Origin of the sequence: Streptomyces cellostaticus, assembly GCF_023630175.1 — a bacterium.
Classification (GTDB): Bacteria; Actinomycetota; Actinomycetes; order Streptomycetales; family Streptomycetaceae; genus Streptomyces; species Streptomyces cellostaticus_A.
This window is the reverse complement of the sequence record NZ_JALLIN010000042.1, coordinates 1-56642: the sequence shown is the minus strand read 5'-3', so window position 1 is coordinate 56642 and position 56642 is coordinate 1. Positions and strand designations below refer to the sequence as shown.

Genomic DNA, 56642 nt, shown 5'->3' with positions numbered 1-56642 from the left:
CCCGCAGGCCGGCGATGATCGCCGCCGGAGCGGCGGCGCTGTCACTGCTCACCGGCTGTGGCGCCGCCGACATGACCAAGCAGACCTCGCCCTTCGCCAACGCCCAGGGCGCGAAGACGGTCACCCTGTCCGTGCAGTCCTGGGTGGGGGCGCAGTCCAACGTGGCCGTCGCCCAGTACCTGCTGGAGCACGAGCTGGGCTACCGCGTCGACACCGTCCAGGTCGACGAGGTGCCCGCCTGGGACGCGCTCAGCCAGGGCCGGGTCGACGCCATCCTGGAGGACTGGGGCCACCCGGACCAGGAGAAGCGGTACGTCGAGGACAAGAAGACGATCGCGCCCGGCGGAGGTCTGGGCGTCACCGGCCACATCGGCTGGTACGTGCCCACCTACCTGGCCAAGCAGCACCCGGACATCACCGACTGGCACAACCTGAACAAGTACGCCTCCCTCTTCCGCACCGCGGAGAGCGGCGGCAAGGGCCAGCTGATGGACGGCTCCCCGTCCTACGTCACCAACGACAAGGCGCTGGTGAAGAACCTGGGGCTCGACTACAAGGTGGTCTTCGCCGGTTCCGAGGCGGCGCAGATCACCCAGTTGAAACAGTTCGCCAAGGAGAAGAAGCCCTTCCTGACGTACTGGTACGCGCCGCAGTGGCTGTTCAAGAAGATCCCCATGACGGAGGTCGAGCTGCCGCCGTACAAGGAGGGCTGCGACGCGGACACGGCCAAGATCACCTGTGCCTACCCGCACACCCCGCTGCAGAAGTACCTCAACGCCGGCTTCGCCGAGTCCGGTGGCGAGGCGGCGGCGTTCCTGAAGAAGTTCAAGTGGACGACCGACGACCAGAACGAGGTCTCCCTGATGATCGCCGACCAGAAGCTGAGTCCGCAGGACGCGGCCAAGAAGTGGGTGGACAGCCACCCGTCCGTCTGGAAGAAGTGGCTGCCGAGCTGAGCGGGTGACGCCGGGTGCCGGGGCGGTCCCCCGGCACCCGGCGGGTCGGCGGCCCGGGCGGCGGTCCACCGCGTGCCGGTGCCCCGGACGAGCGGTGGACGCGAGCGCGGTGGTCGTCCTGGGAGGAACGATCAACCGTGCTGCCCCGGCCGGTAGTGGCCGGGGGCCATCCGGCTCGTCACGCCGAAGCGGTTCCACGCGTTGATCACCGTGATCGCGGCGATCAACCGGGCCAGCTCGGCCTCCTCGAACTGCCCGGCGGCCCGGTCGTACACCTCGTCCGGCACGAAGCCGTCGGTCAGCACGGTGACCGCCTCGGTCAGCTCGATCGCCGCCAGCTCCTTCTCCGTGTAGAAGTGCCGGGACTCCTCCCAGGCGGCGAGCTGCACGATCCGCTCCACGCTCTCGCCCGCCGCGAGCGCGTCCTTGGTGTGCATGTCGAGGCAGAAGGCGCAGTGGTTGAGCTGGGAGGCGCGGATCTTCACCAGCTCGTACAGCTTGGGGTCCAGGCCCTGCCCGGCGGCGGCGTCCAGGCGGATCATCGCCTTGTAGACCTCGGGCGTGTGCCGGGCCCACTCCAGGCGCGGGGCGTGTTCGACGGCGTATCCGAGGGTTTCCTGTGTGCTGCTCATGCTTCGACCCTAGGAGCGGGTCAGCCCAGGAGTATGGTCCATTTCCATGGCGAATTCCTGGGCCAATCTCGGCGTGGACCTGCATCTGGAACCGGCCGGGACCAGTGGGCTGCGCCGCGGTCTGACCGACGCCCTGCGGGACGCGGTCCGCACCGGCCGCCTCGCCCCCGGCACCCGGCTGCCGTCCTCCCGCTCCCTCGCCGGTGACCTCGGCGTCGCCCGCAACACCGTCGCCGAGGCCTACACCGACCTGGTCGCCGAGGGCTGGCTGACCGCCCGGCAGGGCTCCGGCACCCGGGTCGCGGAGCGGGCGGTGATCCCACCGGCGCAAGCGCCCCGGCGGCGCCCGACGGGCCGCCCGGCGCTCAGCCTCGTCCCCGGCACCCCCGACCTCGCCGCCTTCCCGCGCGCCGAGTGGCTCAAGGCCGCCCGCCGCGCCCTGGCCGGCGCTCCCCTCGACGCCCTCGGCTACGGCGACCCGCGCGGCCGACCCGAACTGCGCACCGCCCTGGCCGGCTACCTCGCCCGTGTCCGGGGCGTCCGCGCCGACCCCGAGACGATCGTGGTCACCGCCGGCTTCTCGCACGCCCTGCGCGTCCTCGGCACCCTGCTGCGGGCCCGCGGGGTGCGGTCGGTGGCGGTGGAGTCCTACGGGCTCGACGCCCACTGGAGCCTGCTGCGCGACGCGGGTCTCGCGACACCCGCCCTGCCGTACGACGAACTGGGCACCGACACAGGCGCGCTGACCGGCGAGGGAGCCGTACTCCTCACGCCCGCCCACCAGTTCCCGATGGGCACCGCCCTGCACCCCGACCGCCGGACGGCGGTGGTGCAGTGGGCGCGGCGCACCGGCGCCCTGGTCCTGGAGGACGACTACGACGGCGAGTTCCGCTACGACCGCCAGCCCGTCGGGGCCCTCCAGGGCCTGGACCCCGGCCGGGTCGTCCACCTCGGCACCACCAGCAAGTCCCTCGCCCCCGGCCTCCGGCTGGGCTGGATGGTACTGCCGCCCTCCCTGGTGGAGGAGGCGGCCGCCGCCAAGGGCCGGATCGACACCGTGGGCGCGCTGGACCAGCTCACCCTGGCCGAGTTCCTCACCTCCGGCGCCTACGACCGGCACGTCCGCTCCGCCCGGCTGCGCTACCGGCGCCGGCGCGACGCCCTCGCCGCCGCCGTCGCCGAGCGCGCGCCCGGCGTCCGGGTCACCGGGATCGCGGCGGGGCTGCACGCGGTGCTGCGGCTGCCGCCCGGCAGCGAACAGCCGGTGGTGCAGGCCGCGACCTGGCAGGGCCTGGCCCTGCACGGGCTGTCCTTCCACCGGCACCCCGAAGCCGTCGCCGAACCGGCCGACGCGCTGGTCGTCGGGTACGGGACGCCGTCGGACAGCGCGTGGGCGGGCGCGCTGGAGGCACTGTGCCGGGTGCTGCCGTGAGACGAGCGCCGCGTCGCCCGGAGGGCCCGCCCCGCTCGCGGACCCGATGCGGACCCGATGCGGAGCGCTCCCGGCCCGGTAGCGGCCCCGACCCGGCGGGAGGGGGGCTCAGGCCGGCGCCACGCCCGGCGCCTTCCCCAACCGCGCCGGTGCCGCGCCCCGACCCCGACAGGAGAGTCATCGCCCACCGGGCGCCTGACCCGGCTTCCGGACACCGTGCGGCGGCTCATCGAGAAGGCCGGCGGCCCCGTGACCGGCTCCGGCACCGTCAACGCGGGCCTGAACAGCGCCATCGCCGCCCGCGTCCGCACCGGCGACCGCACGCTGTTCGTCACGGGCCCGCCCCTCGACCATGCGCGGGTGCGGACGCGGAAGCGGCAGGCGCAGCGCGGCCCCCGCAGCGATCCGGAACCGCACCCCGCGGGCGCGACACCGGTGACCTACCCCCGGCCGTGCTCTCCCAGCACGGCCTCCAGCCGTTCGACGCCCCAGTCGAGGTCCTCCTCGGAGATGACCAGCGGCGGCGCGATGCGGACCGTCGAGCCGTGGGTGTCCTTCACCAGCACGCCCCGCTCCATCAGCCGTTCCGACACCTGGCGCGCGGTACCGGCCCGCGGCGCGACGTCCACCCCCGCCCACAGCCCGCGCCCGCGCACCGCCGTCACCGGGCCCGTGCCGAGCAGTCCGCGCAGCCGCCGGTGCAGCCGCTCGCCCAGTTCGGCCGCCCGGGCCTGGTACTCGCCGGTCCGCAGCATCGCGATCACCTCCAGCGCCACCGCGCAGGCCAGCGGGTTCCCGCCGAACGTCGACCCGTGCTCGCCGGGCCGGAAGACCCCCAGCACGTCGGAGCTGGACACCACCGCCGACACCGGCAGGATCCCGCCGCCCAGCGCCTTGCCCAGCACGTACACGTCCGGCACCACACCCTCGTGCTCGCACGCGAAGGTCCGCCCGGTCCGCCCCAGCCCCGACTGGATCTCGTCGGCGACGAAGAGCACGTTGCGCTCCCGGGTCAGCTCCCGCACCCCGGCCAGATAGCCGGCCGGGGGCACGATCACTCCCGACTCCCCCTGGATCGGCTCCAGCAGGACGGCGACGGTGTTCTCGGTGAGCGCCCGCCGCATCGCGGTGAGGTCCCCGTACGGCACGATCTCGAACCCCGGCGTGTACGGGCCGAAGTCCGCCCGGGCCTCCGGATCGGTCGAGAAGCTGATCACCGTCGTCGTCCGCCCGTGGAAGTTGCCGCCCGCGACCACCACCTTCGCCATCTCCGCGGGCACCCCCTTCACCCGGTAGCCCCACTTCCGGGCCGTCTTCACCGCGCTCTCCACGGCCTCCGTGCCGGTGTTCATGGGCAGCACCATCTCCATGCCGCACAGCTCGGCCAGCTCGGTGCAGAAGGCCGCGAACCGGTCGTGGTGGAAGGCGCGGGACGTCAGCGTCACCCGCGCGAGCTGCCGCTCGGCCGCCTCGACGAGGCGCCGGTTGCGGTGCCCGAAGTTCAGCGCGGAGTACCCGGCCAGCAGGTCCAGATACCGGCGCCCCGCCACGTCCGTCAGCCAGGCCCCCTCGGCCGTGGCCACGACGACCGGCAGCGGATGGTAGGTGGGCGCGCTGTGCGCGTCGGCGGCGGCGATGAGGTCTTCGGCAGTGGGCACGGCATCTCCCGGATACGACGGTGACTCTCCCGGACACGACGGTGGCCCCCTTCCTATCCTCGCTCGCATGGTGGACGCGGGATCTCTCCGTTCCGGCGCGCCCGGTAGGCTGATCAGCGGGTCGTGACTGGCGCGCAGGGATGGGACGGACCATCGGGGAGCGGCCCGAACGGGAAAAAGTGCCGTGCGCCTGGGCCGAACGTGAACGCTGAACGCACACCGTCCGGAGGTCCCCATGCCAGAGCAGAAGTCCCTCTCCACCGAGTCCACGGCCTTCCGTGCCGCACTCGACGTCATCCGCACGGTCGAACCGCGGGTCGCCGACGCCATCGGCCAGGAGGTCACCGACCAGCGCGCGATGCTCAAGCTGATCGCCTCCGAGAACTACGCCTCCCCGGCCACCCTGCTGACGATGGGCAACTGGTTCAGCGACAAGTACGCCGAGGGCACCGTCGGCCGCCGCTTCTACGCCGGCTGCCGCAACGTGGACACCGTCGAGTCGCTGGCCGCCGAGCACGCCCGCGAGCTGTTCGGCGCCCGGCACGCCTACGTCCAGCCGCACTCCGGCATCGACGCCAACCTCGTCGCCTTCTGGGCCGTCCTCGCCGACCGCGTCGAGGTCCCCTTCCTGGAGAGGACCGGCGCCCGCCAGGTCAACGACCTCACCGAGGCCGACTGGGCCGAGCTGCGCCAGGCCTTCGGCAACCAGCGCATGCTCGGCATGTCGCTGGACGCCGGCGGCCACCTCACCCACGGCTTCCGCCCGAACATCTCCGGCAAGATGTTCGACCAGCGGTCCTACGGCACCGACCCGGCCACCGGTCTGATCGACTACGAGGCGCTGCGCGCCCAGGCCCGTGAGTTCAAGCCGCTGATCATCGTGGCCGGCTACTCCGCCTATCCGCGCCTGGTGAACTTCCGGATCATGCGGGAGATCGCCGACGAGGTCGGAGCGACCCTGATGGTCGACATGGCCCACTTCGCGGGCCTGGTCGCCGGCAAGGTCCTGACCGGCGACTTCGATCCGGTCCCGCACGCCCAGATCGTCACCACGACCACCCACAAGTCCCTGCGCGGCCCGCGCGGCGGCATGGTCCTGTGCGACGACTCCCTGAAGGACCAGGTCGACCGCGGCTGCCCGATGGTGCTCGGCGGCCCGCTGCCGCACGTGATGGCCGCCAAGGCCGTCGCGCTCGCCGAGGCCCGGCAGCCCTCCTTCCAGGACTACGCCCGGCGCATCGTCGACAACTCCCGCGCCCTGGCCGAGGGCCTGACGCGCCGCGGCGCCACCCTGGTCACCGGCGGCACGGACAACCACCTGAACCTGATCGACGTGGCCGGCTCCTACGGGCTCACCGGCCGCCAGGCCGAGGCGGCCCTGCTGGACTCCGGCATCGTCACCAACCGCAACGCCATCCCGGCCGACCCCAACGGCGCCTGGTACACCTCCGGCATCCGGGTCGGCACCCCCGCCCTGACCACCCGGGGGCTCGGCACGGCCGAGATGGACGAGGTCGCCGGCCTCATCGACCGCGTGCTCACCACCACCGAGCCCGGCACCACCAAGTCCGGCGCCCCCTCCAAGGCCCAGCACGTCCTCGACCCCAAGATCGCCGACGAGATCTCCCGCCGGGCGACCGACCTGGTCGAGGGCTTCCCGCTGTACCCGGAGGTCGACCTCGGCTGACCCCCGGAGGCCGACCGGCCCCTGACGAGGCCCCGCGCGGCGGCCCGGCACGACGCCGGGCCGCCGCGCGGCGTCGTGCCGCACCGCCGCGCCCCACCCCCTGTTACACCTCGCGGAACGGATCGCGCCCCACCTGTTGCCCACCCCTACCGGATCGCCCCCCGTTACCTGAGAGAATGGTGGGCATGGCCCTTGACCGACCTCGCGTGCTCTCCGGAATCCAGCCCACCGCGGGCTCGTTCCACCTCGGCAACTACCTCGGCGCCGTCCGGCAGTGGGTGGCCCTGCAGGAGTCCCACGACGCGTTCTACATGGTCGTCGACCTGCACGCGATCACCGTTCCGCAGGAACCGGCCCAGCTCAGGGCCAACACCCGGCTGGCCGCCGCGCAGTTGCTGGCCGCCGGCCTCGACCCGGACCGGTGCACCCTCTTCGTGCAGAGCCACGTCCCCGAGCACGCCCAGCTCGCCTGGGTCATGAACTGCCTCACCGGCTTCGGCGAGGCCTCGCGCATGACCCAGTTCAAGGACAAGTCCGCCAAGCAGGGCGCCGACCGTGCCTCCGTCGGCCTGTTCACCTACCCGGTCCTGCAGGTCGCCGACATCCTGCTGTACCAGGCCAACGAGGTGCCGGTCGGTGAGGACCAGCGCCAGCACATCGAGCTGACCCGCGACCTCGCCGAGCGGTTCAACGGGCGGTTCGGCCCGACCTTCACCGTTCCGAAGCCGTACATCCTCAGGGAGACGGCGAAGATCTACGACCTGCAGGACCCGACGGTCAAGATGAGCAAGTCGGCGTCCACGCCCAAGGGCCTGATCAACCTGCTCGACGAGCCGAAGGCGACGGCGAAGAAGGTCAGGAGCGCGGTCACCGACACCGACACGGTGATCCGCTACGACACCGAGAACAAGCCCGGCGTCTCCAACCTCCTCACCATCTTCGCCACCCTCACCGGCCGCTCGGTGGACGAGCTGGAGAAGGACTACGAGGGCAAGATGTACGGCGCGCTCAAGACGGACCTCGCCGACGTCATGGTGGAGTTCGTGACCCCGTTCCGGGAGCGCACCCAGCAGTACCTGGAGGACCCCGAGACGCTCGACTCGGTCCTGGCCAAGGGCGCGGAGAAGGCCCGGGCCGTGGCCGCCGAGACGCTCGCGCAGGCGTACGACCGCGTGGGCTTCCTGCCGGCGAAGCACTGAGCACACCGAGGCGTACGGCCGCACGCGCACCCGAGCGGGCGGAGCGCTGCACATCACTGCCGCCGCGCCTGCCCGCGGGACGGCGGGAGCCGTACAGTCATATCCGACGGGTGAGAAGAAAACAGACACGACGAGGGGAGACGACGTGGGGACCGTAACGATCGGCGTGTCGATCGCGGTCCCGGAGCCTCACGGCAGCCTGCTCCAGGAGCGGCGCGCGGGCTTCGGCGACGCCGCGGCTCACGGCATCCCCTCGCATGTCACCCTGCTGCCGCCGACCGAGGTGGACGGGGCCGACCTGCCCGCGGTGGACGCCCATCTGAGAGGGGTCGCGGCGGCCGGGCGGCCGTTCCCGATGCGGCTGTCCGGGACCGGTACCTTCCGGCCGCTGTCGCCGGTCGTCTACGTGCGCGTCGTCCAGGGCGCCGAGGACTGCTCCTGGCTGCAGCAGCGGGTCCGCGACGCCTCCGGGCCCGTGCCGCGCGAGCTGCAGTTCCCGTACCACCCGCACGTCACCGTGGCGCACGGCATCGACGAGGCGGCGATGGACCGCGCCTTCGCGGAGCTGGCCGGTTTCGAGGCCGAGTGGCCGTGCACCGGGTTCGCGCTCCACGAGCAGGGCGCCGACGGTGTGTGGCGCAAGCTGCGGGAGTACCCGTTCGGCGGATCCGTGGTGCCGCCGCAGGCGGGGTGCCTGGAGCAGGGCACGATCGCCGGCCGGTAGCCGCTCCCCGCCCCCTCAGAGGGGCAGTCTGCGGAACACCGTGCGCGGCGCGTGCCGCAGGACCGCCATCACCGGGCGCAGGAAGCCCGGCACCCACACCGTCTCCGAGCGGCGGCGCAGGCCCAGTTCGACGGCCGTGGCGACCGCCTCCGGGGTGGTGGCGAACGGCGCCCTGGGCAGGCCGGCCGTCCTGCGCGTCACCACGAAGGCGGGGCGTACGACCATGACGTGCACCCCGGTGCCGTACAGCGCGTCGCCGAGACCCTGCGCGAAGGTGTCGAGCCCGGCCTTGCTGGAGCCGTAGATGAAGTCCACCCGGCGGGCGCGTTCGCCGGCGACGGAGGACAGGACCACCAGCGAGCCGTGGCCCTGGGTCTGCAGCGCGCAGGCCGCCACCAGGCCCGCCGACACGGCTCCGGTGTAGTTGGTCCGCGCGACCTGGACGGCGCGCATCGGGTCGCGCTCGTCATGGGCCTGGTCACCGAGGATGCCGAAGGCCATCAGCACCAGGTCGATGTCGTCCTCGGCGAACACCTTGCCGAGGACCGGCTCGTGCGACTCGGGGTCGAGGGCTTCGAAGGCGAGGGTGTGGACCTCGGCGCCCAGTGCGCGCAGGCTCTCTGCGGCCCGCTCCAGTTCCGGTGAGGGGCGGCCCGCCAGCCGGACGGTCCGGGCGCCGCGGGCGATCAGGCGGTGCACGGTGGCGAGCGCGATCTCCGAGGTGCCGCCGAGGACGAGCAGAGACCGGGGGAGGGGTGCGAGGCGGAGCATGCCGGTGACCGTATCGTCCATTTATGGGTGATTGATCACAGAACATGACTCCGTTCGGCGGGACGGGTGATTAATGGGATGTCACTCAATAGTGCCGTCGCCACCCGGACATCGGGCCCCGGTGGCGCGGGCAGAGACGCAGCATGGACTGGCTGAAGAAGCTCCCCGGAATAGGGCCGATCGTCACCCGGCTGATGACCACGCACGCCTGGCGTTCGTACGAGCGCCTGGACCGGGTGAAGTGGACGCGTCTGGCCGCCGCGATGACCTTCGTCAGCTTCGTCGCGCTGTTCCCGCTGCTGACGCTGGCCGCCACCGTCGGCGCCGCCACGCTCAGCCAGTCGCAGCAGAGGGACCTGCAGGACAGGATCGCCGAGCAGATCCCCGGTATCTCCGAGCAGCTCGACATCGAGTCCCTGGTGGCGAACGCCGGCACCGTGGGGGTGATCGCCGGTGCCCTGCTGCTGTTCACCGGCATGGGCTGGGTGGGTCAGGTGCGAGACTGCCTGCGCGCGGTGTGGGAACTGCCGGACAGCGAGGAGAACCCCTTCCTCGCCAAGGTCAAGGACGCGGGCGTCCTGCTCGGTCTCGGCGGCGCGGTCGTGGCCACCCTCGCCATCTCCACCGTGGCCTCGGCGATGGTGGGCCGGCTCAGCGATCAGCTCGGCCTCGACCGGCACGGCTGGGGGCATGTGCTGCTGCAGGTCATCGCCTTCGTCGTGGCCGTGGTCGCCGACTTCCTGCTGCTGCTCTACGTGCTGACCCTGCTGCCCGGGGTCGAACCCCCGCGCCGCCGCCTCCTGGTGGCGGCGCTGACCGGAGCGATCGGCTTCGAACTGCTGAAGCTGCTGCTCAGCGGCTATATCCAGGGAGTCGCCTCGAAGAGCATGTACGGCGCGTTCGGTGTGCCCGTCGCCCTGCTGCTGTGGATCAACTTCACCGCGAAACTCGTCCTGTTCTGCGCCGCCTGGACGGCGACGCGGAGCAAGGACACCGAGGTCACGAACGCGTCCGGCGCCGCATCAGATCGGGCAGCGGCCAACGGCGGTTGATCAGGAACACCCCGCCCCCGAGCAGCACCAGCAACCCGCCGGCGACGGCCAGAGCGGTTCCGACACCGGTGGAGCCGGTCCCGCCCGAGGCGCCCGCCACCGGCTCCGTACCGGCCCCGCCGGTCCGGTGCGCCGGCCCCGCGGACGCGGTGGCGCCCGGCTGGGAGGTGGCCTGCGCGCTCTTCGGCGGCACCAGCTCGCCCACCGGCTGCACCCGCCCGGCCGCCCGGAAACCCCAGTCGAACAGCTTCGCGGTCTCCTTGTAGACCTCGTTGTGCTCGCGTTTCTCCGGGTTCATCACCGTGACCAGCAGCACCTTGCCGTCGCGCTCGGCGACCCCGGTGAACGTGGCGCCCGCGTCGGTGGTGTTGCCGTTCTTCACCCCGGCGATGCCCTGGTACACGGGCACGTCCGTGTCGCCGCTCAGCAGCCGGTTGGTGTTGCGGATCTCGCCGGACTCGAACTTCGCCGACACCGTGGAGCAGTACTCGCGGAAGTCCTTCTTCTGCAGCCCGGAGCGGGCGAACAGGGTCAGGTCGTACGCCGACGACCGCTGCTCCGGCGCGTCGTATCCGTCCGGGCTGACCACGTGGGTGTCCAGGGCCTGCAGCTCGTCGGCGTGGTCCTGCATGTCCTGGACGGTCCGGTCCACCCCGCCGTTCATCGCGGCCAGCACGTGCACGGCGTCGTTGCCCGAGCGCAGGAAGACCCCGAGCCACAGATCGTGCACGGAGTAGGTGTGGCTCTCCTTTATCCCCACCACGCTCGAACCGGCGCCCATGCCCGCGAGGTCGGACGGGACCACCTTGTGCTCCATCGTCCTCGGGAACCGGGGCAGCAGGGTGTCCGCGAACAGCATCTTCAGGGTGCTCGCCGGGGGCAGCGGCCAGTGCGCGTCGTGGGCGGCGAGGACCTCGCCGGACTCGGCGTCGGAGACGATCCACGACCGCGCGGTGAGGTCCTTGGGCAGCACGGGCACGCCGGCCGCGAGGTTCACCTGCGTCCCGGGCTGCCCGAGCCGGGCACCGCCCACCTGCGACATGAACGCCGGGGGAGCGGCGGTCGGGCTCGTGGGGGGACTCGGCGCCGCGAGCGCCGCGGGCGCGGTGGCGGCGAGGAGCAGCAGTGTGGCGGAGGCGGCCGGCAGGCATCGCCCGGTGGCCTTCTTCGGTGGGGGCACGGTCGGAAACGTACCTGCCGCGGACACCGAAGTCCCGCCCGGCACCCCACCCCGGCCGCGGCACGCGGCCCCGGACGGCGATACTGAACGCATCCCGTGCTCATCCGGGGCCCAACCCCCGGACCCCCGGCCGGTCGCCCGGGCCCGGCCCAGTGACGAAAGGTCAGCCATTGTGAAACTCAGCCGCCCGGTCTCCTGGTTCCTGCTCGCGTTCGGGGTGTGGAGCTGGGTCATCTGGATCACTTTCGTCAAGAACCTGGCCGAGGACGGCAGCGGTCTCGCCTTCGACGACGGCCACCCGACCGCGTACTTCTGGGTGCACCTGCTGCTGGCGATCGTCTCCTTCGTACTGGGGACGGTCATCGGGGTCATCGGGTTGCGCGGACTGCGCGCACTGCGCCGGACGCCGTAGCGGGAGAGACTGCAGCGTGGTCCTTCTCCTCGTCCTCCTGGTGGCGGCCGTCCTCGCCGTGCTGGTGCTCGGGCACTGGTACGTGTGGCGCCGCCTGGTCCGTGACACCACCCGCGGTCCGGGCCCGGCCCGCCGCGCCGGCACGGCGGTGTTCGTCGCCGGGCCGCTGCTGATGGTCGGCGCCCTGGTCGCCGAACGCTCCGGCGCCCCCTTCCCGCTGCAGCGCGCCCTCGCCTGGCCCGGTTTCCTGTGGATGGCGCTGGCGCTGTACCTGCTGGTGGGGGTGGTGGCCGGCGAGGTCGTCAGGCCCCTGGCGGTACGCCTCCTGGCGCGCCGGGCGCGAACCGCCGAGCCTCGTGTCCGGGAGCCGGAGACGGTGCCGGCGGCACCGCGGCCGGCACCGGACGCGCCGCACCGGCCGGACCGGCCGGAGCCCGCCGGGCCGGTACCGCGCGGGACGGGCGACCCCTCCCGGCGGTTGCTCGTCTCCCGGGTCGTGGGCGGCGCCGCCGCGGCCGCCGCCGTGGGAACCGTCGGCCGGGGCACCTACGGCGTGCTGCGCGGGCCGCGGGTCAAGCGCGTCACCGTGCCGCTCACCCGGCTGCCGCGCGCCGCACACGGGTTCCGGATCGCCGTCGTCAGCGACATCCACCTCGGCCCCGTCCTCGGCCGCGGCTTCGCGCAGCGGGTGGTCGACACCGTGAACGCCACCCAGCCCGACCTGATCGCGGTCGTCGGCGACCTGGTGGACGGCAGCGTGAAGGACCTCGGCCCGGCCGCGGCGCCCCTGGCCCGGCTCAGCGCGCGGCACGGGGCGTACTTCGTCACCGGCAACCACGAGTACTTCTCCGGCGCCGAGCAGTGGGTCGCCGAGGTGCGCACCCTCGGCCTGCACCCGCTGGAGAACGCCCGCACCGAACTGCCGTACTTCGACCTGGCCGGCGTGAACGACCTCCAGGGCGAGAGCGAGGGCCGGGGCCCGGACTTCGCGAAGGCGCTCGGGGACCGGGACCCGGCCCGGGCCTGCGTGCTCCTCGCCCACCAGCCGGCGCAGATCCACGAGGCGGTCCGGCGCGGCGTCGACCTCCAGCTCTCCGGCCACACCCATGGCGGCCAGCTCTGGCCCGGCAACCTGATCGCGGCCGCCGCCAACCCCACCGTGGCCGGCCTCGAGCGCTACGGCGACACGCAGTTGTACGTCAGCCGCGGCGCAGGTGCCTGGGGACCGCCCACCCGGGTCGACGCGCCCTCGGACGTGACGGTGATCGAGCTGGCCGCCACACGCGCCTGACCCGCCCGCCGGCACCGTGGCCGAAACCGCTTCCGCCTTCCTGTGAAGAGGCTGTGGAATCGGGCCGAAACCAGGCCTCGGTAAGTTCTCTCCCATTCGGGCCGACAGCCCTTCCCCCGGCCGAAACGGGTGTGATTAGGTGAGCCGCGCCACTAAGGGGAGTGGCCATTTTTCTGCGCCGCGCCGGGGGTAGGGCCCTGGCAGGCCTGGGAGGGGCACGCATCATGCGATCTGTTCGCATGCGCATTTTCGTTGCACTGCTCGCGCTGGCCGTCATGGGAATCGGTGGCTGGCAGTTACTGCCGTCGCAGGGCGACAAGAACCGGACGATCACCGTCGGCACGACGGACGCCGTCACCTCACTGGACCCGGCCGGCGCCTACGACGCCGGTTCCTGGGCCCTGTTCAGCAACGTCTTCCAGACTCTGCTGACCTTCGAGCCGGGCGGCGTCCGGCCCGTCCCCGACGCGGCGAAGAGCTGCACCTTCGAGGGCGGCGGACTGAGGACGTACCGGTGCTCGTTGCGTGACGACATCACGTTCCCGAGCGGGCGCAGGCTCACCGCCGCGGACGTGAAGTTCTCCTTCGACCGGGTGAAGAAGATCGACTCGGACGTCGGGCCGGCGTCCCTGTTCTCCACCCTCGGCTCGGTGACCGCCGACAGCGCGAGGACCGTCACCTTCCATCTGTCGTCACCGGACGCCACCTTCCCGCTGAAGGTCGCCACCGGCGCCGGATCGATCGTGGACAAGGAGGCCTATCCGGCCGCGTCCCTGCGCACCGGCACCGGTGTCGACGGCACCGGCCCGTACACGCTGACCTCGTACACCAAGGACCAGAGGGCCGTCCTCGCGCCCTACGGGCGGTACCAGGGCTACCTCGGAGGCACCGGCCGCCCCGTCGAGCTGCGCTACTACGCCGACTCGCAGAAGCTGCAGAGCGCCTGGCGGCACAAGCAGCTCGACGTGGCCACCCGGACGCTGCCGCCGCAGGTCCTGTCCGAGCTGAACCCGAGCGATCCCACCCAGCGCGTCACCGAGTCCGACAGCTCCGAGACCCGCAACCTCTACCTCAACACCCGCGGCGACTCGCCGCTGCACGACGTGCGGGTGCGGCGCGCCCTGGCCTGGCTGGTCAACCGCGAGCAACTGGCCGCCGAGGTGTACGACGGCACGGTCGACCCGCTGTACTCGCTGATCCCGACCGGCATCATCGGCCACACCACGTCCTTCTTCGACAGCTACCCGACGCAGAGCACCGCGAAGGCGCGGGAACTGCTCACCCAGGCCGGGGTGACCCTGCCGGTGCGCTTCACCTTCGGCTACGGCAAGGGCCGGGGCGCGGGCGCGGAGGAAGCGGCGGAGCTGAAGCGGCAGCTCGAGAAGGGCGGCCTGTTCCAGGTGAACGTCCAGGGCTACGAGTGGACCGACTTCCAGAAGCGCTGGGCCGCCGGGAAGATGGACGCCTGGGCCGTCGGCTGGGTCGCCGACTACCCCGACCCGGACACCTTCGGTTCGCCGCTGATCGGCACCGGCTCCACCATGAGCACCGGCTACAGCAGCAAGACCGTCGACGCCCTCATCCGGAACAGCCAGCGCTACGCCGACCGTTCGCGCGCCTCGAACGACTTCCGCGGCATCCAGGGCGACGTGGCGGCCGACGTGCCGCTGATCCCGCTGTGGCAGCGCAAGGAGTACGTGGTCAGCACCGAGGACGTCGGCGGCGGCCAGTACCTCTCGGACGGCACGGGCGTGTTCCGGCTGTGGCGCCTGCAGTGGATCTGACGTCCCGCGGCCGGGGGGTCAGTCCCCGGTCCCGTCCCCGTCCGTGCGGGCGGGGACGCGTCCGCCCCCGGCCGCCGGGTCGGGCAGTGCCCGCGTCATCCCGGGCAGGAAGTCCGTGAACAGCTCGTGGACCTCCAGCACCAGGGGGCGCAGCACCCGGAACCGGGCCAGGGCCACCCCGCGGGCGGTCAGCCGCGCCCCCCGCCGCGCCAGCCGGTAGCTGCGCTCGCGGCCCTCGGTCCGGTCGAAGACCCAGTACAGGACGAGACCCATCTGGGACAGCCACATCAGTTCCGGCAGCACGTCGCGCAGTTCGGGCGCCACCTTGGACTTCGAGCCCGCCAGCACCTCCCGGTGGACGCTGATGGCCTGCTCCCGCGCATGCTCGCTCTCCGGGGAGAACGGGCTGAGCGGGCTGTCGGGGTCGGCGGCGTTCTTGAAGAACTGCACCGCGAACTCGTGGTAGGGCCTGGCGATGTCCAGCCACGCGGTCAGCACGCCCGCGAGCCGCGTCTCCAGATCGGTCTCCCGGTCCAGCACCTCCCGGACCGCCAACTGGTGCTCGGCGGCGATCCGGTCGTAGAAGCCCTGGATCAGGTGCTCCTTGCCCTCGAAGTAGTAGTAGGCGTTGCCGACGGAGACGCCGGCCTCCTTGGCGATGGCCCGCATGGTCGTCTTGTCGTAGCCGCGCTCCTGGAAGAGCCGCATCGCGGTCTCCAGGATGAGCGCGCGGGTCTGCTCGGACTTGGTCTGGGGGCCGGCCTCTTCGGGGCCTTCACTCTTCGCGGGCACGACAGGAGCCTAACCACTGGCGCAGGCGCCGCCGGAACAGGTCGGCGGGTTGTGGGTCCAGCCCGCGCGCGGGTCGTACGACCAGCCGTCGGCCCGCCCGTACGCCTGGCCGCCCCACTGCGCGCCCCGCCACTTGGCGGCCGCCAGCACCGCGCCCCGGGCCAGCCTGGCCCCGGCCGGGGTGCTCAGCCGGTGGGCGAGCGGGCGGTGTTCGCGCAGCGCCCACAGGACGACGATCCAGGCCCGGGCGCCCTGGTAGACCTGTCCGGAGTCGCCGACCACGGTGACCTCCACCAGGGTGGCCGCGTGGTCGAGCCCCGGGTGGCGCCGGCGGGCCTCCTCGGAGCCGGCCGGGACCAGGTCCAGCGGCACCAGCTTCGGCTGTCGTACGAGCCAGTCGCGCACGTGCGCGCACAGGGCGCACCGGGCGTCGTAGAGGACGGTGAGCCCGCGGACCGGGACGGACGTGGCGCCCCGGTCCCACGTGGCGGTCACCGTGCTCACACCCCGGCCGTCGGCGGGATCCAGGCCTGCGGGGACACCGGGGGCTGCTGCTCCCGTTCCATGAGCCCGCGGCGCCGGATCCTGTTGAGCACGTACACGTTGCCCAGGTGCATCACGCCGAGCACCAGCAGCACCACGCCGAGCTTGGCCGACAGTGCCTCGAAGATGCCCCGGGTGTCGTCGATGTCGCCGCTGTCGTTCAGGTACAGCGCCACGAAACCCAGGTTGACCAGGTAGAAGCCGACCACCAGCAGGTGGTTGACGGCGTCGGCCAGTTTCTCGTTGCCGTGCAGCACGTCGGACAGGAAGACCCGGCCGTTGCGGCTGAGCGTGCGGGCCACCCAGACGGTCAGCGCGATGCTGACCACCAGGTAGATGACGTAGGCGATGACGGTGCGGTCCATGCCCCACCCCTTCTTGAACGCGTTCAAAACGCTGACGGAGATGACTGTAGCGCTGCTTTTGAACATGTTCAACTCAAGGGAGGGGCGGCGGATCGCGGCGCACCGCGGCCGTTTCGCGGGTCAGCTCCGGCGGCCCAGTTCCGGGCGCTTGCTGTAGTCGGTGAGCCCGACGACGTTGCCCCAGGGGTCGGCGATCTCCACGGTCCATCCGGTGGCCACCGGGAACACCCCGTCCAGCGGCGCGATCCCGGCGGCGGCCAGCTCCCGCGCCGCGGCCCGCGCGTCCGCCACCTCCAGCCACAGCCGTGGCGAGGGCCATGGTGGCGGCCGGTGCGTCAGCGCCTCCTCGGCGCGCAGCAGGACCCCGGGCATCTCGCCGCCCACCTTGAGCAGGGCGATCCCGGCCTCGTCGAGCCGGAACCCGACGGTGAATCCGGCCCGCTGGTAGAAGTCGACGGCCTCGCCGAGGTCGCCGACGGGGAACAGTGCGTTGTCGAATCCGAGCAGTTCGTACGACCCTTTGTCTGACATGTCGTCACATTAGGTCGCAAACACGACCATACGCGAGAAGCCCCACCGGAACGGATCCGGTGGGGCTGGTTCTCCCGCACGCCCGAGGGCCCCGCTCCCAGGGAAGCGGGGCCCTCGGAGGGGTACTGCGGACGACCTCAGTAGCGGCGCGTGATCAGCGCGCGCTTGACTTCCTGGATCGCCTTGGTGACCTCGATACCGCGCGGGCAGGCGTCCGTGCAGTTGAAGGTCGTGCGGCAGCGCCACACGCCGTCGCGGTCGTTGAGGATCTCCAGGCGCTGCTCGCCCGCCTCGTCACGGCTGTCGAAGATGAAGCGGTGGGCGTTCACGATCGCGGCCGGACCGAAGTACTGGCCGTCGTTCCAGAACACCGGGCAGGACGACGTGCACGCGGCGCAGAGGATGCACTTCGTGGTGTCGTCGAAGCGCTCGCGGTCCTCGGCGGACTGCAGACGCTCGCGCGTGGGCTCGTTCGTGTCCTTCGTGACGAGGAAGGGCATGACGTCCCGGTACGCCTGGAAGAACGGCTCCATGTCCACGACCAGGTCCTTCAGGACCGTGAGGCCCTTGATGGGCTCGACCGTGATCGGCTTCTCGGGGTTGATGTCCTTGATCAGCGTCTTGCACGCGAGGCGGTTCTTGCCGTTGATCCGCATCGCGTCGGAGCCGCAGATGCCGTGGGCGCAGGAACGGCGGAACGTCAGGGTGCCGTCGATGTCCCACTTGATCTTGTGCAGACCGTCGAGGACGCGCTCCTTGGGGTCGATCTCGAGCTGGAAGTCTTCCCAGACCGCCTCCGCCGAGACCTCCGGGTTGAAGCGGCGGATCCGGAAGGTGACGGTGATGTAGGGGGAGTCGGCGAAGCCGGGCTCGGGCTGGCCGGCCGCGTCCGCCTTGTCCAGAACAGGGGTAGCCATCAGTACTTACGCTCCATCGGCTGGTAGCGGGTCTGGACGACCGGCTTGTAGTCGAGACGGACGGTTTCCGAACCGTCGTCGCCGACCTCGCGGTACGCCATGGTGTGCCGCATGAAGTTGACGTCGTCGCGGTTCGGGTAGTCCTCGCGGTAGTGACCGCCGCGGGACTCCTTGCGGGCGAGCGCCGAGACGGCCATGACCTCGGCCAGTTCGAGCAGGTTGCCCAGCTCGATCGCCTCGAGGAGGTCCGTGTTGAACCGCTTGCCCTTGTCCTGGATCGCCACGTTCTTGTAGCGCTCGCGCAGCTCGGCGATCTTCTCGACGGCCGTCTTGATCGTCTGCTCGGTGCGGAACACCATGACGTTGGCGTCCATGGTCTCCTGCAGCTCACGACGGATGGCGGCCACCCGCTCGCTGCCGGTGGAGGTGCGCAGCCGCTCGATCTGCTCGACGACGAGCGACTCCGGGTCCGCCGGCAGCTCGACGAAGTCTGCCCTCGCCGAGTACTCGGCGGCGGCGATGCCCGCGCGCCGGCCGAACACGTTGATGTCCAGCAGCGAGTTGGTGCCCAGGCGGTTGGCGCCGTGCACCGACACGCAGGCCACCTCGCCGGCCGCGTAGAGGCCGGGGACGACGGTGGTGTTGTCCGCCAGGACCTCGCCCTCGACGTTGGTCGGGATGCCGCCCATGGCGTAGTGCGCGGTCGGCTGGATCGGGATCGGGTCCGTGTAGGGCTCGATACCGAGGTAGGTCCGCGCGAACTCGGTGATGTCCGGGAGCTTGGCGTCGAGCTGCTCCGGCGGCAGGTGGGTGAGGTCCAGGTAGACGTGGTCGCCCTCGGGACCGCAGCCGCGGCCCTCGCGGATCTCCGTGTAGATGGAGCGGGAGACGACGTCACGGGACGCGAGGTCCTTCATGACCGGCGCGTACTTCTCCATGAAGCGCTCGCCGTCCTTGTTGCGGAGGATGCCGCCCTCGCCGCGCGCACCCTCGGTGAGGAGGATGCCCATGCGCCAGATGCCGGTCGGGTGGAACTGGAAGAACTCCATGTCCTCCAGCGGCAGGCCCCGGCGGTAGACGGCGGCCTGGCCGTCACCGGTGAGGGTGTGCGCGTTGGAGGTCACCCGGAAGAACTTGCCGGTGCCGCCGGAGGCGTAGATCACGGCCTTCGCCTGGAAGATGTGGATCTCGCCGGTCGCCAGCTCGTACGCCACCACGCCGGCCGACTTCCTGACGCCGTCGACCTCGGTGATGAGCTGGTCCAGGACGTAGAACTCGTTGAAGAACTCCACGCCCTCCTTGACGCAGTTCTGGTACAGCGTCTGGAGGATCATGTGGCCGGTGCGGTCCGCGGCGTAGCAGGACCGGCGGACCGGGGCCTCGCCGTGGTTGCGGGAGTGACCGCCGAAGCGGCGCTGGTCGATCGTCCCGTCGGGCGTCCGGTTGAACGGCAGGCCCATCTTCTCCAGGTCGAGGACGGCGTCGATGGCCTCCTTCGCCAGGATCTCCGCGGCGTCCTGGTCGACCAGGTAGTCACCGCCCTTGACCGTGTCGAAGGTGTGCCACTCCCAGTTGTCCTCCTCCACGTTGGCCAGCGCGGCGGCCATGCCGCCCTGCGCGGCGCCCGTGTGGGAGCGGGTGGGGTAGAGCTTGGTCAGGACCGCGGTGCGGCTGCGCTTCGTCGACTCGATGGCCGCGCGCATGCCGGCGCCGCCGGCGCCGACGATGACTGTGTCGTACTTGTGGATCTTCATGATTCTCGCAGCCCCGTGCCTAGCGGATGTTCGGGTCGAAGGTGAAGATCACCAGCGTGCCGAGCAGGATCGTGAACACCGTGGCGGTGTAGAGCAGAGCCTTCAGCCACAGCCGGGTGTTCGGGCGCTCGGCGTAGTCGTTGATGACCGTGCGCAGGCCGTTGGCGCCGTGCAGCATCGCGAGCCACAGCATCAGCAGGTCCCAGACCTGCCAGAACGGGGACGCCCAGCGGCCGGCCACGAAGGCGAAGCCGATCTTGGAGACGCCGCCGTCCAGGACGAGCTGGATCAGCAGGTGGCCGATGACGAGGACGACCAGCACGACGCCGGACAGGCGCATGAACAGCCAGGCGGCCAGCTCGAAGTTGCCCCGGGTGGACCTGGGGGTCTTCTTGGTCCGCCTGCGCGGCGCCTCGATCAGCGGGGCGGGGTCGTCGGCGGAGTACACGGCGGCGCCCTCGACGGGGCCGACTCCGGACGCGGGGGTTTCAGTCGTGGACATGAGTGTCAGCTCCCGAACAGGGCACGAGCGGCGTGGCCGAGGACCGGGTAGAGCGCGCCGATCATCAGGACGATCCAGACGCCCATCACGGTCCAGAACATCTGCTTCTGGTAGCGCGGGCCCTTGGACCAGAAGTCGACGGCGATGACGCGCAGGCCGTTGAGCGCGTGGAAGAGGATGGCGGCGACGAGGCCGTACTCCAGCAGCGCGACGATCGGCGTCTTGTAGGTCGCCACGACCTTGTCGTAGGCCTCGGGGGAGACACGGACGAGTGCGGTGTCCAGCACATGCACGAACAGGAAGAAGAAGATGAGGACGCCGGTGACTCGGTGAGCCACCCAGGACCACATTCCTTCCCGTCCGCGGTACAGCGTTCCAGCCGGCACGGAAGAACCCTCCGGGAGCGGGGACTAGGGCCGCGCCGGCTTCACTGTCGGTCGGGCCCGGCCGGGTACGGTCCACCGGCCCTCAGCATCGTATCCATGCGGCGCGGTGAGGCTTACGGGGGGCCTACTTGTGTGATCAAAGTGGCACCGGACGGGCTAGGGGTGCGGCATTCGGGTGGTACGTGCGGTCATATCCCGGAAGCGGGCGTGTTGTGGCTGGTCGCGCCACTCGGCGGGCGGGGCGCCGGGCCCGCCAGGAACGCCGTCAGCCGGTGCCTCGCCAGGCGCCGCAGTTCCTCCGCCGCCGTGACCCGCTCCTCCTCGGGATCGTTCGCCAATCGTGACCGGATGCCCTCCAGGGCGCGGTCGATGACCTCGTAGTCCGGGATGTCGCCCAGATGGATGACGAACGCGTGCCCGAATTTCGCCTCGTAGGCCGCGTGCGCCGCGCTCAGCGCCATGTGCGCCGCCTGGTAGGTGTCCTCCGGCAGCTCGGGCAGCGGCTCGCCCGCCAGGGCCCCGGCCAGATCGGCCGCGGGCAGGTCGTACGCCGCCTCGTCCGCGGCCGCCAGCAGGGCGTCCAGGTCGGGATAGGGCCGGTGTTCGGCGACCCGCCCGGACCAGCGAGGACTGCGCAGGCAGCGCAGCAGCATCGCGCCCGCCTCGTCGGCGGGGGCGGCGTTGAAGGCGTCCAGCGGGGTGGGGAGGTACGGGAGACGGTGCGCAGGCAGCGTGGGTCCTCGCGTCACGGGTGATGTGGCAGGGGATCTTGTGAAGGCTGTGCCGCTACGTTATCGAGCGTGGTCACAGTGTGTCCGACGGGTATCTGAATTTCACCCGTACGGAAGAGTTTCGGAACGCCCCGATGACGGGTGCGGGGCCGAACGGTCGTACGTTGGCTGAGTGACCCAGCACAGGCGCCGGGCGTCGGCGCAGCAGGTGAGGCGGAAGCGGGCGGTGGTCGCCGCGGCTTTCGCGGGGACGGTCGCGCTCGGTGTGGGCGTCGGCGTGTGGGCCTCGGCGGACACCGGCGGAAGACCGGCCGGGGACGTGGCGCAGGCCCCGTCCGGCCGGGCGCCGAGCAGCCCGTCGCCCAGCCGCTCCTATCCGCTCTCCCGGGCGCCGCGCACCATACCCGCGGTCGCCTCCCACACCGCGGCGCACGGCCCCGGCTGGCGCCCGGAGAAGGGCGGGCGGGTGCTGGTGAGCGATCCGTCGCTGGCCGACGAGGGCCGGCTGACGGCCGGTGAACTGGGGCTGACGTACGCCGGGGAGAAGGACGACGAGCGGGCCGGGGACGTCCGCCTCTCGCTGGGCGCGCGGGGCGGCGACCCGGAGTCGTACACCATGACGGTCCGCGACGGCCGGGTCGACATAAGCGGGCCGGGTGAGAGCGGCGTGTTCTACGGCACCCGCACCCTCAAGCAGGAGGTCCACGGCGGCGGCACGGCACCGGAGGGCGTCGTGCGCGACCGGCCCGCCAAGCCGGTGCGCGGCTTCAACCTGGACATAGCCCGCAAGCCGTACAGCGCGTCCTGGATCGAGGACCGGATACGCGAACTGGGCGACCTGAAGTTCAACGAGCTGGGACTGCACTTCTCCGACGACCAGGCCTTCCGGATCGAGTCCAGCAGCCATCCCGAGATCGTCTCCAAGGACCATCTGACCAAGGCGCAGGTCAAGCGGATCGTGGACCTGGCGAAGAGCCGGCACATCACGGTCGTGCCCGAGATCGACTCGCCGGGCCACCTGGGCGCGGTCATGGCCCCCCACCCCGACCTGCAGCTCCGCAACGCGAACGGGGTCGCCACGCGCGGTGCGATCGACATCTCCAAGGCCGGTTCAGCCAAGATCGTCGACGACCTGCTGAACGAGTTCGCCGGGGTCTTCCCGGGCGGCCAGTGGCACCTCGGCGGCGACGAGTACCAGGCGCTGACGGTGTCGGACCCGCAGGCCTCCTACCCGCAGCTCGCGGCCGCCGCCCGGCGGAAGTACGGCTCCGGCGCGACCGTCGCCGACCTCGCCACCGGCTGGCTCAACGACCGCGCCGCCACCGTACGCGCCCACCACCGGACCATGCGGGCCTGGAACGACGGCTTCTTCCGGAACACCTCCGTGCGGCCCGCCGACGACCTCCAGGTCGCCTACTGGACCGGCAAGGAGATCGGCGCCCGGCAGCCGGTGGAGTACCTGCGCGACGGCCGCAAGGTCCTCAACTACAACGACGAGTTCCTGTACTACGTCCTCGGCCAGCCGCAGACCTTCGTCTACCCGACCGGGCAGCGGATCTACGAGCAGTGGAACCCGCGCGTGCTGCGCGGCACGACCGCCGTCCCGTCGAGCTACGACGGGCAGATCCGCGGCGGCTCGTTCGCCGTGTGGAGCGACATCCCGGGCGCCCAGACCGAGGCACAGGTGGCCGCCGGCATCCGGATGCCGCTCCGGGCCACCGTGCAGAAGCTGTGGGACCCGGGCAGGCCCGAGCTGTCCTGGGCCGAGTTCAAGGCGCTGGCGGACCGGCTGGGCTGAGCGGCCGCCGGGCGCGGTATCTTCCGCGTACCGCATCACACGGGGGCACGGGGGTCTCGATCATGTCCGCAGCACGCCTGCGCTCACCACTGGGCCTCGGCCGTGCCACCGTCGCACTGCTCGGGCTGGTCGTCGCCGCCGACCTGTTCGCCATCTGGACCGAAGTGCTCGAGATCCGGGTCGCCGACGACATCCTGAACGGAATCGACGGCGAGGCCGCGCTCCGCCGCGGCGAGCGGGCCCACGCCCTCCACGAGGCGTCCGGCGCCGTCCAGTCCCTCGCCCTGCTCGCGACGGCGGTCGTGTTCCTGTGCTGGTTCCACCGGGTCCGGGTCAACGCCGAGGTCTTCGACGCCGCCATGCACAGCAAGTCGCGCGGCTGGGCGATCGGGAGCTGGTTCTGTCCGGTCGTGAACCTGTGGTTCCCGCGCCGCGTCACCCTCGACACCTGGGACGCCAGCGCCGCCTGGGCCGACCGGCCCGGTCACGGCCTGGTCAACTCCTGGTGGACGCTGTGGATCGTGTCGCTCTTCGCCGACCGGGTGGCGCAAGGCGTGTCCCACACGGCCCGGGGCGCGGTGGGCTGGCGCAGCGCCCTGCGTCAGATGCTGGTCGCCGACGCCCTCGACGCCGCGGCCGCGGTCCTCGCCGTGCTGGTCGTCCTCAGGCTGACCCGCATGCAGCGGAACAGGGTCCTGGCCGGTCCCGTCTTCGTCTCGGCACTTGGCTGAAAAGCTTCGTCTGTGACACCCTCGGCCCGTTGCACGCAGTAAGGGGAAGTGCGGGCTCCGTAAAGGCGGTGCCCCGGCGAGGGAGGCTTCCATGAGCCTGGTGGAACTGATCGCGCAGGCCGGCGAACGGGGGCTGGCCGTGAGCGGGCTGGCTTGTTTGGACCGGTGCGTGCCCCTGCTGGGCGGTGACGACGAGGTGCTGCGCCCGCTGTGGGCGAGCGTCGCCGAGGGCTCGGACTGGACCGGTGGCCTGGAGAAGGCGCGCGGTGCCCTCGGCCCGGAGGACTCCGACGAGGACGAGGCCGCGCGGCTCGCCCACCGCATGCTGGACGAGGCCCCGGCCGAGCGCACCGCCGAGGCGGTACGCGCCTGGGCGGACGCCTGCTCCGTCGCCTCCCTGCGCATCCACCGTCTCCTCGACCCCGCCGCGGAGGGCCCGGACGACTCCGGCGACGTGGAGGCCGGCCGTACCGGGGACGCCGAGGGGCTGCCCCCGCTCGTGGCGGCCGAGCTGCGCCGCCAGACCGTCGTCCTGGAACTGCTCGCCGAGCACGGCACGAACGGCCTGCGCCGCGCCCTGGACGTGTCGGTCGAGGGGCGCCGGGTGCTGAGCGCCGTCGTCTCCCGCCGGGCCCGCGGCCGCGGCTGAACCGCCGTACCGGAGCGCCGGCCCCGGGTGGCCGTGGCCGGCCGGACCGCCGCCAGGGGACGGCCCGCCGTCGCCCCCGGCGCCGGGAGAGTCCTGTGTCCGTCCCGCGGCCGCGGTGGAGCGGTCCCGCGCCGGTTGCGCGAAGCCGACCGGATCACTGTGACGGATGCGCCGTGCGGCCCGCTTTCCCCTGTGTGACAGCGCACTACGTGACAGCACAGCAGGAGACCCGGCCGCAGGCCGCGGCCAAGCCCGCCCGCTGGGCCGCGGACACGGTGGCGGCCTTGCGCGAGGGGGCACGGCTCAGGCTCGACTACTCGGTGCAGAGCCTGTGGCGGGTGGACCGGGTGATCGACGGCATCCGCCGCGAGGGGCCGCCGTACGCGGCGGTCGAGCACGCCCTGCGCGGCTTCGGCGCCTACGCCGGTGAGGTCGTCGTGCGCCGCGGCGGCGCCGAGTGGTGGTCGTCCGGCGGCGAGCACTGGATCCGCACGCCCGACGGCCGCCTGTGGGACCCCATCGACGAGGCCCGCCGCGCCTACGCCGGCCAGGGCTCCCTGCGCCTGCTGTGCCGGGACGCCACGAGCGGGCCGGCCGACTGACGGCGCCGGGCGCGGCGCGGTACCGACGGGTGCGGCGCCGCGTACCGGCTCCCGGGGACACGCGTCGGCCGGGCCCCCCGCGTGGTGGGATCCCGGCCGGTACACGGCCCCGGCCGCACCTGCCTGGCGGGGCACGGTGCGGCCGGGGGACTCAGCGGGTCACGGCGTCAGCGTCTCGCCGATCCGGGCGCCCGTCGGCAGACCCAGCGTCGTCCTGCCGAAGGCGACGGCCTGGCTGAAGCCGAGGCCGGAGCCGTTGCTCGGCAGGTACGTCAGCAGGCCGTTGCCGCTGTCCTCGCCCGCCGCGCCGAACGCCAGGTCGGCGCGCCCGTACCCGGACAGGTCGGCCAGGGACACCGACGAGCCGAACTTGTCGCTCTTCTCGGCGACGCCCGGAATGCCCGAGGTCTCCTGCGAGACCGCGATCGCGCCGGAGCCCGTGAGTCCGGAGGCGCTGCCCTTGATCAGGAGCGCCGCACCCGCGTTGGGCCGGTCGGTGCCGCTCCGGGTGAGGTCCTCACCGGGCAGGCCGGTCAGGACGTCCGGGTAGCCGTCGCCGTTGTAGTCGCCGATCGAGACGGAGGCGCCCATCGCGTCGCGGGACTCGTCGGCGCCGGGGACGCCGGAGGTGCCCTGGTGAATGGTGGTCATGCCGGTGGTGGTGAACCCGGTGGAGGAGCCCCGCACCAGGGTGACCTGGCCGCCCTGCCTGCCCCCGGACTCGCTCGTGTACGGCTGGCCGATGACGATGTCGTCGTAGCCGTCGCCGTCCACGTCACCGGCGGCGACCGACCGGCCGCCCTTGACCGAGAGGACGCCCGCCTTGGTCAGGCCCGCCGCCGAGCCGGCGAACCGCACGACACGGCCGACACCGCCCGCGTCCCGGTAGTTGAGGGCGACGTCGGCGTAGCCGTCCCGGTTGAAGTCGCCGGTCGTGGCGTCCAGTTGAGCGATGGAGCCGGTGGCGGTGGTCAGCGTGCCGGAGGTGGTGGCGCCCCCGGTCAGCCGGACGTTCCAGTTGCCGCCCGCGCCGGTGCCGGCCGAGAAGACGTCCGCCTTGCCGTCGGCGTCGAAGTCGCCGACCGCGACGGTGGAGCCGAGCTTGGCGCCGGTCGCCGTGACGCCGCCCGACGTGGTGTACGAGAAGCCGGAGTCGAGGGCGGGCCCGTACATGACGGTGACCGCGCCCCGGTCGGCGTGGCCGCTGGTGTCGTCCTCGCCGGGCACGCCGATCGCGAGGTCGGCGTAGCCGTCGCCGTTGACGTCGCCCCATGCGGTGGCGGCGCCGAAGCCGTCACCGGACTCGGAGGCGCCGGGGACGCCCGGGCTGCTCTGGGTGAGCGTGAGCTTCCCGGCGGGGACCGGGCCGTCGACCCCGCCCGGCACGACCGTCACCGAGTTGGCCTTGGGGGTGCCCGCCACCAGGTCGGCCAGACCGTCCCGGTCGCGGTCGGAGGTCGGCAGCGCGTGCGAGATGCCGGGGGTCCTGGCCAGCGCGGCGATCAGCGGCAGCTTCGCGTAGAGGTTGTCGCCGGGGCAGAGGGTGGAGTTGGTGTTCCGGTGCCCGAAGACCCGGGGCAGGGTGATCTCCTCGCCCGTGTCGACCAGGTTGCCGTCCTGGCCCTTGGGGCTGCCGGAGGTCAGCGTGACCTTGCCGGTCGGGTCGATGCCGTACATGCCGAACTTCCACGCCACGATCCGGGCGATCGAGTCGAGCGCGGCCCGGGACGGGTGCGCCGACATGTAGTTGCCGATGTAGGAGATGCCGAGCGTGTTCGTGTTGAACCCGATGTCGTGAGCGCCCACCACCGGCAGGTCCATGCCGCCGCTGCGGCCCTCGAAGATCTGGCCGCAGCGGTCGACGACGAAGTTGTAGCCGATGTCGTAGTAGCCGCGGGAGAAGTGCTCCTGCTGGATCGTGCGCATCCGGGCCCGCGAGTCGGCGCAGGACACCGCGTTGTCGCTGTCGACACCGGTGTGGTGGATGACGGCGGCCTTGATCTCCGTGCCGTAGCTCGGGGTGCCGTCGTAGTCCGTGGAGGCGCCCCACTCGGCCTGCGTGACGACCGGCGGCTTGACGACCGTGGACGGGCGCGGCTCCGGGACGGTGCTCGACGGGGACGGGGAGACCGAGTCGGACACCGACGGCGAGGCGGACACGCCGGTGGAGTCGGACACCGAGGGCGAGGGGGACGAGGTGTCCGGGGCCGACGCCGAGTCACCGGGCGCCGGGGAGTCCGCCGGTGACGACGAGCCGGACGGTTCCGGTGACGTGGTCTCCGCGGCGAACGCGGCCGGCTCCGGGCTGCCCGCGGGGTCCGTGCCCGGGTCGAGCAGCTTGACGTCCATCCCGGCCGGCAGCCCGGAGGTCGTGGTGCCGTCGGCGTCGACCACCCGGACCGCCACGCCGTCCGCGTCGCCCGTCCACATGGACCCCGTGCCGCCGCGCGCCTTGGCCCGCGCGCCCTCGGCGCCGTCGGCGGAGAACGGGTCGTCGGGCAGCTTCGCCCAGTCCGACCACGTCCCGGTCTCCCGGGAGCGGTAGCGGATTTCCGGTGTGCCCTTCAGCTCGGACCGCTCGTCGTCCCACGTGAGCATCGCGGCGCTGAACCGCTCGGTGTCCCGCTTGCCCAGCCCGCGGCGGCCCCCACCCTGGTCCGCCAGCTTCACTGTGTGCACGGAGGCCCTGCGGCCCGCGCCCTTGCCGTCGTCGTGCGCGCCCGGGTCCGCGACCGCGTAGGTGACCGCCCCGGCACCGCCCAGCACCACGGCTCCGAGCGTCAGCCACGCCCGTCGCCTGAGGCTGAGCGGTTTGTACGCATGGGTCCTGCGAGGACTCAACTGTCCCACCCCTAGAGAATGAACACGGTGACATCGCCTGCCACACAGGTGACACCTGTTCAGCGCCCGGTGGGCGTCGAACGTCACAGATGCGGGAACGGTCCGGTGCGCACGAGCGGATGGAGTGGTCGGCAATGGGACACATACGCGTACTCGCCGCGGGAGCAGGGGTGTCGGCCGCGCTCGCCGCGCTCACCGCGTGCGCCTCGCCCGACGACGGCGCGGCCGGGCAGGACCGGTGTTCCGTACGGTCCGACCCGGCGCCGATCGAGAGGCGCTTCCCCGCCTTCGGGACGCCGGAGCGGGTGCACTGGTGCGGTGTGGTCCTGAACGCCGGGGACGGACGGGTGCCCGGGCCGACGGACGTGCGGCTGGTCGGTGTCGTCGAACTCGCGCCCGCGGCCTTCGCCGGGATCGTCGAGGACCTGGGGGAGGACCCGGTCGCGCAGGCTCCGCAGGGGCTGCCCGGGGAGATCGTGGAGTTCCTCCCCGGCGAGGCCCGGTGGCGGCGCAGCGACCGGCTCGACCGCTCCGTCACCCAGGGGCGCTACACCGGTTCGTTCCACGTCGACACGGCACACCGCGTGGTCCTCGTGGACTGCGTCGACCCGGTCCCGCCGAGCACGGAACCGGCGCCCTGAACGCGCTCGTCCCGGGCGCAGATGCCTGAGCGCCGCTCATGGTTGTACGCCACCGGGAACTTCCGGGTGTGGCGATGGACACTTCCGCGGCCCGTGATGTTCGCGGGTGCGCCTCCGCTTGAGCAACCGGGGGACCGCGGCCCGGTGTTCCCCCCACAGCCGAGCCAAGGGGGAACCGTCCCATGCGGGAAGTGTGCGAACGCCTGTCGGTCGCCGAGGAGATGCGGGCGCGGGCGGACGCCCTCGTCACGCGGGTCACCGCCCGCGGCCGGCTGCCGCTGGACTACTCCGAGCGCAGCCTGCGGCTCGTCGACTTCCTGATCGACGGACTGCGCAAGGGCGGAGCCGACCGGGAACGGGCCCGCGAGACCCTGCTCGGCCTGGGGGCGTACGTCGGCGAGGTGCTGGTGCGCCGCGCGGGGGCGGTGTGGGTGGACTTCGACGCCGGCCGGCGCGCGTACTTCGGGCAGCCGGCCGGGGTGCGCATGGGGGACGGGCGGGTCTGGAACCCGCTCGGCAAGGTCGTCAACCGCTTCGACGCGGGCGGCCCCGAGGAGTCCCTGCAGACCTTCTGCCTGACCCTGCACGGCCGGGTGCGCAGGACCGCCGCCCGACGGCTCGCGGCGAACGCGCCGCGCGCTGTGACAAATCTGTGAGCTGCGGCGCTGATGACCTTGGGGCTCGGGGACGGCCCGGGCCCGGTACGGACGAGGACGGTTCTTGGGCCAGGGAGGCGAACCCCGCCGCGTACGGGCGTACGACGGGGATCTGGGCGCTGCCGTCGCGCGGGCCCAGGACGGGGACGAGGCCGCGTTCGCGGCGGCGTACCGGATGGTGCAGCCGGGCCTGCTCGGCTACCTGCGCGGTCTGGTCGGCGAGGACGCGGAGGACGTGGCCTCCGACGCCTGGCTGGAGATAGCCCGCGACCTGGGACGGTTCAAGGGCGACGGCGCCGGGTTCCGCGGCTGGACCGCGACCATCGCCCGCCACCGGGCACTGGACCATCTGCGCAGACAGCGGGTTCGGCCCCGGGCGGCCGCGACGCTCGAACAGGACGTACTGGACCTGCCCGGACCGCACAGCACGCATGAGCAGGCGCTGGAGTCCATCTCCACCCGGCAGGCCCTCGAACTGGTCCGCGCCCTGCCCCGCGACCAGGCCGAGGCCGTACTGCTCCGGGTGGTCGTCGGCCTCGACGGCCCCTCCGTGGCGCGGGTGCTCGGCAAGCGCCCCGGCGCGGTCCGCACCGCCGCGTACCGCGGACTGAAGCGGCTCGCCCGCCAACTGGGCGGGCCGGGCGCCGCGGACGGCGCTGTGACGGATGACGGACCCCGGACGCTGGGGGAGTCGAAGTGAACGGCGACGGCCCGCCGCCGTACATACAAGGCAGAAGCAGCGCCGGCGGCGGAACCAGCAGAGGCAGTGGCACGAGGCTCACCGGAGGATCCGGCGGGCCGACCAGGGACGGGAACGAACATGGGTGAACGGCTGAGCGGCGAGGGGCTGCCCGCCCGCCGGCGCGGGCACCCCGGCGGCACCGCCCTGGGCTCCGCGCCGGCCGGTCCGGACACCGGGTTCGAGGCCCGCGTCGGCGCCGCGCTCCGCGGGGACGGCAGCGGCGGGGTCGACCCCGAGGCCGAGCGGCGCGCCGTGGCCGCCTTCCGCACCGCCCGGGACTCCGGGCAGCGGCGGGCGCGGACCCGGCGCCGGGACGACTGGCGGCCCGGGCGCCCGCGCGGCGCGAGGCTCCCGGTGCGGACCACGCTCTCCGTGTTCCTGGCGAGCCTCACACTGGGCGGCGTCGCCTTCGCGACGATGGGCGCCCCCGGGTTCGACGGGCACGACGACGACGGCGGTGGTACCGGACCGCCCCGTACCCCGCCGCCCGCGAGCACGGCACCCCGGCAGCAGAGCGCCGGCCCCGATCGCACCGCGGCCCCCTCGGCCGGTCCGCACCACCCCGGCACCGCCGAGGACATGCGCGCGCACTGCCGTGCCTACGAACAGGTCCGGGGCCGGGGCAGGGCGCTGGACGCGACGGCCTGGCGGCGGCTCGTCGCCGCCGCGGGCGGCGAGGACGCCGTGGCCGAGTACTGCGCCGCGCGGGCGACGCCCTCCGCGCAGCCGAGCCACCCCGGCAACGGCACGGCCGGTGGCACGGCGGGTGGCGGGGGCGGCGGCTCGGACCACGCGACGGCCGACACGTCGCGCGGCGGCGGCGGTTCGGGCCCCAAGGCGGCCGATCCCGAGAGGGCCGAGGGGAAGAAGTGACCCCCGCCCCGGGCGGAAGTCCGGGGTCAGGGCAACGGCCGGGGCCGCCACCCCCCACAGGAGAGGCCCCGGCCGTCGCGCTTCACGGACCGCTCGGCGGCCCGTACTTCCTTCAGCGCCAAGAGTGCGTTTTCTGTCACACCCCGTCGCCCACCGACGTGTCACGAGTTAGTTGCATCTTCTACAGACATGGACGTGGGCGGGTTTCTCGCCGTAACGTGCCTTTCGCGCCGGACCGAAGACATGGCGTAAAGGGAGTGCGGTGCTGGGGGACGACGCGGAGCTGACCGCCGCGGTGCGTGCGGCACAGGACGGGGACGAGACCGCTTTCCGTACGGTGTACCGCGCGGTGCAGCCGAGACTGCTGGGTTACGTGCGTACTCTGGTCGGCGATCCGGACGCGGAGGACGTCGCGTCCGAGGCGTGGCTCCAGATCGCCCGGGACCTGGACCGGTTCAGCGGCGACGCGGACCGCTTCCGCGGCTGGGCCGCCCGGATCGCCCGCAACCGCGCACTGGACCACATACGGATGCGCGGGCGCCGCCCCGCCATCGGCGGCGACGAAACGGAACTGACCGGGCGGGCCGCCGACTCGGACACGGCCGGTGAGGCCATCGAGGCGCTCTCCACCGACGGCGCCCTCGCGCTCATCGCGCGGCTCCCGCAGGACCAGGCCGAGGCGGTCGTGCTGCGCGTGGTGATGGGCCTCGACGCCAAGTCCGCGGCCGAGACGCTCGGCAAGCGCGCGGGCGCCGTGCGCACCGCCGCGCACAGGGGACTGAAACGGCTCGCGGAGCTGCTCGGCGGCGATCCGGAATCGGCGGGCGTGCTCGACGCGCTCCCGCTCCAGCGGGAACCGCGTGGCCGCGCGGTGACGTCCGCCACTGTGACGCATACGCGTCCGCGGACGCAGAAGGACATGTGATGGCCGACGAGCGCTGCGTTTCTCCGGGGGAGGACCCCCGGGCCCCCGGCGAGTGGCTCACCGGGGAGACGGCGGAACGTCTGCTGCGCGGCGAGTCGCCCGCGTCCTTCGACCCCGCCGTCCGTGACCAGGCAGAACAGCTCGCCCGAACGCTGAGCGCGCTGTCCGTCCCGGCGCCCGACGCGCACGGTGAACTGCGCGGCGAGGAGGCGGCGCTGGCCGCGTTCCGCAAGGCCCGCGAGGCGGCCGAGGCCGAGCGCACCGCCGCCGTCTTCGGCGACGGCGCCCCCGGCGGGAGCCCCGCACCCCGTGCGGCCGGCACCGGCGAGGGGCTGGTCCGCATCGGTGCCCCGGCCCGTTCCGGAAGCCGCTCCCGCCGCCCGCGCTGGGCCCGACCGGTCCGGCTGACGCTCGCCGCCGCGGTGGCCGTCGGCACGCTCGGCGGGGTCGCCGTGGCCGCGGGCAGCGGAGTGCTGCCCATCCCGTTCCGGGAGGACCGCCCGGCTCCCGCCGCCTCCGTCTCCGAGGACGAGAACCACGGGCGGCCGAGCGTCTCCCCCTCCGCCCGGGTCCCACAGGGCCCCGGCGACGGCACGGGCACCCCCGGCGGGAGCCCCGGCGTGTCCGCCGGCGGTGTCCCCTCGGGCGCGGCCACCGCCGGTACCGACAAGGGCGGTGCGCCCGGCTCCGCCGCCCCCGGCGCGACCGGCGGAAGCTGGTGGCGGGAGGCGGGCACGGCCTGCCGTGACCTCCGGGACGGCAAGGACCTGGGCAACAGCCGCAGGCGGGCCCTGGAGGGCCTGGCGGGCGGTGCCGCGCGGGTCGGCAAGTACTGCGACTCCGTCCTGACGGGCCGGCCCTCCACCGGCGGCGACAACGCCGGCGACGACTCGGGCGACGAGTCGGGCGACGACTCGGGCCAGGGTGAGAAGGGCGGCGGCCAGGGCAAGGGCGGCACCGGCCAGGATGACGACAACGGCCAGGGCGGCGACGAGGACGGACGAGGGCACGGTCGCCACGGCGGCCGGTACCGTGGCGCGGCGGTGTCACCCGCCCCGGCGGACCACGCGCCCCCGGCCCCCGGCCGGCACGGCTTCGCTCCGGCCCCCTCGCCGAGCCCCTCGTTCTCACCGCTCTGACCTGCGCATTCATCGTCCGCGAAATTTTTTTCGCGAGAGGTGTGACGTTTCTGATCCCCTCGGCGCAGTAATGAGTGAGCCGACTGGTCATCGGCCGTCGCACTGAGCCGGGGTTCCCCCCGTACCCACGGCTCGTGCACATGGCGCGGGCGGGACACGTTCCCCCGGTCCCGCCCGCGCCCTCATCCCTCACCGGTGGACGACGACCCGGTCGCCCACCCGCACCTGAGCGAACAGCGCGGCGATCGCCGCCTCGTCCCGTACGTTGACGCATCCGTGGGACCCGCCCGCGTAGCCCCGGGCCGCGAAGTCGTAGGAGTAGTGGACCGCCTGACCGCCACTGAAGAACAGGGCGTACGGCATGGGCGAGTCGTAGAGCGTCGACACATGGTGCCGTGACTTCCAGTAGACGCGGAAAACACCCTCGCGGGTCGGTGTGTACTGGCTGCCGAAGCGGACCGACATCGTCTCGAGCGTGCGCCCGTCGACCATCCAGCGCAGGGTCCGGCTGGTCTTGCTGATGCACAGCACCCGCCCGGTCAGACAGCGCGTGTCGGGAGCGTCGGCCGGCTGACCGCCCATCAGGTACAGCTCCCACCTGCCGGGCCGGTGGGTCATGCCCAGCAGCCGCCGCCAGGTGACGGTGTCCAGTTCGCCGGTCCGCGGCAGCCCGCGCTTGCCCTGGAAGCCGCTGACGGCCCGCTCCGTCAGATCGTCGTACGTCCCGGTCGGCCCGTCGAGGAGCCAGTCGACCTGGCGCAGCCGTGCCTGCAGTTCACGCACGCCCGTACCGCTGTCGCCGGGTGACCACAGCACCCGGGGCGCGGGCCCGGTGGAGGGGGTCGGGGCGGACCGGCCGCCGGACCCGGCCGTCCCGCCGGACTCGGCCGACCGGGTGACGGTGGGGGAGCGGCTGGACGGCAGCTCGATGCGTACCGGCAGGTGGTGCCCGCCCCCGGCGCCGGCGGGCTCCACGGTGCAGCCGCTGAGCGCGGCGAGCGCGGCGGTCGACACGAGTGCGGCGAGCGCGGCGGCAGATCTCCCCGGGATCCTCATGCCGGAGATGCTTCCCCGCGTGACCGCCGCCGAACTACGGGGCATGGTGAGGAGGTGTCGGAACGTACTGCGGAGGCATCCATGGCGCGTGAGTCGGAGTCGGGGCTGCCGATCGAGCCGGTCTACGGACCCGGCGACCTGACCGGCTGGGACCCCGCCGGAAAGCTCGGCGAGCCGGGCGAGTACCCCTACACGCGCGGGGTGTACCCGACGATGTACACCGGCCGTCCCTGGACCATGCGCCAGTACGCCGGCTTCGGCACGGCGGCGGAGTCCAACGCCCGCTACCGCCGGCTCATCGCCCACGGCACCACCGGTCTGTCCGTCGCCTTCGACCTGCCCACCCAGATGGGCCACGACTCGGACGCGCCCCTGGCGCACGGCGAGGTCGGCAAGGTCGGCGTGGCCGTCGACTCGATCGAGGACATGCGGGTGCTGTTCGACGGCATCCCGCTGGACCAGGTCTCCACGTCGATGACGATCAACGCCCCGGCGGCCGTACTGCTGCTCCTCTACCAACTGGTGGCGGAGGAGCAGGGCGTACCGGCGGACCGGCTGACCGGCACCGTCCAGAACGACGTCCTGAAGGAGTACATCGCGCGCGGGACGTACATCTTCCCGCCGAAGCCGTCGCTGCGCCTGACGGCGGACATCTTCAAGTACTGCGGGGCCGAGATCCCCCGGTGGAACACGATCTCCATCTCCGGCTACCACATGGCCGAGGCGGGTGCCTCGCCCGCGCAGGAGATCGCCTTCACCCTCGCCGACGGCATCGAGTACGTCCGCACGGCCGTGGCGGCGGGCATGGACGTGGACGACTTCGCGCCCCGCCTCTCGTTCTTCTTCGTGGCCCGCACGACGCTGCTGGAGGAGGTCGCCAAGTTCCGGGCGGCGCGCCGGATCTGGGCGCGGGTGATGAGGGAGGACTTCGGTGCCCGGAACCCCAGGTCCCTGATGCTGCGCTTCCACACCCAGACGGCGGGCGTCGAGCTGACCGCCCAGCAGCCGGAGGTGAACCTGGTCCGGGTCGCGGTGCAGGCCCTCGGGGCCGTCCTCGGCGGCACCCAGTCCCTGCACACCAACTCCTTCGACGAGGCGATCGCCCTGCCGACGGACAAGAGCGCCCGCCTGGCCCTGCGCACCCAGCAGGTGCTGGCGCACGAGACGGACGTGACGGCCACGGTCGACCCCTTCGCCGGTTCCTACGCGGTGGAGCGGCTGACCGACGACGTGGAGGCGGCCGCGCTGGACCTGATGCGCAGGGTCGAGGACCTGGGCGGCGCGGAGGCGGCGATCGAACAGGGCTTCCAGAAGGCCGAGATCGAGCGGAACGCGTACCGCATCGCCCAGGAGACCGAGTCCGGTGAGCGGGTGGTGGTCGGCGTCAACCGCTTCCGGCTCGACGAGGAGGAGCCCTACGAGCCGCTGCGCGTGGACCCGGCCATCGAGGCCCGGCAGGCGGAGCGGCTGGCCCGGCTGCGGGCCGAGCGGGACGGGGGCGCGGTGGACGCGGCGCTGACCGCGCTGAAGGAGGCCGCGCGGGGCGAGGACAACGTCCTGTACCCGATGCGCGAAGCGCTGCGGGCCCGGGCGACGGTGGGCGAGGTGTGCGGCGCCCTGCGGTCGGTCTGGGGCAGCCACGTGCCCGCGGACGCCTTCTGAGCCGGAGTCCGCCGACGGCCGGCCCCGCGCCCGTCCCGCCCTTCGAGACCCCCGGCCGGACCGTCGTACCCCCGTGCGACACTCCTTGCCATGTTCGGCGTCATCGATCTGCCCACCTATCTGGCGGGGCTCGTCCTCATCGTGCTGCTGCCCGGCCCCAACTCGCTCTACGTCCTCTCCGTCGCCGCCCGGCGCGGCGTCCGGTCCGGCTATACGGCCGCCGCCGGTGTGTGGTGCGGGGACACCGTGCTGATGACGCTCTCCGCCGCCGGGGTCGCCTCGCTGCTGCAGGCCAACGCCGTGCTGTTCGGCATCGTGAAGTACGCCGGCGCCGGCTATCTCACCTGGCTGGCGATCGGGATGATGCGGGCCGCGGGGCAGATGTGGCGGACCCGGCGGGAGGCCGTCGCGGAGACCGCCGACGTCGTCGAGGGCGAGGAGCGGCCGTTCCGGCGTGCGTTCGTCGTCAGCCTCTTCAACCCCAAGGCGATCCTGTTCTTCGTCGCCTTCTTCGTGCAGTTCGTGGACCCGGGCTACGCCTACCCGGCCCTCTCCTTCGTCGTCCTCGGCGCCTTCGCGCAGGCGGCCAGCTTCCTGTACCTGAGCGCGCTGATATTCGGCGGCACCCGGCTCGCCGCCGCCTTCCGCCGCCGCAGGCGGCTGTCGGCCACGGTCACCTCGGCGGCGGGCGCCCTGTTCCTCGGCTTCGCGGTCAAGCTGTCCCTGGCGAGCGCTTGAGGGCCGTCCTGCCGGGCCGCCCGGGAGGACGCCGCGACGGGGCGGCCGCCCGGCCCCCGGCGGACCGCGCGTCGCCCGCCTTCCCCGAGGGCGGGGACCCCGGCGTGTTTCCCACCCGTGGGTCCAGGCCGGACGGTCCGCTGCCGGGCGGCTTTCCGGGTGCTCGGAGGTCGGTCGGACCCGTCGCGCCACGGCGGTGAGCCGTTCCCGCGACGGCGCCGGAACCGCCCTCCGGGCCGGCCTTTTCCCTTTCCCTATTTCGGCAGGGTGAACGAAGCCCGAATTCCCGGTGTACGGGATTTTCCGAGTGCCTTCCTCAGGCGTGGGCCGAATGGTTTCTCCACGAACCGGTGCATCAGCCACGCCAGCAGCAGCATGCCCAGCACGGTCGCCGCGAGCGTCGGATACGCGGGCAGCCCCAGGCCCCGGCGCAGCACCCGGATGACGAACCAGCCCAGGTGCTCGTGGACCAGGTAGAACGGGTAGGTCAGCGCGCCCGCCGCGGCCAGCCAGGGCCAGTCGGCCCGCCGGGTCCAGCCCAGTGCCACGGCCGCCACGGCGGCGAAGGCGAGGGTGACGATCAGCAGGATCACCAGCGGGCTGCGGACGAAGTCTCCGTGCGCCCCCGGGTGCCACAGCCCGCTCGTCGCGGTGCTCTGCCCGAGCAGCCAGGAGACGGCCACGATCCCCCACAGCAGCAGGTCGCCGCCGAAGCGGTGGATCAGGTAGAGGGCGAGACCGCCGATGAAGAAGGGCGCGTACTCCGGCATCACGATCTGCTCCGTCAGCGCGTTGCCGCTGGTGCGGCACACCACGGCCGCCAGCGTCCACACGGCGGCGAACAGCACCACCCGGCGGTAGGTGACCCCGCGCACGACGACGAACAGCGCGAACAGCGCGTAGAAGCGCACCTCGACCCAGAGCGTCCAGCACACGCCCAGCACCCGCGGCGCGCCCATGGGCTGCTGCAGCATCGTCAGGTTGACCAGGAACTCGTCCGGCCGGACCGCGCGCACCACGGCCGGCAGCAGCAGGGCGGCGCCGGTGACCACCGCCAGGGCCACCCAGTAGGCGGGGTAGAGGCGGGCGACCCGGGACCGGAAGAAGTCGCCGAGGCCGCGGCCCCAACTGCTCATGCAGATGACGAAACCGCTGATGACGAAGAAGAACTGGACGCCCAGGCAGCCGTACGCCGCCACCTGGGACAGGGTCGGGAACACGTGTGACGGGCTCTGGTGCCAGGACTCCGAGACCGTGCCGCCGCGTCCGGCGTAGTGGTAGAGGCAGACCATCAGGGCGGCCACGAGCCGCAGGCCGTCGAGGGCGTGCAGCCGCCCGCGCCGTCCGGTGCGGGCGGCGGGGGCCGAGCCCGCCTCGGGCACCGGGGAAACGGGAACGGTGGCGAGGGAAGGCGAAGAAGCAGGCATGGTGCCCCAGAACCTAGTCGATAAACCGCTGATAATCCCGATCCCATTTGTGAAAGTCCCCGCTGTCCGGGCAATGGGCCGCCGGTACCTGGGTCAATCACGGAAACGCCTTGGTTGACAGCCCAATCCTTCGCCGTGCCGTACGAATTCGTTAACCCGGACGTCGTTTTTGCTTCCTAGTTTCTCCATCAACCCCCACGTTTCGGCAAACCCATGGCATGCCGCCGTATACACAGTCTTTGCTTGGTACACATCAGGAGAGCTATGACGAGGGTCCAGAACCGGCGCACGCCTGCTCGGGGAGGAGGCCTGGAGGACTGCCTGCACGCCTGCGCCGTTCACAGCGGCAAACTCGTCGGCAGCCTCGACCGCCGGCGCACGGAACTGGCCGAGCAGCTCCGCAGGCTGCTCGTGGTGGCCAGCACCACCGGCACCGCCGCCCCCGCGCCCGCCCCGTCCGGCGGCGCGACCGCGCTGCTCAAGCGGGCCGTCAAGGGCGCCACCGCGCCCGCCGGCGGTCTGTCCAACGACCTGCTGGACGCCCTGCTGGCCGTCGCCGGCAAGGCCCTGGAGTGCGGCTACGACGACGAACTGCGCCTCGCCCTGCGGATCAGCGACACCGTGCTCGACCGGCGCCGCAACTCCCGGGCCGGGTGGCGGCTGCGCGCCCGCGTCCTGGAGGCGCTCGGCGACGAGCCGGAGGCCGTCGAGGCCTACGAGCGCTACCTGGAGCTGACCGAGGAGGACGGCTTCGGCGTGGCCGCCCGGATCACCGGGCTGCGCCGGGCAGCCGAGCGCGAGCGCGACCTGCTCGCCCTGCTGGAGCGCCAGTGCCCGCGCGCCGCCGACTTCGCCGGCGGACCCGCCACCGACGTCTGGGCCGAGGGCCTCGACCTGTACGCCCGCGGCGACCGGGACGCGGCCGAACCCCGCCTGGTCGGCGCCCTGCTGGCGCTCGCCGCCGAGCAGGCCCCGGTCGCCGACCGGCAGGAACTGCTGGGCCAGTACCTCGAACTGCGCACCGGCGTCCCCGGCGACGACCTCACCGAGGCCGTCGCCCTCTACGCCGAACAGCGCCGGCTGCGGATGCGCGGCCCGGTCGCCGACCCCACCGTCGGCGCGGTGAACTGGATCGGCCTCGGCGAGTTCCGCAACCTGATCACCGGCAAGTCCGTCTGCCTGATCGCCAACTCCGGCCGCGTCGGCGAGAGCGGCCTGGGCGGCCGGATCGACGACTACGACCTCGTCGTGCGCTTCAACTCCTACCGGATCGACCCGAAGCACACCGGCGGCCGCACCGACATCCACGCCACCATCCACAAGCACGGCTTCAACTGGGACAAGCCGGTGACCACCCGGCTCGTCTTCGGCGGCGTCTCCGGCGACTGGAAGCACTCGATGCGCAACCGCCTGGTGCCCGGTGCCCAGCGGTACCTCGGCGACGAGTCGCTGCGCTGGCCGGTCCGCAACATCGGCCGGCTCGGCACGGACGTCTGGTCCGGCATCCCCACCACCGGCTTCAACATGCTGTGGCTGCTGGACTTCCTGGACGTCAGCCCCACCCTCGACCTGATCGGCTTCGACTTCTACGAGAGCGGCGCCTACCGCGTGCCGGAGGCCATGAAGCTCGCGATCACGTCCGTGCACGAGTACACCAGCGAGAAGGCCTGGGTCATGGAGCGGGCCCAGAGCGTGACCGACCTGAGGATATCCCTGCGATGACCACCGCCACCCCGGTAACACCGGAGACCTCCGCGCACGCGCTGACCGGAAAGCGGCGCATCGCCTTCGCGAGCTTCGTCGACGAGAACTACCTGCCCGGGTTCCTCGTCCTGCTGCGCAGCCTCGCCCTGTCCAACCCGGGCGTCTGCGAGGACTTCGTCGTCCTCCACGACGACCTCAAGCCGTCCTCCGTCGCCCGCATCCGCGCCCTGCACCCGAGGATCGTGCTGCGCCGGGTCGACGCCGCCCACTACGACTCCTACGTCAAGGGCGACCAGGACAACTACCTCGTCCGCAAGGCGTACTTCATCCTCGACGTCTTCCGGCTGCGCGACTACGACACGGTCATCACCCTGGACACCGACATGGTCGTCCTCGGCGACCTGGGCGAACTGCTCGCGCTGCGCGAGGGGCTCGCGGCCGTCCCGCAGTTCTTCTACGGGCAGCACAAGCTCAACTCCGGGCTGCTGGTCATCCAGCGCGAGTACCTCTCCGACGCGTTCTGCGCGCGCCTCGACGCGGTCGGGCGCGGTGGCGGCTACGAACTAGACAAGCACGACCAGGGCATCCTCAACGCCGTCCTCGACGGCGACTTCGTCCGCCTGGACACCCGCTACAACTTCGTCAAGCGGCGCCTGTCCGGCGACCTGCCGGTCCCGGACGACACCGCGATCCTGCACTTCACCGGCCGGCACAAGCCCTGGCAGGGCGGCGAGGCCGGATACCAGCAGGCCGAGGAGCGCTGGCGGGAGTTCGAGCTGTCCGACGCCGAGTTCCACGCGGCCTACCTGGGCAGCGGCGGCACCCTCCACCACGACCTGCTGGTGCACTACGGCACCCCGCTCGTGCGGCGCACCGGGGACGTGGAGGCCGCCCGCAGGGTCGCCGCCGCGCACATCGGGGCCGGCGAGTACCAGGACGCGGTCGACATCCTCGCCGGCGTGCGCATCCCGCTGGACGAGGCCTGGCCGCACGAGGTGTTCGGGCACGCCCTGATGAGCGTCTCGCGCCACGCGGAGGCCAGGACCCAGCTCCTGCTGGCCACCGCCGCCCCGAACCGGGCCGCGACCGCCTACGCCCGCCTCGCCCAGATGGCCTGGGTGCACGGCGACAACGCCGAGGCGCTCAAGTACGCCACCGCCGGCCTCACCGTCGACCCCACCCACCGCTCCAGCCGGCTGTGGGCCCAGCGCGCCACCGCCGTCCCGGCCCAGGAACAGGGTGCCGCCGAGGACCAGCTCGCGCACGTCGCCTTCTACATGGACCGGCAGGGCAACGCGGGCGACAAACTGCTGCCCGAGACCGTCCGGCTCGCCTTCGGCCCCGACACCACCTCCCGCCGCTGGACCTCCGTCCACGCCCACCGGCTCTTCGACGAGGCCGCCCTGGAACGGGTCAACGCCCGGCGCGGCCTGGTCATCGGCGGCGGCGGACTGTTCATCCCCGACACCATGCCCAACGGCAACAGCGCCTGGCAGTGGAACGTCCCGGACGAGCACCTGCGCGCCGTCGACGTCCCGATCATGGTGTTCGCGGTCGGCTTCAACGCCTTCGACGGGCAGTCGTACCGCGCCCGGCGGTTCAACGACAGCCTGCGGCTGCTGGTGGAGAAGTCCGCCTTCTTCGGGCTGCGCAACCACGGCTCCATCGCCAGGGTCCGCTCCCTGCTCCCGTCCGAGCTGCACGACCGGGTCGTCTTCCAGCCCTGCCCGACCACGGTCATGCGCCAGTTGGTGGCCGGCTGGTCCGACCCGGCGTACCGCGAGGACACGGTCCTGCTGAACGCCGCCTACGACCGGGCCGGCCTGCGATTCGGGCACGACTACGGGCACTTCCTCGCCGAGCTGGCGAAGGCCGTGCGCGCGATCGGCGCCCGCACCGAGGTGCGGTGTGTCGCCCACTCGCTGGACGACGAGCGGATCGCCTTCGACCTGCGCCGCGAACACGGCATCTCGCTGCCGGTGATCCCGATGTACGACTTCGACAACGACGCCATCCGCGAGACGTACGCCAGGACGAAGCTGGTCATCGGCATGCGCGGGCACGCCGGGATGATCCCCTTCGGGGTCGGCACGCCCATCCTCAGCCTGATCTCGCACCCCAAGATGGCGTACTTCCTCAGCGACGTCGAGCGCCCCGAGTGGGGTGTCTCGGTGCACGAGCGGAACCTGGGCGAGGTGCTCACCGAGCGGGCGCTCGACATCCTGGACCACCACGACCGGACCGTCGCCGACGTGCACGACCGGCAGGAACTGCTCTGGAAGGTGACCCAGGAGAACGCGGCCCGGATCCGCACGATCCTCGGCCGCTGAACACCGCGAGGGGCGGGCCCGCGAAGGGCCCGCCCCGACGAGGAAGGAGGCGATCAGCGAGGAGGGAGGCGATCAGCGCCGTACGACCCGGCGCAGCCCGCGCGCCTTGCGCGCCATCCGGCGAACCGTGGCGTTGCGCGGGAGGAACGCGAGCTGGGACGGCACCCCGCCGGGCAGCGCCAGCGAGGTCAGCCGCTTGCGCTTGAAGTAGCGCAGGGTCCGCTCGTCCAGGTTGCCCGCGAGATACCGCTCGGTCTCGCCGCGCAGCCCGGGCAGGATCTTCGGCTGCATCGCGAAGCCCACCGCACGGATCAGCGCGCCCAGCGCCGCCACGTCCATGCCCGGCCGCCGCTCGCCCACCGCGGCGCGGTCGCCGAGGTCCGGCAGCAGCGCGTCGACCACGGTGACCGGGACGCGGTTGCTGTTCTCGAACGGCGTCAGCCGCTCCAGCAGCATTCCGGTGCCGACCCGGGCCACCGGCAGGCCGTAGAGAGCGGAGGCGGTGAGCAGGGCGGTGGAGAAGCAGCCGACGACCAGCGCGGGACGCATCCGCTGGTACAGCACCTCGGCGAGGACCGGGGTGTCCAGCACGGTGAGGTCCACCCCGAGCCGGGCCGCCTCCTGCTCCAGGGTGCGGGTGAACCGCGCCGGGGCGGTGGGGTGCGGCTTGAACACCACCGTGCGGTGTCCGAGCCGATGGGCACCGGTCAGCATCCGCACGTGCAGCTCCTCCTCCTGCTCCGCGGTGAGGATGCCCAGCGCGGACAGGTACTGGCCGAGCAGCAGCGCGGACTCCTCCACCTCGGGCAGCTCGTCGGCCGGCGGCGCGATCTCGGCCAGGACCTTGGTGAAGGCGGGCGTCGGCACGATCTCCGCCGGGACACCGAACTCGCTGAGCAGCAGCGGCTCCAGGCCCGGCACCAGGTCGAGGTGGAGCACCCGGTCCACCCGGGTGCCGACCAGCGGGTCGATCTTGTTCCGGGTGGGGCCGTAGCTCATCAGGCCGTCCGCGTAGACGGTGACCGGGGCGCCGGTGAAGATCTGGGCGAGCGAGAGCGACGGGTTGACCTGGATCGACTCCACGGCCAGTTCCACGTCCTCGTCCCCCAGCCGCCACTCGTGGCGCAGATACCGCTCCCAGAGCGGCAGGTCCTCCGGCCGGGGGGCCCAGCCGCCGGGGTGGAAGGGGAAGATCGCCTCGTTGTACGAGAGCACCTCGTCGAAGCGCTCGCGCAGCCGCTCGAAGCCGGGCATCACGTCCGGCCCCGGCGTGGTCTCGGGCGTGGCCGCGTTGTTGCAGACCAGCAGGATCCGCCGGTCGGCGGGACGGAAGCAGCCGGAGTCCAGGGCGGCGGCCAGGGTGGCCGTGCCGTACAGCGTCGACGCCTGGAAGATCTGGGTGGTCACGCGGCGGCTCCGGCGGGGGCGGGGCGGCGGCGCAGCCGGCGCAGTCTGGTGGCGCGCTCCAGGTCCATGGAGTCCAGTGCGTCGGCCAGGACGTCCTGCGGCATGCGCCGCAGCGCCGCCGAACTCAGGGATTTGAGTTTTCTCGCCACCGCCGGCTCGAACCTTTCGCTGGATCCCAGGTGATGGGAAATGATGGCGCAATACGTGCGCACGGCCTTCGGCAGCAACGCACCGGCTTCCGGGTCCTCTGCGGTTTCCGTGACCACCTGATCGAAAGCGCGAATGAAATCGAGCTGACGGACATCACCGATCTGAGTGAGTGAGGAGGCGACCCCGCGCCGGTAGAACACCCCGAGCAGACCGACGGCGGCGAACGACTCCGCCTCCCGGTGCAGCTTCCAGATCCACGGCCGGTCCTCGGCCGTGCGCAGCCCGTCGGTGAAGTGCAGCAGCCCCTTGTCCACCAGCCGGCGGTGGTACACGCCCGCCCAGGCGTACGCGTAGTCCACGGAGGTCGAACGGTCGGCGGGCAGGATCGCCCGGCGCGGGTCCAGCACCACGTTCCGCCGCCCGACCGGCACCCGGTGCACGGTGCGCGCCCGCGCCGTGCACTGCACATGGTCGGTGCGCAGGAAGTCGCAGCCCAGCTCCTCGACGGCGGCGACCAGCTTCGGGTAGTAGCCGGGAGCGAGCCAGTCGTCCCCGTCCAGGAAGGTCAGGTACTCGCCGCGTGCGCGGTCGATGCCGGTGTTGCGGGCGGTCGCCAGCCCCCCGTTGCGCTCGTGCCGGACGAGGACCGCGCCCGGCAGCTCGCGCTCCGCGCGCGCGAGGATCTCTGGTGTCCCGTCGCGGGAGCAGTCGTCGACGAGAATGAATTCGAAGTCCTCACGCGCGTTCGCACCGAGGCTCCTCAGGGTGTCGGGCGCGTATTGCTGCACGTTGTAGAACGGCACGATGACGGAGAGCTTGACCACGTCACGGACGTTAGGGCGAAGCCCGTCATTCGTCTTGACCGTCGGCTTGATACCGGGTGAACGACGCGTGGCGAAGCTGTGAACCGGGTCTTTTTCCACGTCGGACACGGACCGATTCCCCATTCGGCGATGTGCTGTTAACCGTTTGTTGCATTCGGGTTGGGCGGAACCTCGGAATGCCTTCCTAGCGTCTTCGGCGTGCCAGCAAGTGCAACGAAGTCCCTGCGGATCGCCGTCCTGGCGGACTCCGACACCCGGTGGAAGTGGGGCGCGCTCACCGCGCAGCGCCTCACCCCCACCGGTGCCGACGTCCGGCTCGACGGCTACCTCCTGCGCGGACGAGCCACCCCCACCGCCCGCCAGCTCCGGGAGGTCGGCGTCCGCGCGGACTCCCTCAGCGAGGTCACCGGCGTCCAGTTCCTGCGTGCGATGGGGGACGGCGCCGAGGAGCCGTACGACATCCTCGTCCTCGCCCTGGTCGGCGGCGGTGTGCAGGCGATGCTGCACGGGCTGCGCAACGCCTGGGCCTCCGGCCGGCGCCCCGTCGTCGTCACCGGTTACGTCGGTGTCGTCTACGAGAAGCTCGCCGACGGCCTGCTGCTGCGCCACGGCGCGGATCTCGTCCTCGCCAACTCGGCCCACGACGCGGACCGGTTCCGGGCCGTCTACGAAGGGGTCGGCGCCGACGCCTCCGCGGTCACCGAGGTCGCGCTGCCCTTCCTCGGCGGCGCGCCCTACACCGGCGCACACGAGCCGTCCGCGGAGCAGGGGCGCGAGCCCCGCACGGTGGTGTTCGCGGCCCAGCCCTCCGTCCCGGACAGCCGCCGGGACCGCGCCTACCTGCTGAAGCGGCTCATCGAGCACGCCCGCCGGCACCCCGAGCGCGAAGTGCTGCTGAAGCTGCGCTCCAAGCCCGGCGAACACACCACCCACATCGAGGAACTGCCCTACCAGAAGCTGGTCCAGGGCATGACGCCGCCCGCCAACTTCCGCCTGGTGTACGGCCACATGGGCGAGGTGCTGGACCGCACCGACCTGCTGGTCACGATCAGCTCCACGGCCGCCCTGGAGGCCCTGCACCGACGCATCCCCACGGCCGTCCTGACCGACCTCGGCGTGCGCGAGGTGCTCGGCAACCACCACTTCACCGGCTCCGGCTGCCTCGCCTCCTGGGACCAGCTCGACGCCGGGCACCGCCCGGCCCCCGAGCCGGAGTGGCTGGCCCGGCAGGGCGTCTGCGCCGACGGCTCCTACGGGACCGCCTTCGACACCGCACGCGAACGCATCACCAGGCTGCTGGACAGGCCCGGCGGCCTGCCGCCCCTGAACCCGTACTACACACCCGAGACCGCGCCCGGCTACCTGCCCGGCATCCTCGCCCGCCACCACCTCGGCCCCGACGGCGCCCCGCTGCCCGGTGCGCCCGCCGCCGACCGCGAGCCCGGCCCCGTCCGCCAGATCGTGCGCCGGGCCGCGCGCGGCGCCTACCGCCACGGCGTGCAGCGGGTGGCCCCCGTGATCCGGCGGATGGGGGAGCTGTGAGCGGCCGGATCCCACGTCAAGGAGAGAACCCCATGCCCCACACGGAAGCGGAACCGGAGGCCTCGGTGCCCCGGGTGCTCGCGGTGATCCCGGCCCGCGGCGGCTCCAAGGGCGTGCCCGCGAAGAACCTCGCCCCGGTCGGCGGCATCCCGCTGGTCACCCGCGCGGTGCGGGAGTGCCGGGCGACCCGGCTGGTCACCGATGTCGTGGTCTCCACCGACGACCAGGCCATCGCCGCGGCGGCCCGCCAGGCCGGGGCCGAGGTCGTGCTCCGCCCCGCCGCCATCGCCGGGGACACGGCGACCTCGGAGGCCGCCGTCCTGCACGCCATGGACGCGCACGAGGCCCTGCACGGCGCCGCCGTGGACGTCGTCCTGCTGGTGCAGTGCACCAGCCCGTTCCTGGTCCGCGAGGACGTGGACTCGGTCGCCGCCGCCGTCGTCGACAACGGCGCCGACACCGCCGTGACCGTCGCCGCCTTCCACGGTTTCGTCTGGCGGGACGCGGCCGACGCCCCGGTGGCGCCCGGCCCGGACCAGGCCGCCGTCGCCGCCTCCCCGGCGGCGGCCGGCCGCACCGCGGCCCCCGGCACCCGTACGGCCGGCGGCGGTTACGGCGTCAACCACGACAAGTCCTTCCGGCCGCGCCGCCAGGACCGACCCCAGGACCTGCTGGAGACCGGCGCCGCCTACGCGATGGACGCGGCCGGCTTCCGCGAGCACCGGCACCGCTTCTTCGGCCACACCGAACTGGTCCGCACCGACCCGGCCCGGGCGCTGGAGATCGACGACCCGCACGACCTGGCCCGCGCCCGGGCCCTCGCCCCGCTCTTCGACGCGAACCGGCCCGGCGCCCTCCCCACCCACGACGACATCGACGCCGTAGTCCTCGACTTCGACGGCACCCAGACCGACGACCGGGTGCTGATCGACTCCGACGGACGGGAGTTCGTCTCCGTGCACCGCGGCGACGGACTCGGCATCGCGGCCCTCCGCCGGAGCGGCCTGAGGATGCTGATCCTGTCCACGGAACAGAACCCGGTGGTCGCCGCCCGCGCCCGGAAGCTCAGGCTCCCGGTCCTGCACGGCATCGACCGCAAGGACCTCGCCCTCAAGCAGTGGTGCGAGGAGCAGGGCATCGCGCCGGAGCGCGTGCTCTACGTCGGCAACGACGTCAACGACCTCCCGTGCTTCGCCCTCGTCGGCTGGCCCGTGGCGGTCGCGAGCGCCCACGACGTCGTACGCGGCGCCGCACGCGCGGTCACCACCGTCCCCGGCGGCGACGGCGCGATCCGAGAGATCGCCAGCTGGATCCTCGGCCCCTCTCTCGATTCCCTCCCCAAGTAAGGACACCTCTCGACATGAGCACCAACTCCCGCATCCGCACCTTCGGCACGCGCGAGGCCGGCCCGGGCCGCCCCGTGTACATCTGCGGTGAGATCGGCATCAACCACAACGGTGAGCTGGAGAACGCCTTCAAGCTCATCGACGTGGCCGCCGAGGCCGGCTGCGACGCCGTGAAGTTCCAGAAGCGCACCCCCGAGATCTGCACCCCGCGCGACCAGTGGGACATCGAGCGCGACACCCCCTGGGGCCGGATGACCTACATCGACTACCGCCACCGGGTGGAGTTCGGCGAGGACGAGTACCGCCAGATCGACGAGTACTGCAAGAGCAAGAACATCGACTGGTTCGCCTCCCCGTGGGACACCGAGGCCGTCGCCTTCCTGGAGAAGTTCGACGTCCCCGCCCACAAGGTGGCCTCCGCCTCCCTGACGGACGACGAACTGCTCCGCGCCCTGCGCGCCACCGGCCGCACGGTCATCCTGTCCTCCGGCATGTCGACGCCGAAGCAGATCCGCCACGCGGTCGAGGTCCTGGGCAGCGGGAACATCCTGCTCTGCCACGCCACCTCGACGTACCCGGCGAAGGCCGAGGAGCTCAACCTCCGGGTCATCAACACCCTGCAGGACGAGTACCCGAACGTCCCGATCGGCTACTCCGGCCACGAGACCGGCCTGCAGACCACGCTGGCCGCCGTCGCCCTCGGCGCCGCCTTCGTCGAGCGCCACATCACCCTCGACCGCGCCATGTGGGGCTCCGACCAGGCCGCCTCCGTCGAGCCGCAGGGCCTGACCCGCCTGGTCCGCGACATCCGCACCATCGAGGCCTCCCTCGGCGACGGCGTCAAGAAGGTCTACGACTCCGAGCTGGGCCCGATGAAGAAGCTGCGCCGCGTCACCGGCGCCGTCGCCGAGGCGGAGATCGCCGCGGCCGCGGGCGAGCCGGTCGCGGTCTGAGCACCCCGATCGCCTTACGGATTGCCCTGAGACGGGACGGACGTACGCCGATGAGCCCCCGCGCCGGTGACACCGGCCACCCTGCCCGCACGCTCGCCTTCGTGGAGAGCCCGGTACAGCTGCTGAACGTACTGGAGTGGGCGCACCTGCACGGCCTGCAGGGCGCGCAGCCGGACGCCCTGCCGTCCGTGCCGGCGCAGTCGCGCCGGTCACCGGCCGGTGCTGCGCCACCGGCCGGCGCGGAGCTCACCCTCGTCGTGCTGTCCCCGACCGACCCCATGACCCGCGGCCAGCTCCGCCGCATGGCGGACCTGGCCCGGGACGAGGGGTACCGGGTGCGCTGGGAGGAGGCGCGGGGCGGCACGACCGCGCCCTTCCACACCATCGGCGGCCTGGCCGGTCCGCTGCGCCGCGCCGACCGCATCGTCATGGGGGACCCCTTCTCCCGCTATGTGCAACTGCTCCTGACCATCACCCGGGCGCGCGACCTGGTCGTCGTCGACGACGGCACCGCGACGATGGAGTTCGTCGCCCAACTGGCACGCGGCGAGCGCCTGGTCCGCTGGCACCGCAAGGGCGGCCGCCCCGGCCCCCGAGACCTGCTCTTCGCCCCGGTCTCCTCCTCGGCCCGCCGCCGCCTCACCCCGAGCGAGCACCGCCGCGTCGAGGTCTTCTCCTCCATGCCGGTGACCGAGACCCCCGAGGGCGTCACGGTCACCGCGAACGACTTCGCCTGGACCCGCGCCCGCTTCGGCCCCCCGCGCATCACGGCGAGCGCCGACCTGGTCGGCACGTCCCTGGTCGAGACCGGCGTCGTCGACGGCGACCGCTACCTGGCCGCCGTGCAGTCCCTGGCCAGGGCCCACGGAGCCACCCGCTACTTCGCCCACCGCCGGGAGAGCACCGACAAACTCCACCGCCTGGCCAGGGAGACCGGCCTGGAGATCGTCCGCCCCGACCTCCCCCTGGAACTCATCGCCCGCCGGGGCCCCATCGGCCGCACCATCCTCAGCTTCCCCTCCACCGTCGTCCACACCCTGCCGCTGGCCCTGACCGGGACCGGCGTCCGCGTGGCGGTCTGCGACATCGACCCCACCTGGCTCACGGAGACCGCCTCACCACGCGCGCACGGGTTCCTGTCGGGGGTCACGGGGACGGCGCGGGACGTGCACCGGCTGGCGGCGGTGGGGCCGGCCTGATGCCGGATGCCGCCGCGGGGCGTTCGTGAGGGTCGCCACTCGGGGTTCGCGGCCCACTGTCGGGGTTGCGCGGGTTCATCCACCCCCCCCATGAACTGCCAATTCCTGATCCGGTGTTGACCGAGCGGTCTACGCAGTTGGCCTGGGCACGACGAGGAGAACCACCCCGCGTGACCGAGAACTGCTGGGACCCCTACCAGGACGGGCTCCTCGAACCCGTGGAGGTGCTGGGTCCCGGAGCCGACTGCGCAAGGGGACTTTCCTGCGAAACGGCTCCGGGTCCAAGGCAGGCGGACATCCACCCGGGTTCGATTGTCACGCCGGCTCGCGTCTCCCGTCTCGGAAGGGGTGCGCGGTCGATTCGGTCAGTCTCCTGTGGGACGCCACTGGGCGGCGGCCTTGACCGAGGATCGTCCGGCGATCGTGCCGATGATGAGGCTGACGGCGGCGCACACCGTGATGCCTCCGGCGATGCTCGCCCAGGTGACGGTTCCTTCTTTCACTGTGGCGACGAAGAACACCGAATGTACTGACGTGACCAGTCCGGCGATAGCGGTGCACACCAGCAGGGGGATCGTCAGGTGCCAGAAGGTGACCTTTCCGAAGACCTGCCGGTTGCCGGTGATCACCGCGAGCGGTGCCAGGCTGGTGCGTGTACGGGCGAACTCGCCGCCCGCGCTGACCGCCCCGGCGGTCAGCAGGAAGAGAAGTCCGGCGAGGCCGAACAGGTTGATCCAGTCGTTGTTGCGTTCACGGTTGTGGGCGCCGATCAGCAGGCTTCCGCCGAGTTCTTCCACCGTGGCGGTCGGGACTACCTGGAACACCGTTTGCTTCACCTGCGTGAGGTGGCCCCGCTCACGGGTGACGGCGAGGAGCGAGCTGCGGTCCAGGCCGGCGTGCAGATGCGACAGGTCGGCTTTCTGTACCTTCACATTCGGGCTGTACCACGCCGCGATCTCGTCCACCATCCGGAGATCCCCTGCGTTGGTCACTGCCTGCCGATCGGGTGTGGGGATGGTGGTGCAGCGCAGGTTGAGCGCGGACAGGGCCGGGCACGAGCCTTGCAGCAGCATCGTGTGGTCTTCGGGCTGGTCTGTCGCGAGGATCACGTGCGTGCCGGAGGGGAAGGCGGCATCCAGGCGGCTGAGAAGCCCTGTGGTGAGGTGGGAGCCGTTGATGGCGATGACAGTGTCGCCGATGCGTCCCTGTGTTGCCTCCGCCCTGCGTACCGATTCGCCGTGGCGGGAGTTCCACACCTGCATCTGTGCCATCAGCCCCAACGCGATGATCATGGCGGTGGTGAGGCGGACGATGACGCCGGGCCGGGTCTGGGTCCACCTGCCGCCGATCAACTGACCGGCCTTCCCCGCCGCACGCCCCCTGCGGGCGATCAGGCGGCCCAGTGCGGCGGCGGCCTGCGCGGCAACGGACGGCAGGAACACCCAGAGGCAGACGGTGCCTGTCACGAACGCGGCCACGGCGATGATTCCGGTGAGGTACTGGGCGAAGGCGATGATCACGATGCCGCCCACGAATCCGGCGTGACGCCAGACCGGGATCCTCGTGTCGAAGACCACTGGCCGGGTCCCCGTCTTCCGCTTGCTCGGCTTGCGTGTCACCCGGTGCAGGACGACTGCCAGGAGAAGAAGTGAGCCCAGCGATGCCGCCAGCGCCCCAGCGGCGGTCGGGAGGTGGGTGCGCAGGTCGTGGGCGGCGACGACGTACCGGGTGAACGGCAGACGGATGTCGTGGGCCATGCCCACGGCCCAGATCAGGCCGGCGAGCAGGGTCCCGGATGCTGCCGGGACCGCGGCCTCCGCCATGTTGAGCACAGCCCGGTGCCGCCAGGTGCCGCCCAGGGCATGGATGAGGTGAGTACGGCGGTCCCGGCCGTGCGAGCCGACCCGGACCGCGATCACTGCCAGAGCGAGGGCAGGAACGAGGGTGAGGGCGGCGAACGTCATGACCATCTGGGTCTCGGAGCCGTCGGCCCCGGCGAGGACGAACGGGCTGCCCTCCGTGCCGTAGGAGGAGATGTAGAACCACGGGTACTCGGCCTTGTCGGGCACCGTCTTCGGGTTCGCGTAGGCCAGACGCTCGGACGGGGAGGCCAGTCCCTGCGGGCTGATGGTTCCTGCCACGTGCCCGTACCGTGTGGTCACCCCATCGCCGGCGTGGGCGAGTTCCGGTGACATCATCACCTCGCCCGGTTTCGGCCACCGCGACAGTCCCGGAGGCGGAGGGACGTCAGGGCGGAGCGGACGTACGAGGTACACGTTGTGCGGCACCGTGCCAGTGGAGTCGATGTCCTCGGCCCACATGGCCACCGCCTTCGACCTGTCCTGCGTGAGCACCGGGGAGCGGGCCTGTGCGCGTGCTGTTCTGCCGTCGTAGGCGGCATGAATGGCTGCCAGGCCGAGGAAGGAGGCGGCCAGTACAGCGGCTGCGGCCAACAGGGCCCACCACCGGAAGCCCCCTGCCTCTGTTCTCCTGCCTGCGGTCCTCCCGATGCGGGCGAGTTGCCGCCAAGCCCCTCTACGCACGCGTGGTCGCCTCCCTCAGTACACCGTCTTCCAGGTGGAGGACCTGATCCGCGTAGGCGGCGACGGTGAAGTCATGGGTGACGACGAGAAGAGCACACCCGTGGTCCCGTGCTGACGCGTACAGCACCCGCGCCACCGTCTCCCGTGCCTGTGAGTCCAGCGCGCCGGTCGGCTCGTCGGCGAGCAGGACACGGGGCCGGGTGATCAGAGCGCGGGCGACCGCGGTCCGCTGCCGTTCACCGCCGGAGAGCATCGCCGTGGGTGTGTCACCGGTGGGGACACCGAGTTCGTCGAGCAGTTCCTTTGCTCTGCGGTATGCCTCGCGGTGGCTGCCTCCGTCGAGCAGGACGGGCAGGGCAACGTTCTCGACCGGGGTCAACTCGGGGAGGAGTTCACCGAACTGGAAGACAACACCGACCAGTTCGCGGCGCGCCTTGGCCAGCTTGCCTCCGGACAGACCGGTCAGGGGGCGCCCCGCCGCGGTAACGCTGCCGGAGTCAGGCGTGATCAGTCCGGTGAGGCAGTTGAGAAGGGTCGACTTCCCGGATCCGCTGGGGCCGGTGACCGCAGTCGACTCACCCGCTGCGATGGTGAGGCTCACGCCGTTGAGGAGTTGCCGGTTACCGATCCGGTAGTGCAGGTCCTTTACCAGCAAGCCGTCGTTCAAAGAAGGTCCTTTCACACGAGGACAGCCGGGCCTCCGTCCCGTTCGGAACGGAGGCCCGGCCGGTACTCGATTGCTACGCGATCTGCCTGATCAGGCGGTCTTCCAGCCAGAGCAGTCGTCGGGCGCCCAGTCGTTGTCGTCGCAGGCCTGGAACCGTATGATCTTCGACCCGTCACCGGAGTAGACCTTGGTGCCGTATCCGCTGTGGTTCCACAGCGTCCGCTTCGTGGTCGGGCTGTTGTAACGGTAGTACTCGGCCTTGGCCGGGTCGCCGTCGTTGCTGCCGTCCTTGATGGCGATACGGCCGGAATCCCGGGCAGCCGGGGTCCAGGCATGGGCGCCGCCGCCATGGGCGTCGACCGCGAACGCGGTCCCGGTCGGAACAACAAGTGTGGCGGCGAGCAGCATGCCGGCCGCGAACTTGACCTTGGTCATCAGGGTTTCACTCCCCCGTTGGTTGACAGTTGATCCGTCTGTGACGGATGAGTGACCCTAGGCGTACGGCACGCGGGACAGGCAAGGCATAATCGAGAAGTTCGATCGATTGCATAGGTGAATCCGAGTGTGAGCAATGCCGGTTTTTGCCCCGCCTGTGAGCTCACGAGTGCTTCTGTGAATGAAAGTGAACAGCAAACCTGCATGTGGGAAGAGGTTGACGCAAACCTTTCGCTCTGTTGCTTGTTTTGAGCACGAATAAGGCAGTGCGCAGCACGCCCCGGCCGACGGGCAAGTGCACGACCCTCGTCCTCATCCCCGAGGGTGCCGCACAGCCCCAACCTCAGCTCGATGGAGCGGAGAGTCTGTGTGGGGTGCGGGCGGTGTCCGCAGTGATCGCCATGTCGCGGGCACCGACGTGGACCACGACGAGTCCGTGCCCGCCGGCCACTGAGCGACTCTGTTGGGAATCTTGAAATCTGCGGACAGGGTGCCAGTGGTCCGGGATGCTTCGGCTGGCCCTGTACAGCGCTGTCTTCCCGAGGCGGCCTGCGTCCGTTCGTCCCCGGTTCGGCGTGGTGGTGGCTGAGCTCACAGTTCGGACGGCACGGGCCAGCAATCCTCCTGGTACCACGGCCATGTGGGTACGTGACCACCTCAACGGGCTCTGGGATGACGAGGCTTTCGTCTCCTGGTACCCCCTCGATGGCCGTCCCGGCCTCTCCCCGGCTCAACTGGCCACCGTGTGAGTGCTGCTGTTCCTGCTCAGCCTCTCCGACCGGCACCCGGCCGAGGTGGTGCGGTGCCGGATCGACTCCAAGTACGCCCTCGCGATGGACTTGGACGGCCCCGGTTTCCACCACAGCGTGCTCGCGGACTTACGTGACCGCCTCGGCCAGGACGACCGTGCCGACCAGTTCCTGTCCCTTGCCCTTGCCCTGGACCGGATACGTGAGGCGGGAATGCTCAAAGAGCGCGGAAGGCAGCGGACCAGCTCCACTCCACTCCGGTCCTGGCCGCCGCCCGCGACCTCACCCGCCTGGAACTGGTCCTCGAAGCAGTCCGCGCCGCGCTGGAGGAAGCCTCCCGATACACCCCCGATGTCCTGAACGACCTGGTGGACGCCGACTGGGCCACCCGTTACGGTCGGCCGGTCCGTCTGCTCAGCCAGCCCGGCCACCCCGTCACCCGCCTCAAGCAGGCCGGAACGGACGCCTGCCTGCTCCTCCAGAACCTGCCGCCCCGCCGGCGCGGTCCCCGTGCCGAGGCCCTGCGGCAGATCAAGGCGCAGAACTTCCTCGTCGACGCCCGCAGTGCCCTGCGTCCCCGCACAGAGAATGACGGCCGGCCCAAAGGAGCCGCCCGAATCACCTCGCCCTGCGACCTGGGCGCCCGCCAGGCCATCCGGGGCAACACCCGCTGGAACGGCTACCGGGTCCACATCACCGAGACCAGCGACGCCGACACCCGTGCCAACCTGATCACGGACATCGCCACCACCAGCCCGATCAGGGACACCCAGGCACTGCCCGGCATCCACGCCCGGCTCCATATTCCGCCAACTGCTGCCTGCTCACCTGGGAATGCTGGTGGCGGCAAGGCAAACGAACCAGGTCCTCAAGATCCCCGACAGAGTCGCTCGGTGAGCGCTCCGTGACTTCGCTGTTCGTCAGTCCCGGGCCACCGGAGTCTGGAGTTCGGTCACCCAGTCGTCGTGGTTCTCCGGGCACTCCAGGTTGATCTCGCGGGGGTACCCCGTCGACCGGTAGCCGTGGGTGTCGATCCAGCGGGCGAGGGTCTGGGCCGTGGGGAGAACGGTGTCCATCGAGCCGCGGTGCACGATGGTCGCCGCCAGGTCGACCGGGGGCAGGTCGGTGATCCGCAGGGCGCCGCCCCGGAGCGGCGCGGACACCTGGACGGCCGCGTGCACGCGGATCCTGCCGTCGCCCTCCGGCGCGTCCTCGTAGTGGGCGACACCGGGTCCCGTCGGCCGGATGCCGGCCTCGTCCAGGCGGCGGAACAGTTCGTCGTAGAGCGGTGCGACGACCGGACCGATGTCCTCGGGCGCGAAACTCGCGGCGACCGCGGTCAGCTCCGCGACCCGCACGGCCGGGACGCTCTTGATGACGACGTCGTTCTCGGGCATGTGCCCCTCGCTCTCGATGGCCCGGAGCCTCGCCTCGACCTGGACCAGCCGGTCCGCAGCCGCCGTCATGGCCGCGGTCAGCTCCGCCTTCCGCAGTCGCAGCATGGCGCGCAGCCCCTCGGGGGTGACCTTCTCGTCGAGGATCTCCCCGACCTGCTGAAGGGTGAGGCCGAGATCCTTGAGCGCGACGACGCGGTTGAGGCGTGCCAACTGGGCGGCGGTGTAGTGGCGGTAGCCGGTGGCCGGGTCGACATGGGCCGGGCGCAGCAGTCCGGTGGCGTCGTAGTGACGCAGCATGCGGACCGAGACGCGGCCGTGCCGGGCGAATTCTCCGATGGTGAACATGACGTCCTCGAGTCGACCGCCTGACACGGCGTGAGGGTCAAGAGGGCTCCGGGTGGCCCTGCCCGTCCCTCAGGGCGGCGACGAAGGAGACGAACGCCTCGGGCGGGAAGACGAGGATGCCTGCTGACGGGTCCTTGGAGTCGCGGATGGCTATGCGGGCGGGGCGAGCGGCGATTTCGACGCAGTTGTTGCCGTCGCCGCCACCGGAGTGCGACGACTTCAGCCAGTTGTCGAGCGTGGTCACGGTGGGCCTCACAGTTCCTTGGCCAGTCTGAGGACGAAGTCACGCGAACGCGTGGGGTCGAGTGACGCTGCCTCCACCCTATGGAAAAGTGTTCGAAAGACGTCGAGTTGGGCCTCGGAGTCCATGAAGCCGGTGCCGTGTGGTGCGTCGCGCACTGCCGTGTCCAGCTTCGGTACGGCACCACCCGCCAACATCATGGGACCCCAGGCTCCGCCGAAGCCGTCGAGATCGAAGGGAATGACCCGCACGGTCACGTGCTCCGCTTCGGAGAGTTCCAGGACGCGGAACAACTGGGCGCGCGACGCGGTCCGGTCGCTGAGTCTGATACGCAGCGCAGCCTCGTGGATGATCGTCTCGTAGGGGGTGGGGTCGGGCCCCGTGATGATCGCCTTGCGCTGCATGCGATGACGAACGCGCAGGTCGAGTTCTTCCTCGGGGAGTTCGGGGATTCTGGACGAGAAGGCGGCGCGGGCGTATTCGGGTGTCTGGAGCAGACCGGGTACGAACAGGAACTCGACGTCGCGCCGGTACGTCGCGTGGTGCTCAAGTTCTGCGAGGTCGAGGAACGGTGTGGGCAGCAGTTCGCGGTACTCCTCCCACCATCCCTTCGCGCGGTCGGTTGCCATGGCCACCAGGGCGTCGATCAGCTCCTTCTCGGAGCAGCAGTAGTTGGCTGCGAGACGGCGCAGCCGCTTCTCGCTCACGCCCGTGAGGGCGGACTCGATCTGGCTGATCTGGGCCGAACTCACCCCGAGCAGCGTTGCCGCCTCGCGTGCCGTGAGGCCCGCCGCGTCGCGGAGCCTGCGCAACTCGACCGCCAGCCGTGTCTGACGCGCTGTGGGCTCACTCCGCAAGGCCATGGCCGCTCCTCTCAACGTGCTGGTGATGACCGCTCGTTCGGGTGTCAGGTTACGGGAGCGGCTTGCGAAACTTAAAAATCAAGGTCTACCGTCAGTCACGCCTTGAACGCGCAGCGGAAGCGCACCGCGTCGTCCTGCCATGGCGACGGCGGCATTGCCACCGTGTGT

General features: G+C 71.9%; 53 protein-coding genes and 1 riboswitch (1 of these 54 running past the window's edge). Of the genes, 29 read left to right on the top strand and 24 right to left on the bottom strand.

What is annotated here, in order from left to right; translation table 11 throughout:
* On the top strand, positions 1-956 hold the 3' portion of the coding sequence (locus MXD57_RS24345) for an ABC transporter substrate-binding protein (RefSeq protein ID WP_250404006.1). It extends 10 nt beyond the left edge of the window; only the last 956 of its 966 coding nucleotides appear in the window; its start codon lies beyond the left edge, outside the window; it ends in the stop codon at positions 954-956.
* 131 nt (positions 957-1087) lie between these two features.
* Here the strand turns inward: MXD57_RS24345 and MXD57_RS24340 are convergent, their stop codons facing one another.
* Positions 1088-1588 carry a carboxymuconolactone decarboxylase family protein gene (locus MXD57_RS24340; protein WP_250404004.1) on the bottom strand — a complete coding sequence of 167 codons (501 nt, stop codon included), beginning with the start codon at positions 1586-1588 and terminating at the stop codon, positions 1088-1090.
* Between the two features lie 46 nt (positions 1589-1634).
* Here MXD57_RS24340 and pdxR point away from each other — a divergent pair, with 46 nt between their 5' ends.
* Entirely contained in the window at positions 1635-3020 is a 1386-nt protein-coding gene (pdxR, locus tag MXD57_RS24335) for a MocR-like pyridoxine biosynthesis transcription factor PdxR (RefSeq protein ID WP_250404002.1), read from the top strand.
* Between the two features lie 440 nt (positions 3021-3460).
* On the opposite strand, the gene rocD is transcribed toward pdxR, so the two are convergent.
* Positions 3461-4747 (bottom strand): ornithine--oxo-acid transaminase, encoded by a 1287-nt coding sequence (rocD, locus tag MXD57_RS24330; RefSeq protein WP_284506013.1) that lies wholly within the window; start codon positions 4745-4747, stop codon positions 3461-3463.
* Positions 4748-4791: 44 nt separating this feature from the next.
* A riboswitch (ZMP/ZTP riboswitch) is annotated at positions 4792-4881 on the top strand.
* A 32-nt stretch (positions 4882-4913) separates the two neighbouring features.
* Between rocD and MXD57_RS24325 the strand changes: the two genes are divergently transcribed.
* From MXD57_RS24325 to MXD57_RS24315, 3 genes are all read left to right on the top strand, one after another.
* Positions 4914-6365 carry a glycine hydroxymethyltransferase gene (locus MXD57_RS24325; protein WP_250403999.1) on the top strand — a complete coding sequence of 484 codons (1452 nt, stop codon included), beginning with the start codon at positions 4914-4916 and terminating at the stop codon, positions 6363-6365.
* Between the two features lie 185 nt (positions 6366-6550).
* Positions 6551-7564: a tryptophan--tRNA ligase gene (gene trpS / locus MXD57_RS24320; protein WP_250403997.1), complete on the top strand. Its 1014-nt coding sequence runs from the start codon at positions 6551-6553 to the stop codon at positions 7562-7564.
* A gap of 145 nt (positions 7565-7709) precedes the next feature.
* Positions 7710-8288, top strand: a complete 579-nt coding sequence (locus MXD57_RS24315; RefSeq protein ID WP_250403995.1) for a 2'-5' RNA ligase family protein — start codon at positions 7710-7712, stop codon at positions 8286-8288.
* A 15-nt stretch (positions 8289-8303) separates the two neighbouring features.
* Here the strand turns inward: MXD57_RS24315 and MXD57_RS24310 are convergent, their stop codons facing one another.
* Entirely contained in the window at positions 8304-9059 is a 756-nt protein-coding gene (locus tag MXD57_RS24310; protein ID WP_250403993.1) for a decaprenylphospho-beta-D-erythro-pentofuranosid-2-ulose 2-reductase, read from the bottom strand.
* 143 nt (positions 9060-9202) lie between these two features.
* Between MXD57_RS24310 and MXD57_RS24305 the strand changes: the two genes are divergently transcribed.
* Complete coding sequence (locus tag MXD57_RS24305; protein ID WP_250403991.1) at positions 9203-10111, top strand: YihY/virulence factor BrkB family protein; 909 nt, start codon at positions 9203-9205, stop codon at positions 10109-10111.
* Here MXD57_RS24305 and MXD57_RS24300 read toward each other — a convergent pair.
* A complete protein-coding gene (locus MXD57_RS24300; RefSeq protein ID WP_250403988.1) occupies positions 10059-11291 on the bottom strand; it encodes a D-alanyl-D-alanine carboxypeptidase family protein in 1233 nt (410 codons plus the stop codon). The two genes, MXD57_RS24305 and MXD57_RS24300, sit on opposite strands and share 53 nt — an antisense overlap.
* A gap of 172 nt (positions 11292-11463) precedes the next feature.
* Between MXD57_RS24300 and MXD57_RS24295 the strand changes: the two genes are divergently transcribed.
* The 3 genes from MXD57_RS24295 (at position 11464) to MXD57_RS24285 (ending at position 14778) form a co-directional block, all read left to right on the top strand.
* Positions 11464-11703 carry an SCO4848 family membrane protein gene (locus tag MXD57_RS24295; RefSeq protein ID WP_250403986.1) on the top strand — a complete coding sequence of 80 codons (240 nt, stop codon included), beginning with the start codon at positions 11464-11466 and terminating at the stop codon, positions 11701-11703.
* A 16-nt stretch (positions 11704-11719) separates the two neighbouring features.
* A complete protein-coding gene (locus tag MXD57_RS24290) occupies positions 11720-12994 on the top strand; it encodes a metallophosphoesterase (RefSeq protein ID WP_250403984.1) in 1275 nt (424 codons plus the stop codon).
* Positions 12995-13233: 239 nt separating this feature from the next.
* Entirely contained in the window at positions 13234-14778 is a 1545-nt protein-coding gene (locus MXD57_RS24285; protein WP_250403982.1) for an ABC transporter substrate-binding protein, read from the top strand.
* A gap of 18 nt (positions 14779-14796) precedes the next feature.
* Here MXD57_RS24285 and MXD57_RS24280 read toward each other — a convergent pair whose 3' ends face one another.
* The 9 genes from MXD57_RS24280 to MXD57_RS24240 all read right to left on the bottom strand — a co-directional run bounded on the left by MXD57_RS24280 (position 14797) and on the right by MXD57_RS24240 (position 21317).
* On the bottom strand, positions 14797-15570 hold the full coding sequence (locus MXD57_RS24280; RefSeq protein ID WP_250403980.1) for a TetR/AcrR family transcriptional regulator: 774 nt from the start codon (positions 15568-15570) through the stop codon (positions 14797-14799).
* A gap of 9 nt (positions 15571-15579) precedes the next feature.
* On the bottom strand, positions 15580-16074 hold the full coding sequence (locus tag MXD57_RS24275) for a thiol-disulfide oxidoreductase DCC family protein (protein WP_374114745.1): 495 nt from the start codon (positions 16072-16074) through the stop codon (positions 15580-15582).
* A complete protein-coding gene (locus MXD57_RS24270; RefSeq protein WP_250403977.1) occupies positions 16071-16478 on the bottom strand; it encodes a hypothetical protein in 408 nt (135 codons plus the stop codon). Before MXD57_RS24270 ends, MXD57_RS24275 begins: the two co-directional genes overlap by 4 nt.
* 120 nt (positions 16479-16598) lie before the next feature.
* Positions 16599-17009 (bottom strand): VOC family protein, encoded by a 411-nt coding sequence (locus MXD57_RS24265; protein ID WP_250403975.1) that lies wholly within the window; start codon positions 17007-17009, stop codon positions 16599-16601.
* 137 nt (positions 17010-17146) lie between these two features.
* Entirely contained in the window at positions 17147-17926 is a 780-nt protein-coding gene (locus MXD57_RS24260; protein WP_250403973.1) for a succinate dehydrogenase iron-sulfur subunit, read from the bottom strand.
* Complete coding sequence (gene sdhA / locus MXD57_RS24255) at positions 17926-19680, bottom strand: succinate dehydrogenase flavoprotein subunit (protein WP_250403971.1); 1755 nt, start codon at positions 19678-19680, stop codon at positions 17926-17928. The genes MXD57_RS24260 and sdhA overlap by 1 nt, the downstream gene beginning before the upstream one ends.
* Before the next feature lie 19 nt (positions 19681-19699).
* Complete coding sequence (locus MXD57_RS24250) at positions 19700-20182, bottom strand: succinate dehydrogenase hydrophobic membrane anchor subunit (RefSeq protein WP_250403969.1); 483 nt, start codon at positions 20180-20182, stop codon at positions 19700-19702.
* 5 nt (positions 20183-20187) lie between these two features.
* Positions 20188-20568 carry a succinate dehydrogenase, cytochrome b556 subunit gene (sdhC, locus tag MXD57_RS24245; RefSeq protein ID WP_308290908.1) on the bottom strand — a complete coding sequence of 127 codons (381 nt, stop codon included), beginning with the start codon at positions 20566-20568 and terminating at the stop codon, positions 20188-20190.
* Between the two features lie 188 nt (positions 20569-20756).
* A complete protein-coding gene (locus MXD57_RS24240; protein ID WP_250403967.1) occupies positions 20757-21317 on the bottom strand; it encodes a 2-oxo-4-hydroxy-4-carboxy-5-ureidoimidazoline decarboxylase in 561 nt (186 codons plus the stop codon).
* A gap of 154 nt (positions 21318-21471) precedes the next feature.
* Between MXD57_RS24240 and MXD57_RS24235 the strand changes: the two genes are divergently transcribed.
* The 4 genes from MXD57_RS24235 to MXD57_RS24220 all read left to right on the top strand — a co-directional run bounded on the left by MXD57_RS24235 (position 21472) and on the right by MXD57_RS24220 (position 25079).
* The gene (locus tag MXD57_RS24235) at positions 21472-23097 is read left to right on the top strand and encodes a beta-N-acetylhexosaminidase (protein ID WP_250403965.1); all 1626 of its coding nucleotides are present in this window, start codon (positions 21472-21474) and stop codon (positions 23095-23097) included.
* 62 nt (positions 23098-23159) lie between these two features.
* Positions 23160-23828, top strand: a complete 669-nt coding sequence (locus MXD57_RS24230; RefSeq protein ID WP_250403963.1) for a DUF4328 domain-containing protein — start codon at positions 23160-23162, stop codon at positions 23826-23828.
* A 91-nt stretch (positions 23829-23919) separates the two neighbouring features.
* A complete protein-coding gene (locus tag MXD57_RS24225) occupies positions 23920-24477 on the top strand; it encodes a hypothetical protein (protein ID WP_250403962.1) in 558 nt (185 codons plus the stop codon).
* A gap of 209 nt (positions 24478-24686) precedes the next feature.
* Positions 24687-25079: a hypothetical protein gene (locus MXD57_RS24220; RefSeq protein WP_250403961.1), complete on the top strand. Its 393-nt coding sequence runs from the start codon at positions 24687-24689 to the stop codon at positions 25077-25079.
* A 159-nt stretch (positions 25080-25238) separates the two neighbouring features.
* On the opposite strand, the gene MXD57_RS24215 is transcribed toward MXD57_RS24220, so the two are convergent.
* Positions 25239-27845: an FG-GAP-like repeat-containing protein gene (locus MXD57_RS24215; RefSeq protein WP_250404017.1), complete on the bottom strand. Its 2607-nt coding sequence runs from the start codon at positions 27843-27845 to the stop codon at positions 25239-25241.
* Positions 27846-28054: 209 nt separating this feature from the next.
* Here MXD57_RS24215 and MXD57_RS24210 point away from each other — a divergent pair, with 209 nt between their 5' ends.
* From MXD57_RS24210 to MXD57_RS24185, 6 genes are all read left to right on the top strand, one after another.
* Positions 28055-28561 carry a hypothetical protein gene (locus tag MXD57_RS24210; RefSeq protein ID WP_250403960.1) on the top strand — a complete coding sequence of 169 codons (507 nt, stop codon included), beginning with the start codon at positions 28055-28057 and terminating at the stop codon, positions 28559-28561.
* Positions 28562-28743: 182 nt separating this feature from the next.
* Complete coding sequence (locus tag MXD57_RS24205) at positions 28744-29217, top strand: hypothetical protein (protein ID WP_250403959.1); 474 nt, start codon at positions 28744-28746, stop codon at positions 29215-29217.
* A 64-nt stretch (positions 29218-29281) separates the two neighbouring features.
* Positions 29282-29917, top strand: a complete 636-nt coding sequence (locus tag MXD57_RS24200) for an RNA polymerase sigma factor (protein WP_250403958.1) — start codon at positions 29282-29284, stop codon at positions 29915-29917.
* A 120-nt stretch (positions 29918-30037) separates the two neighbouring features.
* Positions 30038-30832, top strand: a complete 795-nt coding sequence (locus tag MXD57_RS24195) for a hypothetical protein (RefSeq protein ID WP_250403957.1) — start codon at positions 30038-30040, stop codon at positions 30830-30832.
* Between the two features lie 262 nt (positions 30833-31094).
* Positions 31095-31757, top strand: a complete 663-nt coding sequence (locus MXD57_RS24190; protein ID WP_250403955.1) for an RNA polymerase sigma factor — start codon at positions 31095-31097, stop codon at positions 31755-31757.
* The gene (locus MXD57_RS24185) at positions 31757-32896 is read left to right on the top strand and encodes a hypothetical protein (RefSeq protein ID WP_250403953.1); all 1140 of its coding nucleotides are present in this window, start codon (positions 31757-31759) and stop codon (positions 32894-32896) included. The genes MXD57_RS24190 and MXD57_RS24185 overlap by 1 nt, the downstream gene beginning before the upstream one ends.
* Before the next feature lie 189 nt (positions 32897-33085).
* Here MXD57_RS24185 and MXD57_RS24180 read toward each other — a convergent pair whose 3' ends face one another.
* Entirely contained in the window at positions 33086-33952 is an 867-nt protein-coding gene (locus MXD57_RS24180; protein ID WP_250403951.1) for a L,D-transpeptidase family protein, read from the bottom strand.
* A gap of 81 nt (positions 33953-34033) precedes the next feature.
* On the opposite strand from MXD57_RS24180, the gene MXD57_RS24175 reads away from it, so the two are divergent.
* On the top strand, positions 34034-35614 hold the full coding sequence (locus tag MXD57_RS24175; protein ID WP_250403949.1) for an acyl-CoA mutase large subunit family protein: 1581 nt from the start codon (positions 34034-34036) through the stop codon (positions 35612-35614).
* A gap of 90 nt (positions 35615-35704) precedes the next feature.
* Positions 35705-36352 (top strand): leucine efflux protein LeuE, encoded by a 648-nt coding sequence (leuE, locus tag MXD57_RS24170; RefSeq protein WP_250403947.1) that lies wholly within the window; start codon positions 35705-35707, stop codon positions 36350-36352.
* A gap of 254 nt (positions 36353-36606) precedes the next feature.
* On the opposite strand, the gene MXD57_RS24165 is transcribed toward leuE, so the two are convergent.
* Positions 36607-37779, bottom strand: coding sequence for an acyltransferase family protein (locus MXD57_RS24165; RefSeq protein WP_250403945.1), 1173 nt, complete (start codon positions 37777-37779; stop codon positions 36607-36609).
* A gap of 264 nt (positions 37780-38043) precedes the next feature.
* Between MXD57_RS24165 and MXD57_RS24160 the strand changes: the two genes are divergently transcribed.
* The gene (locus tag MXD57_RS24160) at positions 38044-39501 is read left to right on the top strand and encodes a glycosyltransferase family 29 protein (RefSeq protein WP_250403943.1); all 1458 of its coding nucleotides are present in this window, start codon (positions 38044-38046) and stop codon (positions 39499-39501) included.
* Positions 39498-41813 (top strand): glycosyltransferase, encoded by a 2316-nt coding sequence (locus tag MXD57_RS24155; RefSeq protein ID WP_250403941.1) that lies wholly within the window; start codon positions 39498-39500, stop codon positions 41811-41813. The genes MXD57_RS24160 and MXD57_RS24155 overlap by 4 nt, the downstream gene beginning before the upstream one ends.
* A gap of 72 nt (positions 41814-41885) precedes the next feature.
* Here MXD57_RS24155 and MXD57_RS24150 read toward each other — a convergent pair whose 3' ends face one another.
* Together MXD57_RS24150 and MXD57_RS24145 are read right to left on the bottom strand one after the other, a co-directional pair.
* Complete coding sequence (locus MXD57_RS24150) at positions 41886-43220, bottom strand: alpha-2,8-polysialyltransferase family protein (protein WP_250403939.1); 1335 nt, start codon at positions 43218-43220, stop codon at positions 41886-41888.
* Positions 43217-44194, bottom strand: a complete 978-nt coding sequence (locus MXD57_RS24145) for a glycosyltransferase family 2 protein (protein WP_250403937.1) — start codon at positions 44192-44194, stop codon at positions 43217-43219. The genes MXD57_RS24150 and MXD57_RS24145 overlap by 4 nt, the downstream gene beginning before the upstream one ends.
* A gap of 198 nt (positions 44195-44392) precedes the next feature.
* On the opposite strand from MXD57_RS24145, the gene MXD57_RS24140 reads away from it, so the two are divergent.
* The 4 genes from MXD57_RS24140 to MXD57_RS24125 are packed head-to-tail and all read left to right on the top strand — an operon-like array spanning position 44393 to position 49234.
* Positions 44393-45736, top strand: coding sequence for a DUF6716 putative glycosyltransferase (locus tag MXD57_RS24140; protein ID WP_250403935.1), 1344 nt, complete (start codon positions 44393-44395; stop codon positions 45734-45736).
* Positions 45737-45768: 32 nt separating this feature from the next.
* Positions 45769-47082, top strand: coding sequence for an N-acylneuraminate cytidylyltransferase (locus tag MXD57_RS24135; RefSeq protein WP_250403933.1), 1314 nt, complete (start codon positions 45769-45771; stop codon positions 47080-47082).
* 14 nt (positions 47083-47096) lie between these two features.
* Positions 47097-48035 (top strand): N-acetylneuraminate synthase family protein, encoded by a 939-nt coding sequence (locus MXD57_RS24130; protein ID WP_250403931.1) that lies wholly within the window; start codon positions 47097-47099, stop codon positions 48033-48035.
* A gap of 50 nt (positions 48036-48085) precedes the next feature.
* On the top strand, positions 48086-49234 hold the full coding sequence (locus MXD57_RS24125; RefSeq protein WP_250403929.1) for a hypothetical protein: 1149 nt from the start codon (positions 48086-48088) through the stop codon (positions 49232-49234).
* A gap of 365 nt (positions 49235-49599) precedes the next feature.
* On the opposite strand, the gene MXD57_RS24120 is transcribed toward MXD57_RS24125, so the two are convergent.
* The 3 genes from MXD57_RS24120 to MXD57_RS24110 form a co-directional block, all read right to left on the bottom strand.
* Positions 49600-51687 carry a permease gene (locus MXD57_RS24120; RefSeq protein WP_250403927.1) on the bottom strand — a complete coding sequence of 696 codons (2088 nt, stop codon included), beginning with the start codon at positions 51685-51687 and terminating at the stop codon, positions 49600-49602.
* Positions 51688-51769: 82 nt separating this feature from the next.
* Positions 51770-52444, bottom strand: coding sequence for an ABC transporter ATP-binding protein (locus MXD57_RS24115; RefSeq protein WP_250403925.1), 675 nt, complete (start codon positions 52442-52444; stop codon positions 51770-51772).
* Between the two features lie 90 nt (positions 52445-52534).
* Positions 52535-52879 (bottom strand): hypothetical protein, encoded by a 345-nt coding sequence (locus MXD57_RS24110; protein WP_250403923.1) that lies wholly within the window; start codon positions 52877-52879, stop codon positions 52535-52537.
* Between the two features lie 749 nt (positions 52880-53628).
* On the opposite strand from MXD57_RS24110, the gene MXD57_RS24105 reads away from it, so the two are divergent.
* Complete coding sequence (locus tag MXD57_RS24105) at positions 53629-53988, top strand: transposase (protein ID WP_250403921.1); 360 nt, start codon at positions 53629-53631, stop codon at positions 53986-53988.
* Positions 53989-53996: 8 nt separating this feature from the next.
* Entirely contained in the window at positions 53997-54536 is a 540-nt protein-coding gene (locus MXD57_RS24100; protein ID WP_250403919.1) for a hypothetical protein, read from the top strand.
* A 12-nt stretch (positions 54537-54548) separates the two neighbouring features.
* On the opposite strand, the gene MXD57_RS24095 is transcribed toward MXD57_RS24100, so the two are convergent.
* The 3 genes from MXD57_RS24095 to MXD57_RS24085 are packed head-to-tail and all read right to left on the bottom strand — an operon-like array spanning position 54549 to position 56474.
* Positions 54549-55370, bottom strand: a complete 822-nt coding sequence (locus MXD57_RS24095) for a MerR family transcriptional regulator (RefSeq protein WP_250404016.1) — start codon at positions 55368-55370, stop codon at positions 54549-54551.
* A 37-nt stretch (positions 55371-55407) separates the two neighbouring features.
* Positions 55408-55614, bottom strand: a complete 207-nt coding sequence (locus MXD57_RS24090; RefSeq protein ID WP_250403917.1) for a DUF397 domain-containing protein — start codon at positions 55612-55614, stop codon at positions 55408-55410.
* 8 nt (positions 55615-55622) lie between these two features.
* Positions 55623-56474 (bottom strand): helix-turn-helix domain-containing protein, encoded by an 852-nt coding sequence (locus tag MXD57_RS24085; RefSeq protein WP_250403915.1) that lies wholly within the window; start codon positions 56472-56474, stop codon positions 55623-55625.
* Positions 56475-56642 lie beyond the last annotated feature (168 nt).

Excerpts from the sequence above, each read along its gene's own strand:
- sdhA (WP_250403971.1), bottom strand. The coding sequence starts at position 19,680 with ATGAAGATCCACAAGTACGACACAGTCATCGTCGGCGCCGGCGGCGCC.
- MXD57_RS24135 (WP_250403933.1), top strand. The coding sequence starts at position 45,769 with ATGCCCCACACGGAAGCGGAACCGGAGGCCTCGGTGCCCCGGGTGCTC.
- trpS (WP_250403997.1), top strand. The coding sequence starts at position 6,551 with ATGGCCCTTGACCGACCTCGCGTGCTCTCCGGAATCCAGCCCACCGCG.
- MXD57_RS24230 (WP_250403963.1), top strand. The coding sequence starts at position 23,160 with ATGTCCGCAGCACGCCTGCGCTCACCACTGGGCCTCGGCCGTGCCACC.
- MXD57_RS24305 (WP_250403991.1), top strand. The coding sequence starts at position 9,203 with ATGGACTGGCTGAAGAAGCTCCCCGGAATAGGGCCGATCGTCACCCGG.
- MXD57_RS24155 (WP_250403941.1), top strand. The coding sequence starts at position 39,498 with ATGACCACCGCCACCCCGGTAACACCGGAGACCTCCGCGCACGCGCTG.
- MXD57_RS24185 (WP_250403953.1), top strand. The coding sequence starts at position 31,757 with ATGGCCGACGAGCGCTGCGTTTCTCCGGGGGAGGACCCCCGGGCCCCC.
- MXD57_RS24210 (WP_250403960.1), top strand. The coding sequence starts at position 28,055 with ATGGGACACATACGCGTACTCGCCGCGGGAGCAGGGGTGTCGGCCGCG.
- MXD57_RS24260 (WP_250403973.1), bottom strand. The coding sequence starts at position 17,926 with ATGGCTACCCCTGTTCTGGACAAGGCGGACGCGGCCGGCCAGCCCGAG.
- MXD57_RS24130 (WP_250403931.1), top strand. The coding sequence starts at position 47,097 with ATGAGCACCAACTCCCGCATCCGCACCTTCGGCACGCGCGAGGCCGGC.
- MXD57_RS24250 (WP_250403969.1), bottom strand. The coding sequence starts at position 20,182 with ATGTCCACGACTGAAACCCCCGCGTCCGGAGTCGGCCCCGTCGAGGGC.
- MXD57_RS24205 (WP_250403959.1), top strand. The coding sequence starts at position 28,744 with ATGCGGGAAGTGTGCGAACGCCTGTCGGTCGCCGAGGAGATGCGGGCG.
- MXD57_RS24285 (WP_250403982.1), top strand. The coding sequence starts at position 13,234 with ATGCGCATTTTCGTTGCACTGCTCGCGCTGGCCGTCATGGGAATCGGT.
- MXD57_RS24180 (WP_250403951.1), bottom strand. The coding sequence starts at position 33,952 with ATGAGGATCCCGGGGAGATCTGCCGCCGCGCTCGCCGCACTCGTGTCG.
- MXD57_RS24085 (WP_250403915.1), bottom strand. The coding sequence starts at position 56,474 with ATGGCCTTGCGGAGTGAGCCCACAGCGCGTCAGACACGGCTGGCGGTC.
- MXD57_RS24160 (WP_250403943.1), top strand. The coding sequence starts at position 38,044 with ATGACGAGGGTCCAGAACCGGCGCACGCCTGCTCGGGGAGGAGGCCTG.
- MXD57_RS24310 (WP_250403993.1), bottom strand. The coding sequence starts at position 9,059 with ATGCTCCGCCTCGCACCCCTCCCCCGGTCTCTGCTCGTCCTCGGCGGC.
- MXD57_RS24125 (WP_250403929.1), top strand. The coding sequence starts at position 48,086 with ATGAGCCCCCGCGCCGGTGACACCGGCCACCCTGCCCGCACGCTCGCC.
- MXD57_RS24165 (WP_250403945.1), bottom strand. The coding sequence starts at position 37,779 with ATGCCTGCTTCTTCGCCTTCCCTCGCCACCGTTCCCGTTTCCCCGGTG.
- MXD57_RS24325 (WP_250403999.1), top strand. The coding sequence starts at position 4,914 with ATGCCAGAGCAGAAGTCCCTCTCCACCGAGTCCACGGCCTTCCGTGCC.
- MXD57_RS24110 (WP_250403923.1), bottom strand. The coding sequence starts at position 52,879 with ATGACCAAGGTCAAGTTCGCGGCCGGCATGCTGCTCGCCGCCACACTT.
- pdxR (WP_250404002.1), top strand. The coding sequence starts at position 1,635 with ATGGCGAATTCCTGGGCCAATCTCGGCGTGGACCTGCATCTGGAACCG.
- MXD57_RS24095 (WP_250404016.1), bottom strand. The coding sequence starts at position 55,370 with ATGTTCACCATCGGAGAATTCGCCCGGCACGGCCGCGTCTCGGTCCGC.
- MXD57_RS24270 (WP_250403977.1), bottom strand. The coding sequence starts at position 16,478 with ATGGACCGCACCGTCATCGCCTACGTCATCTACCTGGTGGTCAGCATC.
- MXD57_RS24340 (WP_250404004.1), bottom strand. The coding sequence starts at position 1,588 with ATGAGCAGCACACAGGAAACCCTCGGATACGCCGTCGAACACGCCCCG.
- MXD57_RS24265 (WP_250403975.1), bottom strand. The coding sequence starts at position 17,009 with ATGTCAGACAAAGGGTCGTACGAACTGCTCGGATTCGACAACGCACTG.
- leuE (WP_250403947.1), top strand. The coding sequence starts at position 35,705 with ATGTTCGGCGTCATCGATCTGCCCACCTATCTGGCGGGGCTCGTCCTC.
- rocD (WP_284506013.1), bottom strand. The coding sequence starts at position 4,747 with ATGCGAGCGAGGATAGGAAGGGGGCCACCGTCGTGTCCGGGAGAGTCA.
- MXD57_RS24225 (WP_250403962.1), top strand. The coding sequence starts at position 23,920 with ATGAGCCTGGTGGAACTGATCGCGCAGGCCGGCGAACGGGGGCTGGCC.
- MXD57_RS24195 (WP_250403957.1), top strand. The coding sequence starts at position 30,038 with ATGGGTGAACGGCTGAGCGGCGAGGGGCTGCCCGCCCGCCGGCGCGGG.
- MXD57_RS24175 (WP_250403949.1), top strand. The coding sequence starts at position 34,034 with ATGGCGCGTGAGTCGGAGTCGGGGCTGCCGATCGAGCCGGTCTACGGA.